This window comes from Parabacteroides sp. B2-S-102 (genome assembly GCF_023656665.1).
In the GTDB taxonomy this organism is placed as follows: domain Bacteria; phylum Bacteroidota; class Bacteroidia; order Bacteroidales; family Tannerellaceae; genus Parabacteroides; species Parabacteroides distasonis.
On sequence record NZ_JAMOKM010000017.1, the window covers coordinates 1 to 57,671 of the forward strand.

General features: G+C 43.8%; 39 protein-coding genes and 2 pseudogenes (1 of these 41 running past the window's edge). 8 read left to right on the plus strand and 33 right to left on the minus strand.

Annotation, left to right across the window (positions count from 1 at the left end; translation table 11 throughout):
- Nucleotides 1-120: 120 nt before the first annotated feature.
- The 3 genes and pseudogenes from NBH07_RS17545 to NBH07_RS17555 all read right to left on the minus strand — a co-directional run.
- Nucleotides 121-351 (minus strand): annotated as a pseudogene (locus NBH07_RS17545) (ATP-binding protein); the annotation flags it as partial.
- A pseudogene (locus NBH07_RS22515) lies at nt 348-935 on the minus strand (eCIS core domain-containing protein). The pseudogenes NBH07_RS22515 and NBH07_RS17545, both read right to left, overlap by 4 nt.
- Nucleotides 936-946: 11 nt before the next feature.
- Nucleotides 947-3,739, minus strand: coding sequence for a contractile injection system tape measure protein (locus tag NBH07_RS17555; protein ID WP_009018297.1), 2,793 nt, complete (start codon nt 3,737-3,739; stop codon nt 947-949).
- 410 nt (nt 3,740-4,149) lie between these two features.
- On the opposite strand from NBH07_RS17555, the gene NBH07_RS17560 reads away from it, so the two are divergent.
- Both NBH07_RS17560 and NBH07_RS17565 read left to right on the plus strand, forming a co-directional pair.
- Nucleotides 4,150-5,442 (plus strand): 3-keto-disaccharide hydrolase, encoded by a 1,293-nt coding sequence (locus NBH07_RS17560; RefSeq protein ID WP_005861421.1) that lies wholly within the window; start codon nt 4,150-4,152, stop codon nt 5,440-5,442.
- Nucleotides 5,443-5,546: 104 nt separating this feature from the next.
- A complete protein-coding gene (locus NBH07_RS17565; RefSeq protein WP_008780731.1) occupies nt 5,547-8,363 on the plus strand; it encodes an NPCBM/NEW2 domain-containing protein in 2,817 nt (938 codons plus the stop codon).
- A 57-nt stretch (nt 8,364-8,420) separates the two neighbouring features.
- Here NBH07_RS17565 and NBH07_RS17570 read toward each other — a convergent pair whose 3' ends face one another.
- The 13 genes from NBH07_RS17570 to NBH07_RS17630 form a co-directional block, all read right to left on the minus strand.
- Nucleotides 8,421-8,804 (minus strand): DUF4890 domain-containing protein, encoded by a 384-nt coding sequence (locus tag NBH07_RS17570; RefSeq protein ID WP_005861419.1) that lies wholly within the window; start codon nt 8,802-8,804, stop codon nt 8,421-8,423.
- Between the two features lie 121 nt (nt 8,805-8,925).
- Entirely contained in the window at nt 8,926-10,104 is a 1,179-nt protein-coding gene (locus NBH07_RS17575) for a glycoside hydrolase family 172 protein (protein WP_008780730.1), read from the minus strand.
- Between the two features lie 33 nt (nt 10,105-10,137).
- Entirely contained in the window at nt 10,138-11,553 is a 1,416-nt protein-coding gene (locus tag NBH07_RS17580) for a glycoside hydrolase family 140 protein (protein ID WP_005861415.1), read from the minus strand.
- A gap of 17 nt (nt 11,554-11,570) precedes the next feature.
- Entirely contained in the window at nt 11,571-12,911 is a 1,341-nt protein-coding gene (locus NBH07_RS17585) for a glycoside hydrolase family 28 protein (RefSeq protein WP_005861413.1), read from the minus strand.
- 111 nt (nt 12,912-13,022) lie between these two features.
- Entirely contained in the window at nt 13,023-14,612 is a 1,590-nt protein-coding gene (locus tag NBH07_RS17590; RefSeq protein ID WP_005861411.1) for a RagB/SusD family nutrient uptake outer membrane protein, read from the minus strand.
- Between the two features lie 12 nt (nt 14,613-14,624).
- On the minus strand, nt 14,625-17,801 hold the full coding sequence (locus NBH07_RS17595; RefSeq protein ID WP_232284146.1) for a TonB-dependent receptor: 3,177 nt from the start codon (nt 17,799-17,801) through the stop codon (nt 14,625-14,627).
- Nucleotides 17,802-18,082: 281 nt separating this feature from the next.
- Complete coding sequence (locus tag NBH07_RS17600) at nt 18,083-19,093, minus strand: FecR family protein (protein WP_009018300.1); 1,011 nt, start codon at nt 19,091-19,093, stop codon at nt 18,083-18,085.
- 68 nt (nt 19,094-19,161) lie between these two features.
- Nucleotides 19,162-19,734, minus strand: coding sequence for an RNA polymerase sigma factor (locus NBH07_RS17605; RefSeq protein WP_008773822.1), 573 nt, complete (start codon nt 19,732-19,734; stop codon nt 19,162-19,164).
- A gap of 145 nt (nt 19,735-19,879) precedes the next feature.
- Nucleotides 19,880-21,391, minus strand: a complete 1,512-nt coding sequence (locus NBH07_RS17610) for a glycoside 3-dehydrogenase (protein WP_009018301.1) — start codon at nt 21,389-21,391, stop codon at nt 19,880-19,882.
- A 13-nt stretch (nt 21,392-21,404) separates the two neighbouring features.
- Nucleotides 21,405-22,076 carry a 3-keto-disaccharide hydrolase gene (locus NBH07_RS17615; protein ID WP_009018302.1) on the minus strand — a complete coding sequence of 224 codons (672 nt, stop codon included), beginning with the start codon at nt 22,074-22,076 and terminating at the stop codon, nt 21,405-21,407.
- A gap of 16 nt (nt 22,077-22,092) precedes the next feature.
- Nucleotides 22,093-23,781, minus strand: a complete 1,689-nt coding sequence (locus NBH07_RS17620; RefSeq protein WP_009018303.1) for a RagB/SusD family nutrient uptake outer membrane protein — start codon at nt 23,779-23,781, stop codon at nt 22,093-22,095.
- A 17-nt stretch (nt 23,782-23,798) separates the two neighbouring features.
- Nucleotides 23,799-27,059, minus strand: a complete 3,261-nt coding sequence (locus tag NBH07_RS17625) for a SusC/RagA family TonB-linked outer membrane protein (protein WP_009018304.1) — start codon at nt 27,057-27,059, stop codon at nt 23,799-23,801.
- A gap of 184 nt (nt 27,060-27,243) precedes the next feature.
- Entirely contained in the window at nt 27,244-28,302 is a 1,059-nt protein-coding gene (locus NBH07_RS17630) for a FecR family protein (protein WP_009018305.1), read from the minus strand.
- A gap of 271 nt (nt 28,303-28,573) precedes the next feature.
- Here NBH07_RS17630 and NBH07_RS17635 point away from each other — a divergent pair, with 271 nt between their 5' ends.
- The 4 genes from NBH07_RS17635 to rprY all read left to right on the plus strand — a co-directional run bounded on the left by NBH07_RS17635 (nt 28,574) and on the right by rprY (nt 34,633).
- A complete protein-coding gene (locus tag NBH07_RS17635) occupies nt 28,574-29,125 on the plus strand; it encodes an RNA polymerase sigma-70 factor (protein ID WP_008773829.1) in 552 nt (183 codons plus the stop codon).
- A 130-nt stretch (nt 29,126-29,255) separates the two neighbouring features.
- Nucleotides 29,256-32,075 carry a TonB-dependent receptor gene (locus tag NBH07_RS17640; RefSeq protein WP_087343707.1) on the plus strand — a complete coding sequence of 940 codons (2,820 nt, stop codon included), beginning with the start codon at nt 29,256-29,258 and terminating at the stop codon, nt 32,073-32,075.
- Nucleotides 32,076-32,339: 264 nt separating this feature from the next.
- Nucleotides 32,340-33,899 (plus strand): sensor histidine kinase, encoded by a 1,560-nt coding sequence (locus NBH07_RS17645; RefSeq protein WP_009018308.1) that lies wholly within the window; start codon nt 32,340-32,342, stop codon nt 33,897-33,899.
- 2 nt (nt 33,900-33,901) lie between these two features.
- Entirely contained in the window at nt 33,902-34,633 is a 732-nt protein-coding gene (rprY, locus tag NBH07_RS17650) for a response regulator transcription factor RprY (protein ID WP_005861388.1), read from the plus strand.
- Nucleotides 34,634-34,686: 53 nt separating this feature from the next.
- Here the strand turns inward: rprY and NBH07_RS17655 are convergent, their stop codons facing one another.
- From NBH07_RS17655 to rsmH, 14 genes are all read right to left on the minus strand, one after another.
- Nucleotides 34,687-36,096, minus strand: a complete 1,410-nt coding sequence (locus NBH07_RS17655; protein WP_009018309.1) for a carbon starvation CstA family protein — start codon at nt 36,094-36,096, stop codon at nt 34,687-34,689.
- A 115-nt stretch (nt 36,097-36,211) separates the two neighbouring features.
- Complete coding sequence (locus NBH07_RS17660; RefSeq protein ID WP_005861384.1) at nt 36,212-36,661, minus strand: GatB/YqeY domain-containing protein; 450 nt, start codon at nt 36,659-36,661, stop codon at nt 36,212-36,214.
- Nucleotides 36,662-36,680: 19 nt separating this feature from the next.
- Complete coding sequence (gene ftsZ / locus NBH07_RS17665) at nt 36,681-38,045, minus strand: cell division protein FtsZ (RefSeq protein WP_005866974.1); 1,365 nt, start codon at nt 38,043-38,045, stop codon at nt 36,681-36,683.
- Nucleotides 38,046-38,078: 33 nt separating this feature from the next.
- Nucleotides 38,079-39,437 (minus strand): cell division protein FtsA, encoded by a 1,359-nt coding sequence (ftsA, locus tag NBH07_RS17670; RefSeq protein WP_009018310.1) that lies wholly within the window; start codon nt 39,435-39,437, stop codon nt 38,079-38,081.
- A gap of 5 nt (nt 39,438-39,442) precedes the next feature.
- Complete coding sequence (locus NBH07_RS17675) at nt 39,443-40,171, minus strand: cell division protein FtsQ/DivIB (protein ID WP_009018311.1); 729 nt, start codon at nt 40,169-40,171, stop codon at nt 39,443-39,445.
- Nucleotides 40,168-41,556 (minus strand): UDP-N-acetylmuramate--L-alanine ligase, encoded by a 1,389-nt coding sequence (murC, locus tag NBH07_RS17680; RefSeq protein ID WP_005861375.1) that lies wholly within the window; start codon nt 41,554-41,556, stop codon nt 40,168-40,170. Before murC ends, NBH07_RS17675 begins: the two co-directional genes overlap by 4 nt.
- A 5-nt stretch (nt 41,557-41,561) precedes the next feature.
- Nucleotides 41,562-42,668, minus strand: a complete 1,107-nt coding sequence (gene murG / locus NBH07_RS17685; RefSeq protein WP_008773833.1) for an undecaprenyldiphospho-muramoylpentapeptide beta-N-acetylglucosaminyltransferase — start codon at nt 42,666-42,668, stop codon at nt 41,562-41,564.
- Nucleotides 42,665-43,972 carry an FtsW/RodA/SpoVE family cell cycle protein gene (locus NBH07_RS17690; protein ID WP_005866970.1) on the minus strand — a complete coding sequence of 436 codons (1,308 nt, stop codon included), beginning with the start codon at nt 43,970-43,972 and terminating at the stop codon, nt 42,665-42,667. Before NBH07_RS17690 ends, murG begins: the two co-directional genes overlap by 4 nt.
- Nucleotides 43,973-43,983: 11 nt before the next feature.
- Nucleotides 43,984-45,321: a UDP-N-acetylmuramoyl-L-alanine--D-glutamate ligase gene (murD, locus tag NBH07_RS17695; RefSeq protein ID WP_009018312.1), complete on the minus strand. Its 1,338-nt coding sequence runs from the start codon at nt 45,319-45,321 to the stop codon at nt 43,984-43,986.
- A 3-nt stretch (nt 45,322-45,324) separates the two neighbouring features.
- Nucleotides 45,325-46,584 (minus strand): phospho-N-acetylmuramoyl-pentapeptide-transferase, encoded by a 1,260-nt coding sequence (gene mraY / locus NBH07_RS17700; protein ID WP_005861367.1) that lies wholly within the window; start codon nt 46,582-46,584, stop codon nt 45,325-45,327.
- Nucleotides 46,585-46,597: 13 nt separating this feature from the next.
- Complete coding sequence (locus NBH07_RS17705) at nt 46,598-48,058, minus strand: UDP-N-acetylmuramoyl-L-alanyl-D-glutamate--2,6-diaminopimelate ligase (RefSeq protein ID WP_009018313.1); 1,461 nt, start codon at nt 48,056-48,058, stop codon at nt 46,598-46,600.
- A gap of 2 nt (nt 48,059-48,060) precedes the next feature.
- Nucleotides 48,061-50,256 (minus strand): PASTA domain-containing penicillin-binding protein, encoded by a 2,196-nt coding sequence (locus tag NBH07_RS17710; protein WP_039848975.1) that lies wholly within the window; start codon nt 50,254-50,256, stop codon nt 48,061-48,063.
- Between the two features lie 18 nt (nt 50,257-50,274).
- Nucleotides 50,275-50,628: an FtsL-like putative cell division protein gene (locus tag NBH07_RS17715; protein ID WP_005861360.1), complete on the minus strand. Its 354-nt coding sequence runs from the start codon at nt 50,626-50,628 to the stop codon at nt 50,275-50,277.
- 12 nt (nt 50,629-50,640) lie between these two features.
- Nucleotides 50,641-51,558, minus strand: a complete 918-nt coding sequence (gene rsmH / locus NBH07_RS17720; RefSeq protein WP_005866965.1) for a 16S rRNA (cytosine(1402)-N(4))-methyltransferase RsmH — start codon at nt 51,556-51,558, stop codon at nt 50,641-50,643.
- Between the two features lie 476 nt (nt 51,559-52,034).
- On the opposite strand from rsmH, the gene glsA reads away from it, so the two are divergent.
- Entirely contained in the window at nt 52,035-52,859 is an 825-nt protein-coding gene (gene glsA, locus NBH07_RS17725) for a lyso-glycine lipid O-acyltransferase GlsA (RefSeq protein WP_008780717.1), read from the plus strand.
- 12 nt (nt 52,860-52,871) lie between these two features.
- Complete coding sequence (gene glsB / locus NBH07_RS17730) at nt 52,872-53,846, plus strand: glycine N(alpha)-acyltransferase GlsB (protein ID WP_005866962.1); 975 nt, start codon at nt 52,872-52,874, stop codon at nt 53,844-53,846.
- A gap of 104 nt (nt 53,847-53,950) precedes the next feature.
- On the opposite strand, the gene NBH07_RS17735 is transcribed toward glsB, so the two are convergent.
- The 3 genes from NBH07_RS17735 to NBH07_RS17745 all read right to left on the minus strand — a co-directional run.
- Nucleotides 53,951-54,682 (minus strand): YjbH domain-containing protein, encoded by a 732-nt coding sequence (locus tag NBH07_RS17735; RefSeq protein WP_009018315.1) that lies wholly within the window; start codon nt 54,680-54,682, stop codon nt 53,951-53,953.
- A gap of 64 nt (nt 54,683-54,746) precedes the next feature.
- Nucleotides 54,747-57,077 carry a carboxypeptidase-like regulatory domain-containing protein gene (locus tag NBH07_RS17740; RefSeq protein ID WP_009018316.1) on the minus strand — a complete coding sequence of 777 codons (2,331 nt, stop codon included), beginning with the start codon at nt 57,075-57,077 and terminating at the stop codon, nt 54,747-54,749.
- Nucleotides 57,078-57,088: 11 nt separating this feature from the next.
- On the minus strand, nt 57,089-57,671 hold the 3' portion of the coding sequence (locus NBH07_RS17745) for a hypothetical protein (RefSeq protein WP_156682324.1). Its footprint extends 668 nt past the window's final position; the window shows 583 of its 1,251 coding nt (coding positions 669-1,251); its start codon lies off the right edge, out of view; it ends in the stop codon at nt 57,089-57,091.

A 57,671-nucleotide genomic window follows, 5' to 3' on the forward strand; every position in this document is an offset into this window, starting at 1 on the left:
AATAAATAGATTCAAAATCTTCCATGGTCCATTGATGTGACATAACAATTGAGCTTTTTTACTTTGATTACAAAAGTAATATCACATTTTTAGAATGAAAGGGGGAGTTTATCGAATGCTTACAAAGAAAATATCCAACACCTGCGGAGAAAGATGAGGCATTAAGGCCAACATCAACACCATCCACTCATCGAAAGTAGGATCGACCTGTTCCGGCAACAACGCCTTCCAAAGCGGTCCTGCCTTCGGGAGTGCGATATCATAGACGGAAGATAAATCGCACTCCTGCCGGAAATACAAACGAATAGAGACATCCAATACCCGCTGGAACCAATCGATCCACTCGTTCATAAGACAGAAGCAGCTTTAGCGCCCATCACATCCGCCTCGTGTTCCAAGGATAAATCATCGTTAACGGCCATTCCACCTACCTCGGTAGTAGGCTGCACACGTCCCTCTGCTTGCTGGATGACGTGTGTCAACTCATGTCCCAATAGCTGCTGTCCGGCAGACGTATCCGGTTTGAATTGTCCCGGGGCGAAATGGATATCCGTACCTTACGTATATGCCAAAGCCCCAACCTCCGGCGCTTTCGATGAATCCGGGTGTACACGTACCGAAGAGAAATCCGTCCCGAAGGAAGACTCCATGCCTTGGATTACATAATCCGGAATCCCTGTCTGGTTCTTCGTTTGCCGTTGGGCCACAAATTTTCCTTGAAGAAGCTCATCCTCATCTTCCACATCCCGCTGAACGGCGAACTTACCTTGCTGCAAATCATCCTCATCCATCGCGTCACGTTGCATAGTTTCCACCATTTTAGCCTGCAAGACAGATTGTACCCGATTATCTTCCATCAATTGTGTTGATTCACCTTTACGGTTTTGAAAGACCTGCGAAGGTCCTTCTTGAATCTGTATCCGATCCGCATTCATAATGTTATCATTTAATAGTATTCATCCGTCACAAAACATTGGGACACAAAAATAGCTTTCACTTGGCATTCTTTCGATTTAAAGTCACTCCTGTCATCACTCAAGTAGCCTAACCGATTAAAAAGCATTGGCAGGTAGACGGCTATGATCACTAGGCCCGCATTGTCAATAGACACGCCATGGTCTTTTAACTGGCCATTCAAAACGTTCATATTCATATTATTTTTAAGTTGATATATAAAAACTGACAATTCAGGTAAATTAGTTATATGTCGCCCTATAAAAGTCTCGATCTTACGTAATTCCTCCTCTGGCACAGACTCCCTCAAACGCTGCCAAAAGAGGAACAACAATCCATCCTTGGAATAATTCCGGTAAACGTTGCCGGAAAGAGCCTGTAACCACCCCAACCAAAGGTTCTCTTCCAACCCGAAGCTATTGAGACGAAACAAGCGGATTACCTCCTCTACAAGTAAGCGCAAAGCGGGAGTCGCCCCTGTATATAATTCCTCCAATAATTCCATTTTTTTGGAATTGGACGGATAGATAGCGGGAAAAGCAGTACGGATGGGAAGCTCGGGCGCTTTCCCCGGTTTCGTGCCCAGTAAAGCATCCATGGTACGTGTAAACGCATCCATATTCTCCAACATACACTCATGCAATAACAAGCGCAGCCGAGCAGCATCTCCAAATGTACGATTCTCTTTTACATTCGTAAGGTATTGGATCAAGGATACCTGATTCGGAAAAGCCAGACCGTATTCACGGATGACAAGCAGTAATAAGGAAGCGAAGATACGAGCGGCCTCTATCGGTTCTTCCACCCTTATTCCGGATGAAGGAATATCCTTCAATTGCCGTAATTGGTCCAGTAAGACTTTCGGGTTCGTCTTCTCCAAGTCCCTCACGTACTCGAATAGATCGCCCAGCGGTTCATCGGCACGGCCCGTGATTATAAATTGCCCGAACCGATAGGCTTTCCTCTCCTCATTCAACCAAACAGAGAATAAAGGCTCGGGAGATTCCTTATCCATATCCTCGTACAGCAGATCTATTATCTCACGTAACTCTTCCGGGACCCATGGATGTTCCCCATGTGTTCCCTCATGGAAATAGGAGATCAGCTCCCGCACCGTGATATTATAATGGGCAGAGAACTGTCCCAACACCGAACGTACGAATTGTTTCCGGCTAAAAGCGGACAATGGCGCACTAAACAGCACCAGAAAGATAAATTCCCATTTCAACAGCCGGAACTCGTCACCCACCCTTCCTTCCAAACGCCCTTGCTCTTTCCCCTTATCCAGCGTCTGGGCATACCGTATAATGAAATGGCTTTCCACCGGAACGGTTTGCTCGACCACCGAATAGATTTGCTCCTCGCGCAAGAAACGGATAAAGCAACGGCACAAGCCGGGATTAGACAACCGATCTTTCAAATCTTCCGGGTAATAAACGGATATACCGGCGGGAGAATCATCGATAGCATTCAAGTACAAAGCAATGATCAATTCCCGAACGGCTGGATAAGCCGTTAGCAGTCCACTAGCCAAGGTACGGTAAAAATATCCCAACAACTCCATCACCGTCAGATTATAATGCGCCGCCAACTCCTTTAACACGGAGAAAGCGAACTGATGGCGGGAATATACGCTTCCACTTCTACCGAGAATAACCTCGAAGATAAACACCCATTTCAGCACCCGGAAATCATTCCCGGCTTTCCCTTCGAGCATGCCCAATTCCTTCTCCTTATCCAACGCTCTCGCATAGTCGATGACAAACGGACTCTCCGCAGGGATCACCTGTTCCACGATCAGGTAAATCTGTTCCTCATTATACCCGGATAAGAAAGTCAAGCTCTTCTCCCGCCGCACGAGCAAAGCCTTCAATTCTTCCAGAGAAAAAAGAGAGAAATTTTTAGTGAATTCCTTTTCCGATAATGTCTCTAGCCGGATATCCTTCAAAAGCGACAGTAACTCGGGCATGAACAAGCGGGTAGAGGCGAACTTATCTAAATCATACGTCAGCATCCCCAGTAAATCCACAAAATAAATGGAATAATAGCCGGATAATTCCCGCAGTGCGTACGTCACCATTTGTTTCCGGTTGAAATAGCCTTGATCCTGAGATAATAAATATCCCCATAGGATTATCCAGATAGCGTTTCTGTAATCATTCTTCCCTATCTCCGGACGCTTTATCTCGGGATAAGAGTCTTGCAAGAAACGGGCATAAGCGTTTATAAACGAGCTTTCCGAGGGTACCACCACATGTACCAAACGTTCTTGATAGATATCATCCAATTGAAAGACTAGACGTTTACGAATGGTAAGCGCCTTTCCCTTCTCACGCAGGAAATGACTTAATTCTATCGAAGATGTTCGTACTAATTTATCCAGAAGCTCCGGTAAGGTGAGTCGCTCCTCTTCCAGCCAAGGCCAATACCCGTGCGACATATAATAGGTAAATACTTCCAGCCAAGATTGCCTGATGGGAACAACTGCTATTCGGTCTGGATGCTCTTCTTTACTTCGCAAATAAGAAGCGAAAGTCTCGTCCAGTCTCTCCGCCAGTCTACGGGGGAATTGCTCATAGAATTCATCTTCTTCTAGCTCACCTAGATCCAAATCTAAACTCTCGATCCGGATCAACTCATCTTCCGTATCATAACGGCTTAAAATCTCATCCACGATCCCTTCTAAAGAGGTTCGGTTAAAGGTATCCCAACGACCATATAAATCATGAACGAAAGGTTCCCGATCCGCAACTAAATCTAGTTTTAAGGTGCCTATTGTTATCATATGGTTTGCAGGGTATTTCAGTCTTTATTAGATGCATGCAATATCTATATTATTCTTCGATTAAACAAGTATTATCCAGATTCTTTTCCACAAAAACATATAAAAGTTGATTGTGCCAGAATAAAACTTATGCGTACCTATAGGTAAACCTGATCGGTACCTATTCTATTCTTAAATTATCGCCACTGATTTTACAATCAGCGGCGGCATTTGTATATTCAGCGGCTGTGAATATAAATTCAGCGCCGCCAAATTAAGAAATAGAGCTTATCCGACAAAGAATATATAGGCTCTTGGAGAAGTATTTCCTAGGGAGAGAAGCGTTTTTCCTCCAACAGAGAGAGATATCAAAGATATTTACGTAAATTTGCCATTCAGTTACAATTTATCAACCTAAATTCTTTATTTACATGGAATCTGTAATGAAAAAAACAGCCGCCACAAGCTTGTTAGCCTCTTGTGCGGTATCGCTGGCCTTGTTTTCCTCTTGTGCCAGTCAAGAACAAAACACACTTACTCCCGAGGAAATCGCTGACGGATGGGTCCTGCTTTTTGATGGAAAGACATTGGATGGTTGGAAAGATTACAACGGGACTACATTGACACAGCCTTGGCATGTAGTGGATGGTTGTATCCAAGCCAAAGGTGATGGCAGCGACGCTAGTGGCTACATCGTAACCGATAAAGAGTATGAGAACTTCGAGCTTTCTTGGGACTGGAAATTGTCCAAGGGGGGCAATAGCGGTATGTTGTACCACGTGGTAGAGCGTCCCCAATACGCTGTTCCTTACGTAACAGGGCCGGAGTATCAATTGATCGACGAGCCGAACTTCCCGGAGCCATTGGAAGAGTGGCAGAAATTAGGCGTAGATTACGCGATGCACTTGCCGGATAAATCCAAGATGAAGGTGAATCCGCAAGGCGAATGGAACAACTCCAAGATCGTATTCGATAACGGACATGTGGAACATTGGTTGAACGGACAAAAGATCGTTGAGTTCGAGGCATGGACAGACGATTGGCACGCTAAGAAAAATAGCGGTAAATGGGCCAACGCACCGGAATACGGATTGGCGAAAAAAGGTGTGCTTTGTTTGCAAGATCATGGTTATCCCGCATCTTTCCGTAACTTGAAGATCAAGGAACTTCCCCGTAAGACCGGTAAGGAAGTGAACTTGTTCAACGGCGTGGATTTGACGGGATGGGAACCATACGGTACGGAGAAATGGTACGTAAAAGACGGCTTATTGGTCTGCGAAAGCGGTCCCGACAAACAATACGGTTATCTCGCTACCCGTGATTATTACGATGATTTCGATCTAACCGTAGAGTTCAAGCAAGAGGCTGACGGAAACTCCGGCGTATTCATCCGCTCTTTCGTAGAGGAAGGCGTGAAAGTAAACGGCTGGCAGGTAGAAGTAGCTCCGAAGGGTCACGATACAGGTGGTATCTATGAGTCGTACGGACGTGGCTGGCTGGTTCAGATTCCGGACGAGAAAGAGAATATATTGAAAGAGGGCGATTGGAACACGATGCGTATCAAGGTACAAGGCGACAACGTACAGACTTGGCTGAACGGACAGGAAATGGTAAACTTGAATGACGAGAAGATCGGAGCCGGCAAAGGCCGCATCGCCCTTCAGATTCACGACGGTGGAGGCATCAAGGTTCTTTGGCGTAATTTAAAACTTACGACATTATAATAGAACGAAACTAGATTATAAACCCAATAAGGTGTTTCAAAAGAAGTCTTTTTGAAGCACCTTATTTTTATCATTGATAACACGCTCTTTTATCACTGGATTTTATGAATAAACTTATCTTTACAGCTATCCTTTCGGGATTTGCCGGTCTCTACGCCATGGGCCAGAACGAGATCCGGCTTATGGACATGGACCTAAATAAATCCTACCAAACCTACGGTGGCGCCGTCAAAGGGAAATCAGTTACCAACGAGCCCGCCTCCATACAAGGAAAAACGTATGATGACGTGATCGGGGTACAAGCCAAAAGCCATATCAAGATCGATTTACACAAGAATGCGTCACGCTTTCAAGCACAGGTCGGGATCGCCGACTCACATATCGATTATACAGATAAAAGCCTCACGGTTATCCCTTTTGTTGACGGAACGAAAATGTATTTCGATACCCGAAAAAACGCCAAGACATTTGTTGGTCTAGAAGGTAAAGACGGAAAGGTACATCCGGGCTCGGTCTTATTTATCTTGAAAGGAGATGACAAGGAGCTTTATAACAGCGGTATCGTCAAACTTGGCGACGCCCCGAAAACAATCGATATCCCCCTAAATGGCATAAAGATATTGGACCTTATCGTAGAGCCTACCGACGATGGCCCCAGCGGAGATCATGCCTTATGGATCACGCCCCAAATAGAGTATATGGAGATCATCCCCTCGATCATCTCCACAAGCTATCAAGGGAAAGGGCCGGAGGTATCATCCGGTACGGAGAAGAAATTACTTGATAAAATCAAGCGATTGCCCCAACAAGGGCTTCCTTTGGAAAACACCTCTTTCGACTGGCTTTTACAACCCTCACGATCCAAAGCCGGCATATATGCGACTCCCGATGGCAAAAGCATCTTATTGTCAAACGGAATGGTAGCACGTATGTTCCGTGTCTTGCCCAATCTCTCCACTCTAGATATCTTTAACCGGATGACCGGAGAAAGTATGCTTCGTGCCGTAAGTAGCGAAGGCAGTTTGACGATTGACGGGAAACGTTGGGAACTTGGCGGGCTGGCCGGCCAGCCCGAGCGCGGATACTTCCAGATGGAATGGGTCGAGCAGATGACTACCCGCTCCGGTTCTTTTCTCATTGAGGATTTCCGCATAGAGGAGCTGCAGGAAGATATCAAATGGGCCAGAAGCCGCTGGGCACTGAATAAGAACGTACCCACAGGGAAAAGACTGACTTTCGTATTGAAAGGAGAGAAAGAAACAGAAGGTGTCACCGTAGAACTCCATTACGACTTATACGATCATATCCCGGTTATCCGGAAAAGTATGGAGGTTACCAACAAGACCCCGCAGTCCATAGATATCGATGCCTTTCAATTGGAATATCTGGCATTCGCCGAACCGGAGTCTCCCGGCGGTGGAGATCCCTCCAAATTCAGGCTCCCGAACATACATATAGAAAGCGATTATGCTTGTGGCGGAGAGTTTACCGAGCGGGAAACCGATATCACGGAGAAATGGGTAGCCGATCCGGAATATACCTCCCAACGCAACTATCCTTTGCTCACGCCTTGCATATTAGACGTATCGCCCAAGCTAGGTCCCGATTATACCCTAGCGGCGGGCCAGGAGTTCAAGTCCTTCAGCGTATACGAGATGCCGTTCGACAGCGATGACCGGGAACGGAAGGGCTTGTTCAAACGACGCTTTCATTATACGGTAGCTCCATGGGCTACGGAGAATCCGATCTTCATGCACCTTACCTCTTCCGATCCGGATGTTATTCGTACCGCTATCGATCAATGCGCTACCGTGGGCTACGAGATGGTGATCATCAGCTTCGGGTCTGGATTGAACGCCGAGGATATCTCGGAAGAAAATATCGCCAAATATAAATCCTTGGTAGATTACGCCCGCGGCAAAGGTGTAGAGTTAGGATGTTACTCCCTCTTATCAAGCCGTTGGATCAGCGACGAGGTGGATGTTATCAATCCCAAGACGGGCAAACGGGGAGGCATGCGTTTCGGTAGCGCTCCCTGCCTGTGCAGCGATTGGGGATATGAGTATTTCCATCATATACGAACCTTCTTCGAGCGTACGGGCATGCGTTGCTTCGAGCACGACGGCTCCTATCCCGGCGACGTATGCGCCTCCACCCACCATACCTATCATAAAGGGCTGGAAGATTCCCAATGGAATCAGTTCCATAAGATAACCGATCTCTATCGTTGGATGTGCGAGAATGGCATTTATATCAATGTTCCCGATTTCTATTTCTTGAACGGGTCTACCAAGACAGGCATTGGTTACCGTGAAGCCAACTGGTCGCTTCCCCGGGACCGGCAGATCATCCATGCCCGCCAATTGAATTATGATGGTACATGGGATCGGATGGCTTCGGCATGCTGGAGCTTCGTTCCTCTCGTGGAGTATCAAGGAGGAGGAGAGGCCGCCACCTTGGAGCCCCTCCACGAACACTTGTTCGAATACAAAACACATATGATGCAAAATTACGGAGCTGGTGTCCAAGCTTGCTATCGAGGGCCACGCCTATATGATACCCCGGAAACCCAAGCGGCCGTAACCGAGGTTATTCAATGGTATAAGAAATACCGCGATATACTCAACAGCGATATGATCCACTTACGCCGGCCGGACGCACGAGACTGGGACGGGTTCATACACGTCAATCCTCACAAGAAGGAGAAAGGTCTAGCCATGTTCTTCAATCCGACCCATCAAGAGATCACCCGTACGATCCATATTCCACTCTATTATACCGGCCTGACACAAACAGCCCGCATCCGGGAAAAAGAGCAAAAGCCTGTCACCTACAAACTGAACCGGGACTATACGGTGGAGCTTACGGTTAAAATCCCTGCCAACGGATATACTTGGTATGTGGTTGAAGCAGCCGATTAGAACTAAAATGGCCGGGATAATCGCTACCCCGGCCATTTTATCTATCTATAGACTTCTTTATCTACGTCCGTTACCTAGATGTTTTCTGCCATGTTTATTCCCTTTAGGCTGCTGTTTTTCCAGATATTGTTTGTATTGTTCCTCCGTCAATATTTTTTTCATCTGGGCGTTCTTATCCTCACGCATGGCCAACATCTTTTCCCGTTGCTTCTCACGCTCAGCCTTCATCGCCTCACGTTCTTTTTGAGCCTTTTCCATATACTCTTTTTGAAGTTTACGGAACTCCACCGCTTGTTTCTCATCCAGCTTCAAGTCGGCGATCATCTTCTCGCAACGTGCGGACGGATCCATCTTACGCTTGTCCATACGCCTGTTCTCACGAGCGAACACAGAAGTTGAACTCAACAATACAACCAAACACAATCCTATTACCTTTTTCATAAACTACTACTTATTACTTTTATTATAAATTACCTGTTTATGAAGCGCTTCGAAAGAATAGACATCGATAAAAAGGAAAGGTTTAATCGGAAATAACATTTAACATCTTACCACAGGCCATTTACCATCTCGGAATCTCCAAATCATCCTTACTGGGTAATGCCGGGAATTTAGCGTGTGGTTCCGCCTGATACCAGAAAGTAGTCGATGAGATATCCGACTTCTGGTTATTATACCTACCGTCGTGCCGCCAACCCAAATCTTGAATCGTAACCTTCAGATCCTTTTCAAAACGAACCGGGTCCAAGATATGCCAGCGATACAAGCCGAACGCCGTAACAGCCCGATATAGGCCATCCGGACGGATCACTTGGTGCATTCCCGCATAAGGAGTGGTGAATTCTTGGTACTGATGTGTTTTCTGATTCTCGAAGTTATACGAACCGCAGAAATAATCCTCCGTACCTGTTCCACAGATTGTCGGGTATTCCTTGTCGCCATCCATATAGAACTTGATCTCTCCTTCACCCCACCAACAGTTATCATTGACACGCCAAGCCAAATAAGTTCCAACATATTGTCCCTTTCCCTTGATTCCATCCACCAACGTATGGCTAGAGCCTTGTGTCGGGTTGGAACGACGGAACTGTGCATGGAAATATCCCTCATCCTCCGGCACTTCCGTCAAGGTATAATTAATTTGGTAATACAAACGCATCTCTTCCGCATTGTTAATATTCTCCAATGTTATGCGTGCTTTCTTACGGAACGGCATCTTCCAGTAGCAATTGAAAGCGCTCCCGGGGTTTACACAGACCGCTAACGAAGATAGTTGGGCATACTCATTAAAAGCACTGGCGAAGAAATCCCCGACCGGACATTCAACCGAAGGCTCTTTCTCGTCGTCCCAATACATACGGAGTATCGAGAATCGCCAGTTGCCAGTGGGAGTCATCCATATCTGCTGGATAGCCCCCGGGCCATCAATCTCCGCAATGGTAACTGTCTCCCCCGGTTTCACGATAATAAAAGGATTTACTTTCCAGCCTTTCCCCAAATCTTTCGCTGGGCCGGCCGCATTCGCCTTATTCCGGACATCCTTATCTCTCACGGGATCAGCCATCGCTCCTTTCCCTTTCTCCCCCGTAAAATTCTCCGGACTGATCGAACGACTCTGCGCATTCGACAAACGAGAAAGGTTTCCCATATTCATATCCAACCCGTTAAAAGGATACTGCTGGGCATTCGCCCAAAAACTTAACAGCAAAAAGGCTAACAGCAAAACATTGATCTTCTTCATAATGACTTTTATTATTTAAAATTTATACATCGTCTACCTATCATCCGCCTCCAAAATTAAGATCCAATCATTTCCCCTCTCTCCCGCTTCTCCGGGCGCATTGAATGTACGAATTCCCTTATTCTCGACCGGTCCGATCAAGGTTCTCGCCCCATTCCTCGGATTGAACCAATAAGCTTTACCTAAAGATCGCAATTTACTCATTTGTATTCTTACATCCTGCCCTTGACTCAAATAAACTAAAATAAAAGTCTTATCTTTTGCTAAAACGGGAGTGATATAGCTTGCGTCATTGTAATTAATTCCGAACAGGACGGATAGATCCGGACGGAAACGATCTAACGGATACATCGTAAACAAAGACTTTACATAGCGCATACATTCGGCTCCCGGCCTATCCAACGCACCATCCCAAAACGTAAGGCATGGTACATGATATTTACCACCCGGCTTATACATTTGCCAAATAGCGTTATTCCCATATGTATATCCGGCAGCTCCAGAGAAATAAGTCCAATAAGCCTGCATACGAATATCATAGTCATCGTAAATTCCATCCGTAAAATAAGTCGTATCCTTAATCAATCCGTTATCACCTATTATGTCCTCCTTTTTCTTCCCGAACTTAGCATAATCAAAATATTCCCAGAAAAGAACCGGTATGTCCTCGTATGAAGGTTCCGCGTTTACAAACGGTTTAATCGGGTTCAATTGAGCATACATACCCGAAAAACGATATACCGGATCCATCCGGCGGTAATGCCCGCTTTGGAGAATATTGAATGATAGCCAAGACTCATTGTGGAACCAATAATGCGAGGAAATCTCTCCCGTCGGATGATAGGACATTAGTTGTGTTCCTCCATTTCCCTCCTGAATTCCTTTCGCCATAGATTGCCAGATCTCGAACTCCTTATCCGTAACCACATTTCTATCACCACCAAGAATCCATATTACAGCTTCATTTTTATATCGGGTTCCCAGTATTTTCCCGTATGTATACGCATTATCTGGATTAAACAATGCTGGATTTCCGTCTTTCTCTACCACATTGTTTGCCCAAGTAGGTAGAAGCCCTATATACATTCCTCGTTTGCCGGCCTCTCGAATCACAAAATCCACCAACTCAAAGTACCCTTCCGTGATTTGGGTAGGGTCTTTATCAACCAAGGGCAAATATCCATACGCATTCGGTTTATCCAAACCATCCAGTTCAGATAAGATAACAGCCTGTATTACCGTAAAGCCCTTTTCTTGCCGGTTATCCAGATAATGAACGATCTCCTCCTTATCCAATACATGAAATAACTCCCAAGCCGTATCCCCCAGCCATAAAAAGGCACCGCCCTCTTTCTTATAAATAATAGGATCGTTCGGACGGACAATCAAATCTTGAGCCAAACAACCCAATACACAAAAAGCTAGACAAAACAAAAGATATTTTTGCATACTAATTCTTTTTAAGATTAAAAACTTACATTATAAATCTCCACGGACCCCACATTATCGAAACAAGAGGCTGGGCCAACTTTCCCATTCTCACAATCTAACCGAACATTCCGTAAAATCACTCGATCTAAATTATGAAGGTAAAGCCCCCAGCAAGGGAGCGCACGATAATCGGTCAATGGCTTCGAGGGAGTACGTCCTACTATTTCTTGATCTTTGTTTCCAACATACGATAAGGAAACATCCGAAAGCCGGACATCTTTCAAACTACTATCTCCCCAACTCTCTACCGAGGCGGCCGCTTTCATTAAACGTGTACCTCTTATATGCTCCAGACAGATCCGCTCTCCCCGGTTCCCCTCATTCAATGTGACTAGAAACGGATTATCCAATTGATCAAAAGAACAGCTAGATATCAATATATCCTTTACTTCCCCAAACGCAGGGAACCATGCGCCCGGTTGGAGCAATATCCCAGAAAGCATATTCCTACGTTTTTGTTCACCGGAAGTCCGATGTGGATATTTTCCCGGACCTCTAAATTCACAATCAACGATCTTTAAACCAGTAGCCGGCATTATCAACCTTATCCCATTGCACGATGAGTTCATATAGCAATTCTCTATTACCATATTCTTCCATAGCCCACCCGCAACAGCATCATCACCCGTATAAAAACGGCAATTTCGGATACGGATATCTTTTCCGCCACGAATATGAATCCCATCCCATCCTTCCTCCACTAAAAGATTATCGAAAGAAGCCCTTTCAATATCATAACTCATAAAAGCATAGTTCGATGCTCTTCGTAGTTTAACTCCCGATATCTTAATCCCTTTCGATCTCGACAAAAAGAGAATATGAGGGCCTCTCATCCCTTCTTCACCTTTTTTATCTTGAATATGGGCACCATCGATTACCCCCTCTCCTGTAATTGACACACCTTCAACTTGATCTCCTAAAAGCAATGCCTTGTTCCAATTCCGGGGTTTTACTTTATAATAAGCCTCATCTTGATTAAGATCGGATATAGAACGGTACTTTTCCAGATTATTTATGCCTTTCACTACGGCATTACTTTCTAAGAATAAGTTTACTTTACTTTTCAGCAGAATACTTCCTGTCAAAAACGTTCCCTCCGGAATGATAACCGTTCCTCCCCCTCTCAAGGAACAAGCTTCTATTGTCCTGTTGATGAACTGGGTATTGTCTGTTATTCCATCTCCTTTAGCTCCAAAATCCACGATATTATAGGTGCTATCATCATTTGAGGCCCAACCTATCCGCATAAAGAGCATAAGCAATACAAAGAGACTCCCCCGAAAGACTCTTACTTTCGATACATCTATCATCTTCATTATTCAATAAGATTTAATATGATCATAAAGGAATAAAAAAAGAATAGGATTAGCGATCCCAAGAGAACTATCCTATTCCTTTTCTTTGATGAACTTTTCAACAAGTTATATCTACTCGTTCTCGTAACCTATGCTTTGTGTCATATTCGGATTATTCTCCATTTCAACCTTGGGTATCGGGAAATACAAATCTTTCGCATCATAATGCGGATTACCAACACGTGTCTTTCCATACCAACGGCTAATCTCCTCATCCAAGACCTTCCAGCGGCAAACATCTTGCCAATGTTGTACGCCCTCACCGCAGAACTCCATGAAACGTTCCTCCCGAATCGCATCTCTCAAAGCTTCTCCACTAGCCGTTATATCATGGGAACTATCTCCATTATAAGCTCTTCTTCTTACCAGATTCATATAGTTCCGGGCATTTACCTCATCTCCCGTAGCCTGACAAGCTTCCGCATACATCAAATATACATCCGCCAAACGCATCAAATACATATTAATACCAACCCCTAAATTCAACTCATTCACCGTACTTTTCAACGGATTGTATTTTCGCATGCTCCAACCTTGAATGTCAGCCTCCGTATCCTTATATTTCAGAACCTGCGTCTGCTGTCCATTCATAATAACAGGAGTTCCCGGACGCAAAGCGGCGATATCCAGACGAGGATCTCCATTAAAACGTTTAATATTCGCATCATGAAAGAAAATATTACCCCAACCGGCCGCCTCAACATCTCCACTTGCGTTCTGGAAACATAAGGCAGCGATCAATCCATATTGAGAACCTTCTCCATACCAAAAATATCCGGAAGTATCCCCATTACGGAAATTAATCTCTAAGATCGATTCTCTATTAAATTTCTCCTGATCCTCATTAAACATCTTCGCATATTCATTGAAAGGGAGCAATTCTTTTCCGGAAGAATCAATAACCTCTTTCAACGCTTTCTTTGCCGCATCATAATTACCCATATACAAATTCGCTTGCCCGATGTAACTAGCAACGGCAACAGAGGTTGGACGTGGATAGTCCGCCCGCTCTTCCCATACGGCAGGTAGCAAAAGTTTGGCTGCCTCATAATCTTTCAAGATCTGATCGTAAACCTCGGCCACCGTGCTACGTTCTATATTTAGCATATCCGGAGTCGATGCTACCTGTAAACGAACAGGTACACCTTTTTTATCGCCATCCCCGTTGCAAGGATATCCCTCCCCAAAAAACGCTACTAACTGTTGGTGTGCCCAACCTCTCCAAAACAAAGCTTCTCCCTTCATCTGCGAAAGTCTTGCTAAATCCGCATCCGTAAACTTCTCCTTGTCGATTCTTTCCAATTGCTCCAATACGGTATTCGCACAAGAAATCATTTTATAATAACCAATCCATAACGTCCCAATGTAAGCATTATCAGAAGTCACTTGATTGGTCGCCAACTGGTTCCAGTTGGCGTCACCAGTCCAAGCCATATCTACCGTATGATCCACACAGAATGTCCCTTTCGCCATAACCCTTTTTCCATACAAAGGCACAGCGACCATATTCGCATAAACTGAAGTTACGATAGTCTCCATATCCGCCATAGATTTAGGGTAGACACTTGGAGATAACGCACTGGGATTTGATAAATCCAGAAAACTATCCGAACAACTATTAAAAGTTAACGCAGCAGCTAATAATATAACTAATTTCTTCATCTTCCTATTAATTTAGAGGGTTAAACTTAAACCGCCCATAATGGTGCGGGTGGAGGGAGCCCGTTTCACAGAATACATATTTCGTTCCAAATATCCACCACCCAATTCAGGATCTCCTTGGAACTTTGTGATAATAAATAAATTATCGCAGTTAATATAAAACTTCAAACCTTCTATCTTCAAATGAGAAAGTATTGATTTCGGTAAATTATAGCCGAAATGTAAATTCTTCAATTTAAAGAAAGAACCATCCTCCACAAAATAAGAGGAGACATTCTTGAAGTTTCCATTCGGATCCTCTTTCGTTACTCGAGGATGTGAAGTAGCCCGGTTCGTCGGACTCCACGCCTCATATACCTTATAAGTCGTATTATAGTCGCCATAGAAACTTCTTTCATAAAGCTTAGCGCTATTAAAGACATCAACACCTGCGTTTCCTAACCAGCCCATACTTAAATCAAAGCCTTTCCATGACAAATTTATATTCAATCCATACATCAAATCCGGCCAAGGATTACCGATATATGTCTTATCCTCATTCGTCACCTTTCCGTCTCCATTTAAATCCTTATATTTCAAATCACCCGGAGCCGTACCTGCTTGTTGGTACAATCCATCCGGAGATTGAGCGTTTAAGGCATCGATTTCCGCTTGGTCTTGAATAATACCATCCACGACATATCCATACATCTGTCCCATCGGTTGTCCATTTTCCGTACGATAAATAGAACTATTCAAAGCCGCATCGCTTCCAGCCCAAATGATCGGATTCACTTGGTCACTTAACTTTACCACTTTGTTCTTGTTGGTAGACAACGTAAAAGCCACGTCATACCTAAAATCTTTATAGGAATCCCTCCATTGAACCATCCATTCGAAACCTCTATTGCTTATCTTTCCGATATTAGCCCGATAAGAAGAAGTCTCGCTAAATGGTTCCGAAGAAGGTCCGGCAGAAGGTGGCACACCTACTGAATATAACATATCGGAAGTTTTCTTATCATAATACTCGATTGTCGTATTCAAGCGATTATCCAGAAAACTTGCGTCAACACCTATATTCCATTGGGCCACGTCTTCCCATTTAATCGTAGCATTCGCAACATTTGAATACCAGAATCCTCTCTGCGTATTTTGCCCATCATATGAATAATATAGATAATTATTCGTAAAAGAAGGTTCATACAAGAATTGAGGAATTGTATTGTTACCAATTTTACCATAACTTCCTCTCAATTTCAATTGAGACATCCATGTTATATTATCCTTTACGAAGCTCTCTTTTCCCACATTCCAACCGACAGAAGCAGAAGGAAACACACCAAACCGATTCTCTGGACCAAAGTTATCATAACCATCCCGACGAATACTAGCCTCTAGCAAATACCTGTCATCATAAGCATAGTTTACACGAGCGAACTGGGATAAACTACGACCTTCCGTTTTCGTTCCGGATACATCTTTATCTCCCGTACCTAAACTAATATCATCCGAAGGCTGAACCAAAAAGCCATTTTTCCAACCACCTGCCGAAGAAGCCGTCGCCCGATAAGCCTCGTAGCCAACCATACCTTTTACATAGTGTTTCTCCCCAAAAGTATGGTCATAGGTCAATGTATATAACATACGTAAATCATAACCGGAGCCATAATCTTTCGAGTAATAATCCTGTTGAGATAAAGATCCCAAATTCCATGACTCTAAAAACAAATTATTCGCATGGGAGTCAAAATTGGCAGAGAAATTCGCTTGGAATTTTAAATCATTGATAATCTCCCAATCCAAAATCGCATTTGCCCGGGCCCAAAACCTACGTTCATTCTCATGATGAGACATTAGTGTAGCCACATGATTAGGTCCCTCGTAGTAACCACCTGCCGGATGTTTTCCCCAACCTCCACCAGCTTCGTTGGTATTATCATAAGGCACCATCGTAGGAACTTGGCGGTAATAAACATAATCATTATTCGTCTGCCCATACAAATGGGGATCCGTATTATTAAAACCAACAGTCAGGATCTCGGAAAATTTCACGCGTTTACTTATATTTGTCTGGCTAGCCACACGGAAATTACCCGCATCCTCAAATGAATAACGTTCGATAAACTGATTCTTGTAGAACTCCGCAGACATATTAAATGTAGTTTTCTCATTACCACCCGTCATCTGTAAAAAATAGTTTTGCCTAAAAGCATTACGCCAAACCAGATCTTCCCAGTCTGTATCTGGTAGCGAAGCGGGATTATCCCAGCCGGAATTGGGATTATTAGGGAAGCCTACCGCCAATTTCCGGTCAATAAAGTCCGCGGTATGCAGCATATCCGGCAAATCGATCGGAGTCTCTATTCCAAAGTTTACTCTCGCATTAATAGAAAGTTTCCCTATCTTTCCCTTTTTAGTGGTAACAAGGATCACACCTCCTGCTCCCCGAGCACCGTAAATAGCAGTCGAAGCCGCATCCTTCAAGATCTCGATAGATTCTATATCATTAAAATTAAGAGCGCTACCCGGCACTCCATCCACGATCCACAACGGATCTGCGCCATTGATAGAAGCCGCTCCACGAATGATAATATTCCCATTGGAAACATTGACACCTGCCACACGGCCTTGAATAACATGCGACACATCCATATTTAAATCATTAAAATCATCCGTCTTAATAGAAGCCACAGATCCCGTTACATTCGACTTCTTCTGCACGCCATAACCAACAACGACTACCTCATCCAGTTTTTGAGTATCTTCCTTCAAGTTTATCATTAAACTTGATTTTCCGTTCACAGCTACATCTTGAGTATTAAACCCAATATACGAGATCTGTAAAATACCGCTATCATTTATATTTAATGAGAAATTTCCCGAAATATCCGTTACCGTTCCATTCGTAGTTCCTTTCTCAACAACATTCGCTCCGATAATCGGTTCACCGTTACTATCCACGACAGTACCAGATACCAGCTTTACATTACCGGCAGTCTTTAAAGTTACGACAATTGAATGCCCTGTCATCGTATATTGCAAGTCTCTTTGATGCAGTACATCATCTAACAAACGCCGAATCGGCTGATTCGTCACGTTTAAAGTTACCTCTTTCTTTCCTTCCACTATAGCATCCCGATAAGAGAATATATATGTGGTTTGTTTCTCTACAGCCTCAAAAAATTGCTTTAATGTAGCATTCTTCATGGAAAGAGTGACACTTCCTGTCTGAGCTAATACCAAAATAGGATTAAAAAACAGAAATAGAGCCAAAAAAATTATATAGCTACATTGATTTTTTCTACTTTTGAACATATATTATTTTTTAAAATTGATACAATCCGTTTTATGGCTTGATCGCCATTCTCGTAAATGGAGTATTAATTGGGGAACCGGAAAATCTCGACCATTTTTCGGTTCCGTTTTTATTATGAAGAATCTTGTCGCATAAGAACTGATTTAAGGTTATACATTTTATTTTCACTCGCTCAAGGATGTATAAAGATATCATCTCCTCGTATATCATATGTAAAGTCATAATGCCTCTCTAAAAGGTCCATTACATCTACGATATATTCACTATCAAAATTTCCGGTAAATAAGTCATTCGCTAAAGAAAAATCATTCAAATGGATATTCACGCCATATCTACGCTCTAGTTTGGCCAAGACATCACTTAATTTCGTTGATCGAAAAACGAGGTCTCCTCTTAACCACGCCGTTTCAAATCGATTATCTGTTTTCTCCACGGTTATAATACCCGATTCTTTATTGAACAATGCTTTTTCATTTGGTTTTAGATAAACGACACGAGAAGGGTCTGAACAAGTCTGTATCTTGATCCGTCCCGATATCAAGGCCATTTCCATGACATTCTCCCGCTCATACGAATACACATTAAAACTTGTGCCCAACACTTCTATATCCAGATATTCAGTATGTACCACGAAAGGTTTATCCTCATTCCGAGTCACCTCAAAATAGGCCTCTCCCTCTAAATTGACCTGTCGAAGCTCTCGACCGAAATCGTGAGTGTAACTTAAGCTCGATTCCGCATTTAGTTTTACTTGTGTTCCATCCGGTAAAGTCACCCCCGATCTTTCCCCTCTATCGGCATGAACCACTAAATTGCCAATGCTACCCTTCTGATCGACTGGATTGAAATATAAATAACCAGACAATATACTTAATAAAGGTATTAATAGTATTGCGGCGATACGAGCCAGTTTCCTAAACACCATAACGAATCGTTCTTTTCTCGTTCGATTTTGAATCTCACTGAACATATCTCGTATGATTCTCTCATCAACCTCTTCAAAGGGTCGCCCATTTTCCCATAAATGAGACAATGACAGCGATAATTCATCATCATCAGACAAATTAACCAAAAGCCGTAGTGTTTTCAACTCTTCCGTAGAGATCGTATGATCCATGTACTTTGAGAGCAAATAATATGTATGTGATTCCTGCATAATATCCTTTTTATAAGGTATACACATGAGCCGTTAATTTATAACATGCCTTTTTAGATGTTATAAAACATAAGAATATTATTTTTCAATTTTATTTATCCGATAAAGAAAAGAGAGAACAGCAAAGCATACTTACCGAGCTCCTTTCTTAAAACATGTAAGGCTTGCGATAACTGGTTACGCACAGATTGTTCTGAAATTAAGGCTTTAGCCGCTATTTCTGTTATAGTTATACCTTGTTCCTTATTTAACTCAAACAGTTCTCGTTGGCGAGGTGTCAACTTTTGTTTCGCTATTTCCAGTCTATGGTTAAATTCCTCAAAAGATAATTTACGTTCAATCGCTGTTTCCTCTCCATCTCCAGACTCATTCAGTACAACATCTTCCAAAAAAAGCGGACTATTTGCCTGCCTACGAAACTCATTCAATAATTGGTTCTTGGCCATCGTAAATAGGAAAGCACTGAAAGACATATCTAAATCAATTTGTTCTCTCCGCACCCACACTTTGATAAATGTCTCTTGTACAATATCTTTTGCAAGAGCATCAGAATGAGTCAAGTGCAATGCGAACGCATATAGGCGTGAAGCGTATGATTCATACAGTTTCGTAAAGTCTCTGTATGAACCGCTTCGTAATCGTTCTAGGTATATCCGTTCTACATCCATCTCCTCTAGCACATATTGACCGAACAAATATAAAATAAAAAAATAAGAAGAGGTTATTTCCTCTTGAAAAGAAATAACCTCTATCTACTACAGATACTCTTTAACTAAATGACATCCAACAGAAGTTCACGACCTTTCTATGTTCTCAGAATGGCATACTGGGTAAACTAAACCCATTATTATAAGTATGCTTAATCCACTCATTCGCAACATCAAGAGCATTAAAGTCCGCAAAACGACGATCAAAACGAGGATCACCATCAACAACTTTAAAATCATCAACTGTTACAATCTTAATTGTGTCAGTAGGAGATATATTGGTAAATTTCATATTCTCTCCATCCCATAACAATTCTCTATGTAGCCCATGAAGACCAGAAAGACGTACCGCAAGAACTCCCATTACTACCATTTCATTAAAAGGTCCGGAGAATTGGAAATTTGAAGATGATTCTACTCGGTTTTCTGGAGATTCTTTACAAGCACGAATCCAATCTTGCTCATGGGCATTCGTAGACCAAATATTGCCATTACCTCCTTTAACTCTTGGTATTGAAGGCTTAGGCTGGTTAAAATGTTCCATATCAGATACGGGCAATAAAGTTGGATTCATTCCATAACAGCCAGTCATGATTTTCCCTTTTGTCCCAATAAAAATAATACCACCATTTTCATCTCCCATCATTTGTCCATCTTTTAATTCCTCCGGACGAGGAGGCATTAAACCTCCATCATACCAATATACCTTAACCTCAGGCATTTTTGTGTTTCCTTTTGGGGGACGAGCCGGGAACGTATAAGTTACAATTTGTGCATGAGGTGGCGAATATAAATTACTCAAGGTTGAACTACCTATCACACTTATCGGATACTTCAAATCAAGTGCCCAATAAAGTGGGTCCATAATATGGCAAGCCATATCTCCTAAAGCACCCGTTCCAAAGTCCCACCATCCCCGCCAATTCCAAGGTGTATAAACTGGATTATATGGTCTTTTTTGCGCCGGTCCAATAAACAAATCCCAATCAAGAGTCTTCGGGCATTTCGGATTATCGCTAGGCCGCATTAATCCTTGAGGCCAAATCGGACGATCTGTCCAACAATGAACTTCATATACTTCCCCAATAACACCGGATTGAATCCACTCTGCTATTTGACGACACCAATCAAAAGAATTTCCTTGATTACCCATTTGCGTCGCTACTTTATATTTTTTAGCGAGTTTTGCTAGTAAACGAGATTCATAAACAGAATGAGTTAAAGGTTTTTGAGTATAACAATGCTTCCCTAATGTAATAGCATGAGCAGTAACTCCTGCATGTGTATGGTCTGGAGTAGCAACCAATATCGCATCAATTGATTTTCCGAACTCATCGAACATAACACGCCAATCTTTAAATTTTTTTGCTTTTGGATAATCATTGAAAGTCTTCTCTGCATATCTCCAATCTACATCACATAAAGCCACAATATTCTCTGTACTCATATTCCGTAAATTACCACGGCCCATTCCACCGACACCAACTCCAGCAATATTCAATTTATCACTTGGTGAAGTAAACCCATGCGTTTTACCTAAAACAGAATTTGGTACGATCGTTAAACCTGCTGCTAAAGCTCCTGTCTTCAAAAAATCTCTTCTTGATATATGTCTCATAATAATGATGATTTTAAAGTTGTTTCAGTTGAATATTCCTAAACCAAATATTAGATTCTCCATGTTTCCCTTGCAAACCAATATAACCTTTTGTTGGCATATTCGCATACGGGATTGGTAGCCATTCCGGAATCTCTGTTCCATCTGGATTTGTTGTTCCAGAAGTCCAATCTGCTAAATTAGCCGAAACAATATGTTTTCCATTCAATTCGATATCTATCTGCTGACCTTTAGCAGTGATAATCATTCGGTTCCATTCTCCCGGTTTCTTCACGACCAATTGTTCATTTGCTCCTTTATGTCCATAAATAGAACCACAACGCCAATATTCTGGATATGATTGCCATTCAGGATGATGATCATCGGCTATTTGAATCTCAATGGAAGATGGGATCCAATTACCCTTATCCGTACAATAAATCACAACCCCACTATTTGTATTCACATCTGTCTTGAATTCTAAATCCAAGATAAAATTTTCATACTGCACCTTTGTCCAAATAGATTGATCGGCTGTGGCAGTAAGTATGCCATTTTTAAAGGTCCAAACCGAACTATCATAATCAGCATTTGATAAATCTTTGTCAAATAATGGTCTATAATCAGTTTCGACCCTACACGATATTAATAACAAAAGTATAATCAATACGGTAAATACTCTTTTTACATTTATAAACTGTTTCATATATCGATTCTATTTATTAAAAGCCAGCTGTTGTTTGTTTTAACAAAGGATTCGCATTCAATGCACGATAAGGAATCGGAAATACGTCTTGATTCGTCGCATCCGGAGTTTTATCCCACCACGCACCTTCACTAAAACGATTCCATCGTATTAAATCAATACGACGATGACGTTCTCCTATGAACTCACGACCTAATTCATCGACAAATTCATCATCGGTTAATTTCGAGATATTAGATTCGTAACTAAATTTAGACCAATCTTCCGCTTTATAATAACGTTTCCTAACCACATCCAGCAACCGAGCAGCCCCTATCTTATCCCCTGATCTATATTTACATTCAGCTAACGAATAATAAATCTCTGCCAATCTGATCTCTGGAATAGAGTTCATTTGGAACAAATCTTTCGATTGAGGTAACCAAGGGAATTTTATCAAACGATATCCTGTATTCTCTTCTCCGTAAATTACATGAGATCCTTTGGCTAAACCAGTCTCTCCCTCCGAAAAACGTCCAACTTGATCCACATAAACTAGAGGTTTACCATTATATTCTTCCGTACCAGTTATTACTTCATCTGTAAATCCATACCCTTTTTCATAATCAAATTTATATTGAGTTCCCATCAAGAAAAAGCCCTCATAATCTCCATCATTTGAAATAACTCTAAAAGCTTTCTTTCGGATATCTCCATCCGGGAATTTTTCAAACGGCATACCTAATTTATCTTGGTATAAATTTCCATATAAGTCCCGAGACGGTGCTAAATTACCTCCATTCCAACCTTGCCAGTCATTATCCAAGGAATAACGATCTTGATAGTGCATCCACATATTATATAGCCAAGATGCCTCAAAATAATTTTTCTTAATCGCAAATTCCATAATATTCTCTTTAGATCTATAACCGTTTATCCCCGAGCGGAACGGGCCTCTATAATCAGGGTCAATACTATATTCTCCATATTTTCCATCTAATATAGCCTGAGCCATTTGCTCACATTCATCATATTTTGAGATTCCTATCCATTTTTCCGCATTCAAGTATAAACGGACAAGTATAGAAGCTACTCCTGCTTGATCAAACCTAGATACCCCCCTATTTTTAGGTAAGTCCGGTAATATAGCTAAAAGCTCTGACTCCATAAAGTTAAATACTTCTAGGGGTGTAGATTGAGCCTTCACTTCTTCTATATCTGTAACAATTGGTACATGCCTAAAGAAATCTATTAAAAACATATAATTCCAAACCCGAAGAGCTCTTAATTCGGCTATATATTCATTTTTCGTTTCTTCCGTCAATTTAAACGTAGAGAAATCTAGATTTTCAAAATCAGACAATGTATTATTACATAATGCTATACCTTGAAAAGGAGCAGCCCAACCATTATATACGAAATTCTCCTCCACAGTCCATTTATGCTCATGCAAACGAACATACTCCCCACCATTATAACCATGTTTTCCTCTTGTCGGAATCATTAACTGGTCGGCAGTAACTTCCTGTAAAAAGTATCGAGCATCAGACCAACCCGTACTAAAAGCCTTAGCATAGTTATTCACCAACGCCGCATAAATATTATTGCTATTTTGATAATAGTTATCCGTTGTAATCTCACTAAAAATCTCTTCATCTAAATCTGTACAAGAAAATGAGATTAATCCCATTACGAAAAGAACTATTATATATTTAAACTTCTTCATAATAAATGAAATTAAGATTAATATGAAATTTGAATTCCAAATGTGAATGATCTGGCAATAGGATACACATTTAGACCGCTAATACCTGGTTCTAGACCATTTATATCCACAGATGTCGGGTCCATTACTGAATATTTCGTAATAGTAAACGCATTTTTAACTGTCGCATATACCCGTAAATTGCTAATCCACTTTGTATCTAATTTTGGAGTCCATCCTAAAGTTATGTTATCCAACCTAAAATAATCTCCATCCTCCAAAAAATAATCACACATCACTTTTCCTGACTTAATATGCCCATTCTTTCCATAAGCATCTTCTAATAAATTCATACCCGGTTCAGCAACTAATCCATAATACATTTGATACATATTCAATATTTGATAGTCAAAGCGCCCTTGGAAATATAGACTTAAATCAAATCCTTTATATCGAAATGTATTCCCCCAAGACAAAGAATATCTAGGTGTTCCATGGCCAATATAATCTTTGTCTGTATCACTAGCTTCACCATTAGCGAGTATTTTTTCTCCTCCAATTTTAGCGTCTTTCCAAACCAACATATTGCCATTATCATCAACTCCCGCATATCTTAAGCCATAAAAAGAACCAATTTCCACTCCGTCTTGTAAGCGTTGGGCATAGCCGGGATTTCCGGGAGCTGGCAGTAAATATCGATCCATATATCCTTTCTGATATGTACCATTCGAGAATTTATCCAGTTTAGATTTCGTAAAAGAAGCAACTAGATTAGTCGAATAACTAAAATCTTTCATGTTTACAACATCCCAATTTAAAGTCAGTTCCAAACCTTTTGAACTAGTAGAAGCTACATTTGTAAATATCTGATCAAACATAAAAGGGGGTAGTGGAGCGTCATAATTAGAAATTACTTCTTTACCTTGTTTTACATAGGCATCCAAACTACCTGATAACTTATTCTTTAAAAGAGAAAAATCCACACCCAAGTTATAAGATATCTGCTTTTCCCAATGTAAATCAGGATTAGGATTATTCGTAGGTCCCCACGCTTGGGTCCATTGTCCATTATCGTCTAGCCAATACCCACCTTGCTCATAACGAGCCAACGCTGAATACTTTGGGAAACCAGAGCGCCCTGTAACTCCATATGAAAAACGGAGTTTTAAATCATTGATGGCCTCAATATTTTTAATAGCAGGCAAACTTGACATTCGCCATGCCGCAGAGGCTGCAGGGAACCATCCCCATTTATGATTTGCCCCAAATTTACTATTTCCTTCATATCTAACAGAAGCCGTCAAATAGTAAGTATCATCATAGTTATAAATCAATCGCGCAGGAAAACCTATTGTCTTTTCTTTTTCTTTCAACGAAGATACCCCTAAACGACCTGCTGCCATATTCCAATCTCCAGCTTCCAGATTGTTATAGGACATCGCATCCGAAGGAAAATTTGCATTCTCTGAAGAAAAACTACGATGATTAAACTCTTGATACGAATATCCAGCCATTAATTTAATTGTATGCTTGTCAATTGTCGTAAAATAATTACCGATCCATTCCAATGTATAATCCGTATAATTTTCTTCCTGCAGAGTTCCTCGTCCGGAACGCATATTATCTATAGATTCCTTATGATTTGAATTAACATATATACGTTTAAAATACTCTTGACTCTGTCTAGCTAGAGATAATTCAGTATTTAGCGTCGGTAAAATATTTAGTTTCACTTTAAAATCAGCAAGGGAAAACTGTCTATCACCTCCATCCTCCTTATCTTTCAACCATCCTACAGGATTATAGGTATCAAACCCATACAGAGTACTATATTTAGAAGGATCTTTTTCATCCATCAATGGATGAGTCGGATTCAATTTTACCGCTTGCTGAAATACGCCATAATCCACATATTCCTCATTGATAACTCGCGTGGACAAGTTTCCTTGAATCTCTAGCAGACCTTCTAATGTCTTTGCGGTGAATCCCATTCTAACTCCATACTCTTTTCTAGAAGACGCTATATCCAAGCCATCTTTCTTCTTACAATTGGCTGAAGCTCTAAAGGTCAAATTTTCACCTCCTCCTGAAACAGCTAAATAATGACTTTGACCCAGATTACTCTTATTCAACAATTTGTCATACCAATCCACCCGATGACCAAAATCTACATCTCTTTCATGCGCAAGAAACTCATCCACAGAAAGTACTTCTGGTTGATTAGCTACCATATCATGATCGATATAGCCATCATAAGATATAGAAACTTTTCCAGCCTTTCCTTTTTTTGTTTGCACCAAAATAACTCCATTCGCTGCACGTGAACCATAAATCGCTGCAGCCGAACCATCTTTCAATATTGTAATTGATTCAATATCTTGGTTAGCGACACTTCTTAAATCTGCACCCGGCATTCCGTCTATAATAACCAATGGCGAATTCCCTGCCTCTATGGAAGAAGCACCTCGCATCTGGATATTAGGAGAAGAGTTAGGATCTGCCGCCGCCGCATTCGAGACATTAACGCCTGATACTTTTCCATCGATCATTGACAGCGGACTTGTAAATGCTCCTTGTAAAAAGTCTTTACTAGAAACAGCGGTTACAGCAGAAGTCAACTCTTTTTTGTCAACTGAGCCATAACCAACAACGACTACCTCATCTAATTTTTGTGTATCCTCTTTCATAATGACCTGAAGTACATTTTTATTTTTCACGGCTTCTTCATGAAGAGAAAATCCAATATAAGAAATCTGGAGTACCGCATCGGAAGACACTACAATAGAGAAATGACCATTCAAATCAGACATAGTTCCATTTGCTTTACCCTTCTCTACAATATTTGCACCAATAATAGGCTCCCCCGTCTCATCAACAACAGTACCTGTTACTGTCTTTTCATCTTGATCAGACTTACTGCCTTTTACTGATAGAATCACATCTTTTCCTACTATTTTATATCGTATATTCGAATTCTCAAATATATGATCTAATGTAGTGAACACATCTTTATCCTTTATATCAACAGATATTACTTGATTGATATCAACTAATTTACTATTATAAAAGAAGTGGAAATCAGTTTGACTTTCAATCAGTTCCAAAACTTCTTTTATAGATTGATCTGTCGCTTTAAAAGAAAGTGAGGTGCTTTGAGCATTTGTTGTCATAGCAAATGACATACTAATTGATAAACATACAAGAAATAAGGTCAACTTCATAATTCTTGATATTTTAGATACCAACCTGACAAACGCTGATTTATCTCCATCAAGTTGGAAATATAAATTATTCATCATATTTTTGTAATTGATTTAAGATTAAAAAATAAATTTCTTAGTCGGTTTAAAGACCTTCTATCAAATTGTTTCATATGGGAAGATGCTGGTAACATTTTCCCGTATGTTTTTTAGATAGACCAAGTCTACTTTCTTGTTCTTTTATTCCATAGGCCCATATTATTTAATTGTTATACATTTTTCTTTATTTTCCTTTCCAAAGTATAACTCGAGTACGGTTAGTACCTTTGCTGTCATCTGTCTTCATATCTTCTATACGATAATCAATATTTGAAGATATTCTCAAATAGTCTAGTGTCTGAGATAGCAACCTATTATCTAAAATACCGGTTAAACAATAGCTTTTAATCTCCGCATCCTGAATCACAAATTCAACATTATAGTAATATGACAATTTTTTCAAAGCCTCAGGTAAAGGCGTATCCTTGAACATCAGTTTGCCATCCATCCATGCGGTTTCATACATCGTGTTTATTTTCATCACAGAAATTTCTTCTTTATCCAAGTTGCAAATCGCTTTTTCGGATGGTAGTAACGTCCTATGACTCACATTCCCTGATTTATTCTTCACCTCGAGATTTACGGAGCCCGTCACTAAAGTAGTCGAAATTATATTCTCATCCCCATAAGCTTGTATATTAAACTCCGTGCCTAAAACTCTAACCCTATGCTGATCTCCTGAAGTACTGACAATAAAAGGTTGTTTTTCGTTGTGAGTGACTTTAAAATAGGCTTCTCCTGATAAATATACTTTTCTTTCTTTTTGGTCATAAGACATCGGATAGGATAAAACACTACCCGAATTTAGATAAACAACAGTACCATCCGGTAAATTAAAGCGTGTACGGACTCCCGCATTTGCCTGAAGTGTTATAATTTGAGGATCTCCAAATTCAGAATCAACCTTTCTATGGGAAAATAAGGTTGATAGTCCAATGATAGCAATTATACAAGCCGCAGCGACAGAGAACCTCTTCAACCAATATAAACGGGTCCGTTTTGCTAATCGTTGTTCCAGCTTTTCGTAGGCAATCAATGGATTTCGGCTAGCGATCCGTTCCATCGCATTGTTCGCATAATATATACGGGCGGTCTGTAATAAGATCCTCTTATTATTTTCATCCGCTTCCAGCCAAGCTTCAATATAAGATTTTTCCTCATTGGAAGCTGTGTCCTTTATATACCGTAAAAGCATCATACCTTCCGGCTCTTGGAAATTAATATGTCTATTTTCAGTTTTCATTCTTATCTGTTTCTATAACTAAGACAATCCTGAACGAACACACCCTTAACTAAAAAGCATTTTTTTACGGAAGACTTTAGACTTACCTACTTTTCCATAGGATATATACTTCATCAGTAAAGTAAGTAGTACTTCATCGGTAAAGTAAGTATATCTTGTGATAAGGATGTCCTAAAAGTGATATTTCGATGTGGTTACCCTAATTTTAACCTTGAATATCCAAGATAAAATATATCTTTGCTTACAGAAAAGAAAGGATGAAGAAGGTGCTATGGATGATTCTACTTTAATTGAACAAATACAATTAGGAAGTAAAGACGCTTTTAAACAGATGTTTATCAAATTTTATTCGCCACTATGCGAATATGCTTCCCAATATGTTTCTGATGAGGATGCCGAAGAACTTATTCAGGAGCTAATGTTATTTATATGGGAAAACCGAAATTCCTTATTTGTAGAGATATCCTTGAAATCCTATCTTTTTATGGCTGTTAAGCATCGTTGCCTCAATGCGATCAAAAGGCAATTGTATCATGAGCGAGTACATAGCCTGATTTATGATAAGATTAAAGATCAATTTGAGAATCCTGATACCTATTTCGTAAACGAGCTTACAGAGAATATCACGAAAGCGATCGAAGAATTGCCTGAGAATTACCGGGAGACATTTAAACTTAGCCGATTCGGAGAGCAATCTAATCCCCAAATCGCAGAGGCCTTGGGGGTTTCTATCAAAACCGTGGAATACCGGATTACACAATCCTTGAAAATATTGCGGGTTAAATTGAAGGACTATTTACCTTTTATAATGTTCTTGTTCTAAGAATACTCTCCATAAATCCAAAGGCCTGCACGATTGTTAATAATATCAAATCCATAAAAGTTATATTAAACTATTTTGAGTGAACCTTGTCTATCTTTTCGTAATTGTAAACAATGTAATCCATATAGTTATGAAATCGGGAAAGTGCCTTTTGATGTTGTTGATGATCCTTTTTTCACCGATGGCTTTCGCACAACAAAGCGGTGTTAATGTTACCGGATCTGTCGTTGAGCAAGGTAGTGATACCCCCATCGAGCAAGCAACGGTACGATTGCTGAACGTAAAAGACAGTGCCATGGTACGAGGTGTGGTGAGCGCCCGTAATGGTAGTTTTACCTTGAAAAACGTAAAGAAAGGAAGTTATTTACTACACATCACATTCATCGGATACGATCCATTGTACCAACCCTTGCAAATCACCGGAAAGAAAAATCCCGTAAACGTAGGTAAACTTGAATTAAGCGACGGAGCGATCGAGTTGGGAGAAGCCGTAGTTATAGGTAAGGCACCCGAGGTTACCGTTCGCAACGACACAGTGGAATACAACGCGGATTCTTATAAAGTAACCGAAGGCTCCGTTTTGGAGGATTTATTGAAAAAGATGCCCGGTGTGGAGGTAGATAGCGAAGGCAAGATCACCGTCAATGGAAAAGAGGTGAAAAAGGTAATGGTGGACGGAAAGGAGTTCTTCTCCGATGACCCGAAAGTGGCCTCCAAGAATCTTCCAGCCAAGATGATCGATAAATTACAGGTACTTGATAAAAAAAGCGATATGGCCCAAATGACTGGCTTCGACGATGGAGAGGAAGAGACCGTCATCAACCTAACCGTGAAACCCGGCATGAAGCAAGGTTGGTTTGGCAACGCATATGGCGGATACGGAAGTAAAGATCGGTATGAAGGCAACGCCATGGTCAATCGTTTCGTGAATAATGACCAGATCACGTTCATGGGGGGAGCGAATAACACGAATAATATGGGCTTTTCCGATCTAGCCTCAACAATGTTCTCCGGTATGGGAGGCGGTGGAGGCCGACGAGGAGGTTTCGGAGCGGGTAGCGGTATCACCTCTTCCGGAAACGCAGGTTTGAACTTCAGCAAGGAATTCAAGCCGGATAAACTAACTCTTGGGGGAAATACTCGTTATTCCCATTCCGACAATGACGCTCGCAGCAAGAGCGACCGGCAGAATATTCTTCCCGGAGATAGTTCCTCCTACGATAATAGCGAGGCGATGAGCCGTACGAAGAGCGATAACTTTGGCGTAGACTTTCGCTTGGAATGGAAACCGGACACGATGACTCAACTTATCTTCCGCCCGAGTTTCAGCCTCAGCCATAGCATGAATGACAATTTCAGTGATGCTACCACCTTGGATAATGAACGGGATACGGTCAATACCAACAAATCCAGCAATTACTCGGAAAGTAACGGGTACAACCTAAATGCCAGCATCGATTTCAGCCGTAAGCTCAATAACAAAGGGCGTGTGTTCAGCGCCACCCTTTCCGGAGGCAATAGCGATTCGTACAGTGACGGCATGAACCGTTCCGACATCGTTTATTTCAACCAGACTGATGCCTTGAAGAATAGCATTATCGACCAGCGCTCACGTTACGACAACAAAGGTTTCAATTACCGGGCCTACGTATCGTGGGTAGAACCGATCGGGCATAATAATTTCATCCAAGCCACTTATAGCATCAGCCAACGGAAACAAGAAGCCTTGAAGAATGTTTACAACCAAGACGCTGATGGTATATATAATGTATTAGATTCCGCCTACAGCCAAAGCTATCGCAATAACTTTATCAGCCAGCGGGCCAGCTTGAGCTTCAAGTCTCAACGGGAAAAGTTCAACTACACGATCGGCTTGAATCTGGACCCATCCTATTCCAGCAGCGAGAATTTCGTTGGCGACACGACCTTATCCAAGATAACCCGTAAGGTGGTCAACCTCTCCCCGATGGCTCAATTCAACTATATGTTCGATAAGCGTACGAATCTTCGTATCATGTATAATGGCCGTACCAGCCAACCGAGCATGACTCAATTACAACCGGTAGCGGATATCTCGGACCCGACGAATATCACGATCGGTAACCCGGATTTGAATCCCCGCTATACGAACAACGTATTTATTCGTTTCCAACAGTTCACGCCGGAGAAACAACGGGCCTTCATGATCATGGCAAACGGTAGTTATATCATCAACGATATCGTAAGTTATACCTCTTATAACCAAGAGACAGGTGTAAAGACCACCACTTACAAAAACGTAAATGGCAACTATAGTGGCAACGTCCGTATGATGTTGAACACCCCCTTGAAGAATAAGAAATTCTCCATCAACTCCATGACAATGGCCTCGTTCGCTAATAGCAACGGATATATCAACGAGGAGAAGAATACGAACCGGAATCTCATATTGTCCGAACGTGGTGGTATCGACTTCCGCTCCTCTTATCTGGATCTGGGCGTAAACGGGAATATTCGTTACAATGCCACCAGCAACTCCCTGCAAAAGGAAAATAACCAAAACACCTTCAATTACGGAGCCGGCGGTTACACGACAATCTATCTGCCCCTCAATTTCAAGATAGAGAGTGACGTGAACTGGTCTACCAACTCTGGCTACGGGGACGGATTCAAACAGAACGAAGTCCTATGGAATGCCTCAGCCTCCAAGTCTTTCTTAAAGAATAACCAAGGGACGCTCCGTTTCAAGATCTACGATATCCTGCAACAACGAAGCAATATCTCCCGTTCCGTTACCGCTAGCTATATACAAGACTCAGAATATAACACGCTAGGCAGTTATTTCATGGTACACTTCATCTATCGGTTCAGCATCTTCAAAGGTGGAGCCAGTGCCAGCGACGTGAAAACGCCGGGTAGAAGCGGACGGGGAAGAGGTCCGATGGGTCCTCCTCCGGGACATCGATTTTAATCCCCTAAGTGGAGACTTTATAAAGTCCGGGCGCAACAAAGAACGCACCGGACTTGTTTTTACGTAGGATAATATATAAAAAACTTAGGATAAAATAACGCTAACTAGTGCATTAACAGCGGAGTTTCAATGCTTAGCTAGCATACATTCTCTATGCTCACAAAGTATTATTAACATTTTAAACGGATTATTTTTACCTTTTTTGTGTAAATATTAAACTAAAACACACGTTATTTGTTGCAATATTAAGAGAAAGATATTGATATGAGGAAGTCGACAATTTGGTTGCTTGCGGTAGTTATGGCTTTTGCCTTCGCCGGGTTATTATACCTACAGGTAAACTATGTGAGCATTATACTTAAGACACGCAGCGAACAGTTCAATGAGACTGTCAAAAGAAGCCTGCGCCAAGTATCTAAGAATCTGGAATTGGATGAGACCCGTAAATACCTCGAGGATGATATCAACCGGGATGAGACAAATTTCATGTATCAAAATGCCCCGGATGCCCAAAGCCTAGGACAAGTGATCAACCATGAGAAATACCAATTACAGATCAAGGATTCTAATGGAACCGTTCAACAGATAGAGATGCAAAGTTTTAGTTCCCACAAGTTCGAGCCACTCTCTTCCTTGTCAAAACGGCAGTCTGCCAACAGCATCGTAAACACATCTAAAGATTTACAGAAGACACTGAAAAGACGTTACCAGTACCAAGGTGGGCTGATCGAGGAGGTGATTTACAACATCTTATACACCGCGAACCTAAAACCGATCGAGGAACGTGTAGATTTTAAAAAGCTAAACAATTACTTAAAAACAGAATTTATTAACAACGGTTTGAACTTGCCGTTTGTGTTTTCTGTTATTAACAAAGATGGAAATGTAGTATACCAGAGCGGAGAATTCCAAAAGCAACCGATCGCCTCTGACGTGATCACCCAAGTGCTTTTCCCGAACGATCCCCCATCGAAACTAAACTACCTGAGAGTTTATTTTCCGACGAAAGGGGATTATATCTCAAGCTCTATTACTTTCATCGTTCCATCGGTTATATTCTCATTGATCCTGTTGATAACCTTCGTCTTCACGATTTACATCGTATTCCGTCAGAAGAAGTTATCCGAGATGAAAAACGACTTTATCAACAACATGACGCACGAGTTGAAGACACCGGTATCCACGATCTCGCTCGCCGCCCAAATGTTGAAGGATTCGGATATAACGAAGAGTCCGGACGTATTCAAGCATATATCCGGCGTAATCAACGACGAGACGAAGCGATTGGGTTTCTTGGTCGAGAAAGTGCTACAGATGTCTTTGTTCGAACGACAGAAAGCGGCGCTTAAACTGAAAGAAATTGACGCGAATGATTTGGTAGCGAACGTGGCTAACACCTTCGTTTTAAAGGTCGAGAAGTACGGCGGTACAATGGATATAGACCTGCAAGCTACAGAATCGGATATATATGTGGATGAAATGCATATCACCAATGTATTGTTCAACTTGATGGATAATGCGGTTAAATACCGCCGCCCGGAAGTTCCGCTTACATTGATGGCACGCACTTGGAACGAGAACGGAAAGCTGTTGATCTCCGTGGAAGATAATGGTATCGGCATCAAGAAAGAATATCTGAAAAAGGTATTCGACCGTTTCTTCCGCGTACCGACAGGCAACGTACATGACGTGAAAGGGTTCGGTCTCGGACTCGCTTACGTACGCAAAATTATTGAGGACCACAAAGGTACGATCCGTGCTGAAAGTGGTGCCGGAAACATTGGAACAAAATTTATTATTACTTTACCTCTTATAAAAAGTTAGTTATGGAAGAAAAACTAAAGATCTTCTTTTGTGAAGACGATGAGAATTTAGGAATGCTTTTAAGAGAATACTTACAAGCTAAAGGGTATGTAACGGACCTATTCTCTGACGGAGAAGCCGGATACAAAGGTTTTACCAAAGGTAAATACGATCTTTGTGTGTTGGATGTCATGATGCCAAAGAAAGATGGTTTCACCTTGGCACAAGAAATTCGCTCTATCAATCCTGATATCCCTATTATCTTCCTTACAGCCAAGACTATGAAGGAAGACATCTTGGAAGGATTCAAGATCGGTGCGGATGACTACTTGACAAAACCGTTTAGCATGGAAGAGCTATTGCTTCGTATCGAGGCTATCCTTCGCCGTGTGAAAGGTAAGAAGATGAAAGATATTCCTTTCTACAAGTTAGGAAACTTCTTGTTCGATACCCAAAAACAAACGTTGGCTATCGGCGACAAGGTTACGAAACTTACTACGAAGGAATGCGAATTATTAAGCTTGTTGTGCGCCCACGCAAATGAGATCCTTGAGCGTAACTACGCCTTGAAGACAATCTGGGTAGACGATAACTATTTCAACGCTCGTAGCATGGACGTTTATATCACGAAATTACGTAAATTGTTGAAAGACGATCCGGGTATCGAGATCATCAACATCCACGGCAAGGGTTATAAATTAATCACTCCTTCCGGGGAGGAACAAGCCCGTGAGGAAGGCATACAAGTGCTTTAATTCACTTGAACAATAACGACAGAAAAGGCTGGCTAAATGTAAGCCAGCCTTTTTTATACTTTCTTTCTTTTCCAGACTAAGAAGATCCCGAAAACGATCAATGTAACTAGTAGCCCCAAAAGTTGAGAAAAACCGGAGGAAAGACCAAACCCTTCCGGAGCTACAAAAATATAGGTAGAACATACCGCCGTCATGAATAAGGCGGGAATCAAGGTTATCACATATAATTTCTTTGCTTGTACCAAATATACGGTTAAGGCCCATAGAGTAAATACTGCCAACGTCTGGTTACTCCATGCGAAATAACGCCAGACCATATCGAAGCCATCCTTATCTTTTTGACTATATAATAAGATTCCTATCGCAACGATAAACATGGGAATACAGATCATCAGACGTTTGACCACCGTTTTTTGCTCCATATGCAGGAAGTCTGCGACAATCAGACGAGCCGAGCGGAAAGCCGTATCGCCAGAAGTAATCGGAGCTGCTATCACACCCAGTATCGCTAATACACCTCCGACAGCGCCCAGCCACTCTTTCGTGATACTGTCTACTACGACAGCGGCATTGTTCTCCTCCATTCCGTTATTATGGAAGAAATACGTAGCGGCGGCGGCCCAGATCAAGGCTACGATACCTTCGGTAATCATCGCTCCGTAAAATACGGGACGGGCGTATTTCTCACTTTTCATGCAACGGGCCATCAATGGACTTTGGGTAGCATGAAAGCCAGAGATAGCGCCACAAGCGATACTAACAAACATGATCGGAAAAATAGGCAAGCCTCCCGGATGCGTATTACTAAGTCCATCCGTAATCTCAGGTAACGGCGGCTGGTTAATAAATAACATAACCAAGATACCTACGGCCATAAATAGCAAAGCGATGGCGAATAATGGATAGATCTTTCCGATAATCTTATCAACAGGTAATAGAGTAGCCAGTATATAATAAATGAATACGACGATAATCCAGAACGTAGCATCTAGATATTCCGGAGTCAGTTTAGCCAGCAACCCTGCAGGCCCAGCTACGAAAACAGCACCCACCAAGATCATCAAGATAACCGTAAAGCCCCGCATAAATTGCTTAAAGTTGTTCCCCAGATACCGTCCGATCAATTCAGGAAGACTTTCTCCATCATGCCGCAACGAAAGCATTCCCGATAGGAAATCATGGGTAGCACCCGCAAATATACTTCCCAATACGATCCAAAGGAAAGAAGCTACCCCAAATTTAGCCCCCATGATAGCGCCGAAAATAGGTCCCAGACCCGCTATATTCAAAAATTGGATCATGAAAATCTTCCAAGTAGGCAAGGGTATATAATCAACACCATCTTGTTTTGTGAAAGCGGGAGTAACCCGGGAGGGATCTACGCCAAACACCCGCTCGACAAATTTACCATACGTAAAATATCCAACGATAAGGGCTATCAGACAACATGTAAAAGTAATCATGGTTTTCTAAAGAATTAAATTGTCAAAGGAAAAGGTATATACGAGAAAACCGTACCAAGGGCATTCTAACGAGTAATTGTCAGAATGCCCTTAGTGCGGTCTTCGTATGAATCAATTAATTAAGTAAACGCTTAACCGTCTCGGAAATCATCCGTCCTTCGGCTCTTCCTGCCAATGCTTTTGAGGCTACACCCATTACCTTACCCATATCTTTCGGGCCAGCGGCACCGACTTGAGCGATAATAGCTTTCAATTCTTTCTCCAATTCCTCGGCAGACATTTGTTGAGGTAAATATTTCTCAATCACTTTTACTTGCTCCAACTCAACATCCGCTAGGTCTTGACGGCCCTGTTGCACATAAATCGTAGCAGAATCTTTCCCTTGTTTCACCAACTTCTGCATGATCTTCAAGGCATCCGCATCCGTCAGCGTATCATTGGCTCCCGGAGCGGTTTTCGCTTCCAAGAAAAATTTCTTTACATTTCTCAATGTCTCCAAGGCGACTTTATCTTTCGCCTTCATAGCGTTTTTAATGTCTTCACTGACTTGTTCAAATAAATCCATATCCTTATTATATTATTAACTATCGGAAACTGATCACTTGTTTACCCCCCCGCTGAGAATCTTGGCGAGGTTGGTTAGCCGGTTGCTTCGCCGTTGTCGGAGCCGATACTTGAATATCCTCTCCCGCTACTTTGGAACGGGCACGGGCTACGATCTTCGGATCCCGGTTATAAGTCGGATTATCCTCTATCAAAGCGATCAAGGCATCATCATCCAACTCTTCCTGAGTCAAAACTACCGCTTTCGCACGAGAGGTAAAACGACCCGCCTTTTGTGCGGAAGCACCATAATATTTACCAATCAAATCACGCTCCTTACGCTCTTTCTCGATTCGCTCTTCTTCTAAGCGCAATTCTTCTTCCGTCATCTGAGCGGCTTCATTCCTGCGTTTATCAGCGATCAATGGAATATCATCCATCGTAAATCCAGTAGCGAGGATCGTCATTTTCACTTTATTACCTAATGTATTATCCACGGCAGTACCCCAGATAACCTCTATATCACGGTTGAACTCGGACATAAAGTTATGCACGTCGTTCATCTCCTCCATGCGCAACTCGGCTTCCTCGCTGAAATATACGTTGAACAGGATTTTCTTGGCGTTCTTTACGTCGTTGTTGCTTAATAGCGGAGAATTCAGAGCGTCTTCCACCGCTTGGCGAACACGTCCTTCTCCTTCACCAAAACCATTACTCATCAAAGCGACACCACCATCTTTCATCGTGGTGTTAACATCGGCGAAGTCGAGGTTGATAATACCCGGAAGCGTAATGATCTCCGCGATACTCTTGGCGGCGATCGTCAAGGTATCATCGGCCTTGCCGAAAGCGTTCATCACGGAAAGGTCCGAATAAATCTCACGCAAACGCTCGTTATTGATCACCAATAAGGCATCCACGTTCTTCGCGATCTCCTCCACACCATTCAAGGCCTGTATAATCTTACGCTCACCCTCGAACAAGAAAGGAATGGTTACGATACCTACCGTCAATATTCCCATATCCTTCGCGATACGAGCGATAACCGGAGCGGCACCCGTACCGGTACCACCACCCATACCGGCGGTAATAAATACCATCTTCGTACCGTCGTTCAACATACCTCGAAGATCGTCCAGACTCTCCTCGGCCGCCATCATCGCACGTTCCGGCTTATTTCCCGCGCCCAATCCCTGCGTGATCTCACGTCCCAGCAACAACTTGATAGGAACATCCGAACGGTTCAAGGCTTGATTATCCGTATTACATAACACGAATGTAACATCGTGTATGCCCTCCTTATACATATGAGTAACAGCGTTTCCGCCACCGCCTCCAACACCAATCACCTTAATGATTTTGGGAGTATCCGTAGGATAATTAAAATTTAATATTGTATCGTCCATTGTCTTCCGGTTTTATTACATTCGTAGATCACGTTATTTACTCTCGTTATCATCGTCATCGAAGAGGGTTTTACCAAAGGTATCGATCCAAGTCTTTGGTTTCCAGCCAAAACCTTTTTTCTCCTTTTTCTCTTTCTTCGGTTTTTCCTTAATAGGTTCCGGTTCCACTATCGGTTCCACTGTCGGTTCAAGCTCAACCTTAGGCTCCGGTTTAGGTTCGGGTTTAGGAGGTATATATAACGCACAATTCTTAGTTCCTTTCGCCAAGAGGCCGACGGCTACCGCATATTCGGGATTGCTGGCGACCACTAAATCACCACTAGCGACAACCCCCTTGCGAACCGCTGAATAGCGAACCTCCATCTTCAAGCGTTCGCTCATAACAGCCGGTAAATTCTTCAAAGCGGCGCCTCCACCCGTAATCACGATGCCGGCACCGAGAACGCTCATCAAGCCTGTAGCCTCCAGACGAGCATATACATTCTCTAAGATCTCATCCATACGGGCCTCGATCACGCCGTTCAACTCGGCCAGCTTAATCTCACGCAAGCCCATTCCATCCGCTAAACTCACTTGGATGGTCATATCATTATCCCGGTCCGCTTTCGCGCTACCATAAGTGATCTTCAAGCGTTCCGCCTCAGACTCTACGACCCTGAGATTGGTTATATCTTTTGTTATCAAATTACCTCCAAAGGGAACAACGGAAAGGCTGGCCAACTTACCACCCTTATAGACAGATATCGTCGTCACGCCGGCACCGAAACCGATCAAGGCGCAACCCAAGTCCTTCTCATTGTCGCTCAAGACAACATCTCCCAACGCGAGGGGTGACACCAGAATACCGGCGATCTCGATTTTCGCTTGTTCCGAAATGCTATTGACAATATTTAATTTCAAGGAAGGACGTCCAACAATCAACTTGTAACGAGCCTCGATACGGCTACAAGGCACGCCCACCGGGTTGGACTCTGGCTTATCATCTAAAAAATAGGAAGGAGAAACCACGTCAAGAACGGTCAACATATCCGGACGATAATCCTTACACTCTTGATAAAGAGAGTCTATGATCTCCTCCGTGACCACACCTTCCGTTCCCAATACCTTGCAAACCGTATGCTCGATAGAACGGAGTGACTGGCCACCCAGTCCCACATATACCTGCCCGATCTTGGTCCCCCCCAGTTTATTCTCCAACTTGAGGATCAAGCGTTTTATCTTACTCGCCGTCTCCTTCACGTTATATACACATCCTCTTCGTATGCAGGTGCCGGAGTTCTCAACTTCGTAGGCGATGATTGAAAGAGCGCCCGTCGCATTCTTAGTCCCCACCATTCCTACCATATGGGAGGTACCTAGGTCAATAGCTGCTATAAAGTCTGTGTATGCCATATCATCTATTTTTTAGTACAAACAATCTGATTCTTATATTTTAAATTAATCATACTGTACTTTTCCCAACCCACTTTAGGGATCGCTTGTTCATAGAAAAGCTTTAAATTCGCAAGCTTTTCTTCGAATTCATTCAAAGTACCCAACATGATCCGGTGGTTACCCACTCTTGGAATAAGTTCTATATCATTATCCGGATAGACATAGATTTGTTCAATCTGGTCATTCCAGAACTCATTCTCTTGCAAAAATAATGCAAATTTGTATAAGTCGGTCACCGCAAGCTCTTTTTCCACATATCCACTCACAATTGGCACATGCGCGGCATACCGACGACTGATCGGCATGGTGGTTCCCAGATTATCCACGTAATAACTACCTCTTACGCCCATAATCCGGAGGATAGGCATCTTTTGCATGACCTCTAGCTTGATAATACCCGAAGGAGTCTTATACGCCTCCACTTGGGCGATCATCTCATTTTTAAGCAATTCCGTCTCTATCCGATCCGTATTCACGTCGGCCATTGACCGCTTGATCGGATCTAGCCCAGCTTTCTTCAGTATAGACACAAGGTCACTCTCGCTCACGAAGTGTTTATCCAGACTGTCTTTCACCACGACTTGCAGATCTTGGCAAATAGAGTCCTGACGTATTTCCCGAAAGAAAAACGACACAAACACGATGTAACAGAACAACAACGTGGCTACTACTATGGAAATTATTCGGATCACGGTTTCCTTATTTGTTTACATAAAATCTCTTTTACAGGCTCCACCAAACGGTCGATATTACCGGCGCCTACCATTAATACTACCTCATATTTCCCGGCGGCAACCACGTCCAAAAGCTCTTCCTTCTTACACAGCGTCTTGGAAGGGATCGTCACCTTATCAAAAATGATCCGAGAGCTCACCCCCGGAATCGGTTCCTCACGAGCCGGATAGATATCCAGCAAGATCAACTCATCCAATAAAGAGAGACTCGCGGCGAAATCACCAGCGAAATCCCGGGTACGGGTATATAGATGCGGCTGGAAAATACCTGTCACCTTACGACCCGCATATAATTCCTTCACCGACAAGATACTCTGTCGCAATTCGGCCGGATGATGGGCATAATCATCGATCAATACCACTTGATCAGTCTTCAAATGGAAATCGAAACGGCGGCGAGGTCCGGCAAATGTAGCCATACCCTTTTTCAAATCCTCCGGTTTCACTCCGTTCAACCAAGCGATCGCCATAGCCGCTACCCCGTTCTCTATATTAACCTTTACGGGAACACCTAATTCCACATCAGGAATACGGATTTCCGGACCAACGAAGTCAAAGGTAATATTTCCGTCGCAAATACGAATATTTTCAGCGTAAAAGTCCGCTATTTCCGTAACGGAATAGGTATATTTCTTGACACCCTCCTGTAAACGGGGCGTTACGTTGATTCCCTTCTTGATCAGTAGACAACCATCAGGACGAATTAAGGAGGTAAATTTCTCGAAACTCTCCCGGTAAGCCTCCGCCGTACCGTAAATATCCAGATGATCTGGATCTGCGGAAGTAATCACTGCCATATAAGGAGTAAGCCAATGAAAAGAACGATCGAACTCATCCGCCTCGATCACGGTAAAGTCGCTCGTATCAGACAACATCAAATTACTCTCGTAGTTCTTTAGGATTCCTCCGAGGAAAGCATTGCAATCCACCGGCGATTGTTTCAGCAAATGAGCCAGCATAGAAGAGGTCGTTGTCTTGCCGTGCGTTCCCGCCACGCATAAACCCCGGCTGCTTTTCGTAATCTCTCCCAAGACACGTGCCCGCTTCATCACCTCAAAACCGTGCGCCCGGAAATAGGTCAATTCCGTATGCGACTCCGGGACCGCCGGCGTATAAACCACCAGCGTATCATCGGGCGACTTGAACGCCTCCCCGATCAAAGCTACATTATCCTCATAGTGAATATCGGCTCCCTCCTTTTTCAACTCCTCGGTTAAATCGGAAGGGGTCTTATCGTATCCGCCCACTCGTTTTCCCTTAGCGAGGAAATAACGGATCAAGGCACTCATCCCAATACCCCCGGCACCTACGAAATACACCGCTGTCACTTTATTTATATCCATATTCCTTATTTCTTATCTATAATCTTAACAATCTCATCCACGATACGGTCTGCGCTATGGCGTTGCGCCAAGGTCTCGATATTACGGCTCAACGTACGCAAACGTTCATCGTCATGAACTATCTTCAAGGCAGTAGGCACCAAATCCTTTTCCGCGTCTTTATCGGCGATCATAACGGCGGCATCCTTATGGACCAAGGCCAAGGCATTCTTGGTCTGATGATCTTCCGCCACATTCGGCGAAGGCACCAAGACCACCGGTTTTCCTAATAAGCAAAGCTCCGAGATAGAACTAGCCCCCGCACGGGATATCACCAAATCGGCCGCTGAATAAGCATAATCCATACGGGTAATAAAGTCTGAGCACCAAACCGGCATTCCCCGGTACGCCTTCAAATGCTTGGAAGCGTCGCTGTAATAATACCTACCGGTTTGCCAAATAACCTGTACATCCGAGGCGAAGAACTTATCCAGATCCCCTTGAATACTCCGGTTAATCGTCCGTGCGCCAAGGCTACCACCTACCACAAGGATCGTTTTTTTCTCCGGAGAAAGCCCGAAGAACGCCAACGCCTCCTCTTTCTTACTCAGCGCCTCTTCCAAATCCTGTCGCACCGGATTTCCCGTAATCACGATCTTATCCGCCGGAAAGAACTTCTCCATGCCCTCGTAAGCGACACAAATCTTGCTCGCTTTCTTCGCCAACAACTTATTGGTCACACCGGCATATGAGTTTTGTTCCTGTATCAACGCAGGAACACCTTGCGAAGCCGCCATCCATAAAGTCGGTCCACTGGCATAACCGCCCACGCCGACCGCTATATCCGGCTTGAACTCACGGATCGTCTTCCTCGCCAAGCGCAAGCTTTTCGCTAAACGAGCCATGACCTTCACGTTGTTCATCAAGTGGGCACGATCAAACCCACTCACTGGTAAACCTACGATTTTATAACCAGCTGCCGGAACCTTATCCATTTCCATGCGGTCTTCCGCCCCCACAAATAAGATTTCCGCATCCGGAAAACGTTTCTTGAAAGTATTAGCGATAGATATGGCCGGGAAGATATGGCCTCCCGTACCACCACCACTTATTATGATCCGGTACTTTCTCATACTTTTGACTCTACAGTTATCGTTTCGACAGCCGATAGCGGATTATCTTCTTTCTCTCCCTCGACCGCCTGATTTATTGTCTCTCCGGATGGCTCGTCGGAAGGATTCTCTGGATTCTCCGTATCCTCCTCTTCCTCATCCTCATTTCCGATATTGGCTCCAAAACGACTTACGCTCAATATGATCCCGAAATAGATACAAGATATAAGCGTAGACGTACCCCCCCGGCTCACCAACGGCATCGGTTGCCCGGTAACGGGCACTAAATTCACGGCTACCGCCATATTCGCCAAGGCTTGGACTACCACCAGCAACCCACATCCCAACACTAGGAATTTCGGGAATGATTTATCACATTTCCGGGCGATCATCCCGACCCGCACTAGCAGCATTATATAAAGCAACAGTACAAAGATCCCCCCAACGATACCCAGTTCCTCTATGATAATCGCATAGATAAAATCTGAATACGCCTGTGGCAGGAAGTCACGCTGTTGGCCATGTCCGGGCATCTGTCCTAATACGCCTCCCCTGGCAATAGCTATCTTCGCATGGGTTACCTGATAATTATCATCGGTTATCTTATACGTACCACTCTCATCCAAATTATCCTTATGCCCGTCGAAGAAACGCTCCAAACGCCCCTGCCAAGTAACGAATCGATCCGGCAAATACTGAGTAATAGCGGCTGGCGTAAACTTAAGCAACACCAAGAACAATACCAACGCCAACATCAAGATGCCCGCCAGCTTCGCCAACTTACCAAATGGCAACTGACCGATAAACATCATCAGGAAACAAACCCCGAATAGCATAAACGCCGTAGAGAAGTTCTCTGGCAGAATCAAGACACAGGTGAGTCCTACTCCAATCAGTATATACTTAAAGATCTGGTTCTCCGTTAATTTCCCCCGCTTGCTGAGCAAGAAAGCGACAAACACGACACAAGCCAGCTTCCCGAACTCCGAAGGCTGGAACTGTATTCCCATGATTTCCAGCCATCGATGCGCATCATTAGCGTCCACGCCGATAAAGGGCGTCACGATCAACATCAACATCGAGACCGGCAATAATATAATAAACGCAGAGAAGAAACGACACGGTATATTATGTAACAGCAATACCATGACGAAACCCCCCAATAAAAAGGTGGCGTGCCGTACGATAGGCGCCCAGTGATTCGCGTTCTTATAAGCGATCGTACTGGTCGCGCTGAACACCTCCACCACCGATATAAGACACAGGAACATGAAGATGATCCATATCACCCGGTCGCCCTTAAACAGTTTACTCGCCAGATCCATTTTATCCTTTATTACAAATTACGTACGCAAGCCTTGAACTGATCGCCCCGATCCTCATAGCTCTTGAACAGGTCGAAGCTGGCGCAACAAGGAGAGAGCAATACCGTATCTCCCTTATGAGCCATCTTATAAGCTTTCGCCACAGCCTCCTCCATCGAGCGGGCGTCTTCAATATTCGCCACTTTCCCGTCGAAGAACGCATGCAGTTTCGTATTATCCACACCCATGAAAATCAATGAATGTACCTTCTTATTCACTAATTCCTCGATCTCCGAGTAATCATTCCCTTTATCCGTGCCCCCTAAGATCAAAACGACCGGAGTCGTCATGCTCTGCAAGGCATACCAACAAGAGTTTACGTTCGTAGCTTTCGAGTCATTGATATAATCAACACCACGCACGCGAAGCACCTTTTCCAAACGGTGCTCAACACCCGTGAAATCACTGAGTGAGGCACGTATTTTCTCATCATGAATGTCCACGATCTTGGACGCTATCCCCGAAGCCAAAGAGTTATACAGGTTATGCGTACCAGTCAATGCCAATAGGTCTTGTTCCATCGTAAATGTTCCGTTTGCCGTTTCAATAACTACTTGATTATTTTCCGTATATCCCTTCACGCCGTTCTCATGTGTCTCGGCGAATGGGTAAAGAGTAGCCTCAGGATGCCGTTTGGCGATCTCACGGGCTATGATCGGGTCATCGTTCCAGAAAATGAAGGCGTCGTCCTTCGTCTGATTTTGCAAGATGCGGAACTTAGCGTCTACATAATTCTGCATCTCATAGTTATAACGGTCCAGATGATCCGGTGTTATATTCAATATAATAGCGATATCCGCTCTAAAGTCGTACATATTATCCAGTTGGAAACTGCTCAACTCGATCACGTAGACCGCATGTGGATCTTCCGCAACCTGAAGCGCCAAGCTGTTTCCGACATTTCCGGCCAAGCCCACGTCCACGCCCGCTTCTTTCAGTATATGATACGTAAGCATCGTCGTTGTCGTCTTGCCGTTGCTACCCGTGATGCAAATCATCTTCGAGTCCGTATACCTTCCGGCAAACTCGATCTCGGAGATGATCGGCGTACCTTGCTTCTTCAATAACTGTATGATAGGAGCCTTGTCGGGAATACCCGGGCTCTTGACAATTTCGTCGGCACTCAAGATGTCGGCTTCGGTATGCTGTCCCTCTTCCCAACGAATCCCGTGGTTGTCCAGCATCTCCTTATACTTAGGTTTGATAGACGATTTATCGGACACGAACACGTCGAATCCTTTCGCCTTCGCCAAGACAGCGGCTCCCGCGCCACTCTCCCCGGCCCCTAATATAACCATTCTCTTACTCATCTTTTATCTCATCTTTAACGTAACTATCGTCATAACAGCCAAAATAATACCGATCAACCAGAAACGGACCACGATCTTCGATTCAGGCACGACATTGAACGGCTTTTGGATCAACGCCTGTATACCCGCGTTTCCCGGTTTCTGGAAATGATGGTGTAAAGGAGCCATCTTGAAGATACGGCGACCTTCCCCATACTTCTTCTTCGTATATTTAAAGTAGGCCACTTGCAACATGACCGATATATTCTCCACCAAGAAAATACCGCAAAGGATCGGAATCAACAACTCCTTACGGATGATGATCGCGAAAACGGCGATAATACCTCCCAAGGTCAAGCTACCCGTATCTCCCATAAATACTTGGGCCGGATACGAGTTGTACCATAAGAAACCGACCGTGGCACCGATAAAGGCAGCGGCATAAACCACCAACTCCTCCGCGCCGGGTATAAACATGATATTCAAGAACGAGGCGAACTCAAAGTGGGATGACATATAGGCCAAAATACCGAGCGCCACCCCGATGATCGCCGATGTCCCGGCAGCCAAGCCGTCCAATCCATCCGTCATATTGGCTCCGTTCGACACGGCAGTCACCACAAAGATCACCATCAGCACGAACACCAGCCATGCGGCCTCCTCCTTATAATCGCCCGCCCAGTTCACCAAGTTGGCGTAATCGAAATTATTGTTTTTCAAGAACGGGATGGTCGTCTTTGTCGACTTGGTCTCCACCGTATGATAACGCACCTCCTCGATCACGTTATCATGGCGCACCTCCATATTCTCCTTGATCACCACGTCCGGGCTCATGAACAATACCAAGCCAACGATCAGGCCCAGTCCTACCTGCCCGACGATCTTGAAACGTCCGTGCATGCCCTCCTTATTCTTCTTGAACACCTTGATATAATCATCCGCGAATCCCAAGGCTCCCAGCCAAACCGTAGTCACCAACATCAATATCACATAGATATTATTCAGCTTGGCACACAGTAAAGTCGGGATCAATATAGCGATAATAATGATAATACCTCCCATCGTTGGCGTTCCCTTCTTGCTCATCTGGCCCTCCAGCCCAAGATTTCTCACCGTCTCGCCGATCTGCAACATTTGCAACTTATCGATGATACGCCGGCCGATCGCCGTAGAGATAAACAAGGACAAGATCAAGGCCAACCCCGAGCGGAAAGATACGTACTTAAACATACCCGCTCCCGGGAAATCCAACTGATCCAAATAATTAAAAAGATAATAAAGCATGTCGTCTTAAATATTATGATTGTTGTGTCGAAAAAATCTCGCGTAACTTCTCACGGTCGTCAAAGTGATGTTTCACCCCCTTGATCTCCTGATAGTCTTCGTGGCCTTTTCCGGCAACAAGGATCACATCCCCTTTCTTCGCCAACATCGTAGCGGTCTTGATCGCTTGCGTACGGTCCGTGATACATAAGGCACGTTCCATATCCATTTTCGTCAATCCGGCTACCATATCGTTAATAATATCATCCGGTTCCTCAAAGCGCGGGTTATCGGAAGTCAGAATTACCTGATCGCTCAGCTTGGCAGCCTCTTTCGCCATCAACGGGCGTTTCCCCTTGTCCCGGTTTCCCCCGGCACCCACGACGGTAATGATACGTCCTTTCCCGTCCAATACCTCATGAATGCCATTCAGTACATTCGTCAAGGCATCCGGCGTGTGAGCGTAATCCACGATCGCCGTATAACCGAGCGGAGACTGGATCGTCTCGAAGCGACCGGATACGGAGCGAAGCGTGCTCAGCACGATCAACACCTCCTCGGGATCTTTCCCTAAAGAAACCGCGGCTCCGTACACGGCCAGCAAGTTATAAGCGTTGAAACGTCCCACGAAATGCACCATAACCTCCCGACCGTTAATGATCAAGTCTGTACCCTCGAAATGAGATTCCAATATCTTTCCCTTGAAATCGGCCAAGGTACGCAAGGAATAGGTCAGCTTTTTCGCCTTCGTATTCTGCAACATCACCAAGCCGGATTTATCATCGGCATTCGTCAAGGCGAAAGTCCCGGCAGGCAGGTCATCGAAGAATTTCTTCTTCGCTTTCAAGTAATTCTCCACGGTCTTATGGTAATCCAAATGATCGCGGGTCAGGTTCGTGAAAATCCCCCCGTCGAAAGACAAGCCGCTGATGCGCCGCTGATCGATCGAATGAGAGCTAACCTCCATAAAAGCATACTCACATCCGGCCTCTACCATCCGGGCCATCAAGGAATGAAGCGTAAGCGGGTCCGGTGTCGTATGATCCGTCGGTACCGCCTCGCCATCTATATAATTACATACCGTGGAAAGCAATCCCACCTTATGCCCCATCTTCCGGAACATCTCATATAATAAGGTAGCGATCGTAGTCTTCCCGTTCGTACCCGTCACGCCTACCAACACCAATTTCCCGGAAGGATCACCATACCAGCGGGAAACCAAAAGACCCAGCGCCTCCGCCGAATCCTTCACCACGATAAACGAGCATCTCCCCTCCAAATAGGACGGAGCCTCCTCGCATACGATAGCGACAGCCCCCTTCTCTATGGCGCTGTCCATATAGGCATGGCCATCCACGGCCGTACCTCTCACAGCGACAAACAAAGACCCTTTCGTCACCCGACGAGAGTCTGATTGAATATTCGTGATATCCACATTATCCGCCCCCATCAACATAGGAGCTTCCAACGCACCGATTAAATCCCTTAGTTCCATACCTATTTCAATGTTAATAATACGGTCTGCCCCTTAGACACTCGCTGTCCGGGTTGAATACTCTGCGAAACGACCCGTCCGACACCCGACAAAGAGACACGCAGACCGGCTTGCTCCAACAAGAAAACCGCATCTTTAGCACCCATGCCGACTACCCGGGGTACCAGTCCCTCACGAATCGTCAGATCGCTTAATTTTACCTTATTCTCTTCTTGCTCGGCGGAGGCTACGACCCACTTTGTCTCCAAACTGTCCGTATCCGCCTTAATATCCAATTCATCTAATACTTCCTCTACCGCCCTCAGGTCGCCGCCTTTCACACGAGGTACCATCACGGCCATCGAATCCCGTTCCATATCCCGGACATCGAACGACATATGGCTGGCGTATATCTTCTCGGCGATCGCACGCACCACGCCTCCCGACATCGTACCACCCGAAGGATAACCGATACGAGGACGGCGGATCACCACGATACAAGAATACTTCGGATGATCGGCCGGGAAATAGCCACAGAAAGAGACTTGGTGCCCGCTCGTACGGTAGACACCGCCCGTAGCGATCTGCGCCGTACCGGTCTTTCCGGCGATCCGGACAATATCCGAATGAACCGCCTTACCGGTCCCTTTCTCCACGACTCCCAGCAACATATCTTTTATCAACGCCAGCGTATGATCCGAGCAGATCGAAGAGTTGATCACCTCCGTGGAAAAACTCTGCACGGTCTTGCCGTTATGTAAGATCTCTTTCGTAAACATCGGGCGAACCATCTTTCCGTTATTCGCGATCGCGTTAAAGAACGCCAGCGTATTGATCGGCGGTACCTGCGTCTCGTAGCCGAACGACATCCAAGGCAAAGTGGTCTTGGACCAATAACGGGTCGTATCATCCGGACGACGTATCTTGGCACGTCCCGCCCCCGGTATCTCCAAACGAAGATCCGCGTTCATACCGATACGGTACAGTCCCTCCACGAACTTTGTCGGGTTATCCGAATAACCTTTCAGGATCGTCTTGGCCACACCGATATTGGAGGAATACCAAATCGCCTGCTCCACCGAGATCCGACCGTATCCGCCTTTATTCATATTATGGTCCGTCATGCGGGCACCCTTATACATATATATACCATTGCCTACATCGACCGTATCTCCCGGATTGCATAAACCATCCTCCAAGGCCACCATGATAGAGGCCACCTTGAAAGTAGAGCCCGGCTCGATCTCGTCCGCCACGGCATGATTCTTCGTCTCGCCATATACGCCCTCACGGATACGCCCCATATTCGTGATCGCCTTGATCTCTCCGGTCTCGACCTCCATCACGACAGCCGTACCAGACTCGGCATCGATCGCCTTCAATTTATCGACCAGCGATTTCTCGGTTATATCCTGTATATTGATATCGATCGTGGTGCGAATATCCATGCCATCCACCGGATCCACCTCAATCACGTTCGTCCAGCCTCCACCGACACGACGAACGGAACTCAACCCGGCCTGCCCCCGCAGGAGCGAATCGTATTGCAACTCCAATCCATTCTTCCCCTTCGTAGTTCCACCCTCCTCGATCTCTCCGTAGATATCACCGATCGTACGAGACGCCAAGGTCCCGAAAGGTTTCTGGCGCTGCACCATCTCCTTCGTATAAAAACCGCTCTTATAACGTCCCAGACGAAGGAACGGGAACTTACGGATCTCCTTCAAATCCGAATACGAGACCTTCCCCGCGTAAATCGGGAACTGGCGACTCTTACCGCTCAGCCCTTTCAGCAGATAAGCCTTATAGCCCGCCGGCGTACGATCCTTCAATTTACGGGAAAGATAAAACGCCAACGAGTCCACCCCATCCTTCTTGGACGTCTTGAACGTATCCAGCCAATTATACTTGGCATCCTTAGCCGGAGTATACGCATCCGCCTTAAAGTCGATATACATATAATAACGAGGCACGCTGGTAGCCATCAACTTACCGTCCGACGAATAGATATTGCCACGTCCGGGCAACACCAAACGGTTCGGTCGTTTCTGGCTCTCGGCCACCTTCATCCATTTATCCCTCTCCACGAAGGCCGTATCAAAGGCACGGAACAGGATTCCTACGGCCACAAGCCCCAGCAACAGCACGACCACGAAGTAACAGAATAAAATCCGGCTACTTTTAGGCTCTATTTCTTTCGGTTCGTTTTCTTCAGACATACCCATTTACACCTTATCTCACTTATATAACTCATAAGGAGGGGTTTTCGCACCCTCCAGATCAATACCTTGCTCCTCGATCAGCAACTCGATTTGCGATTGGCGGCTATTGCCGGTCAACTCGGATGAGATCGACAACGCCTCGAAACGCACATCCCTCAATTGCTGTTGCAACCGGTCGATCTCACGCAGCTTTTGCATACAAGTATACCGGTTACCGATAAAGAAAAACGCCAACACGACAAGTAACACGATCATGCGCGTATGCCTCAAGATAAAATCCTCTTTCAGCACGCCGCCACCGAGTATATACCAGAACGAAAGACGCTTCTCCTTCTTCCTCGTTTTCTTATGTTGTCCGTTTTCTTCCATATCTATTTCTCCTTATACCTTCTCAGCGATTCTCAACTTGGCGCTCCGGGAACGGGGATTCCGCTCCACCTCCTCGTCGGTCGGGACGATCACCTTATTATTGACCAAGCGGAAAGGCGATCGTACGTTCCCGAAGAAATCCTGCTCGCATTTCCCCTCGAAGTTTCCGGTCTTCAAAAAGTTCTTTACCAGACGATCTTCCAAGGAGTGATACGTGATAACCACCAAACGTCCTCCCGGCCTCAACACCCGCAAGGTACTCCGCAGCATCTCTTTCAGCGCCCTCATCTCATCGTTCACCTCGATACGAAGCGCTTGAAAGACTTGCGCCAAGAATTTCTTCTCCTTGTCCTTCCCCGTAAACGGCTTGATCACCTCCAAGAAGTCCCCGATCGTCTCTATCTTCTTTGTCTCACGGGCTTTCACCAGCACAGAGGCTAATTTCCGTGACACCTTCAGCTCGCCATATAGATAAAACACATCGGCCAACGCCTCCGCCGTATAATTATTCACGATATCGGCGGCGGTCTGCCCCGCACGCGTATTCATCCGCATATCCAACGTCCCGTCGAAACGGAAAGAGAAACCGCGATCCTTATCGTCGAAATGATGGGAAGAGACACCTAAATCCGCCAACAGACCGTCTACCTCCCCGCTTTCTCCATAGTAACGCATAAAATTATACAAATAACGGAAATTACTGCGCACGAAAGTGAATCGTGGATCTGCCGGGATATTATGCTCCGCGTCCGCGTCTTGGTCAAAGCCGTAAAGTTCGCCCCCGCTACCCAACCGTTTCAAGATCTCGCGGGAATGTCCTCCACCGCCAAACGTAACATCCACGTAAATCCCGTCGGGACGGATATCCAATCCCTCCAGACTTTCCCGCAGCATTACCGGTACATGATAGCAACTATCTTTTTCTTCCATTCGTCGTTCTTACGTTAAACTTCCTCTTAAAATCAAGCGCCGTACTCCTTTGATACGCACGCACATGCCTTATCGGTGGGTAAAAGTACACATTTCCAAAATTACCCGCCAACATTTATATAAGAAAAGTAGGAAAAAGTTATCAACAGGTCGTTAACCCTTCGTCTTTTCGTCCTTATCTCTTACGCTTTTCACCGGTATCCGTTAACCAATTCTTCCTTTCACCTTCATCTTCTAACGGCCGTTGGATGATCATGCAACAGTTGGTAGATGATCTTCTAACAGTTGGTGCATGATCGTCCAACAGCCGTTAGATAACCGATAGTCAAGCTCCCGGGGACTAACCTCCCTAATGGTAGCGGCTAAAAGATCAAGGGGAAAAGGCCAAGATAGCTGGCGAAAAAGCAAAAACTTCACTCAAACCTCTCTCGTTTTAATTATTAACTTTATCTTTGCCCCTTGACAAGCTTATATAGATGGCAAAACAAGGTGTGACAAAGATAGATATTAAGCAAGTATTGGCACAAAAGGCGCCCAAGGCGTCACGCAAGATTCCGGGATTTATCGTGGACTACTTGATTCGCACGGTTCATCAAGAGGAACTGAATGATATATTAACCCGTTACCACGATAAGGAAGGGGTAGATTTCATGCGTGAGCTTATCGGCTATTTTGACCTTACCCTCGATCTGGTACATGCGGAGAACATCCCGACCGAAGGGCGCTATATCTTCGCCTCCAACCATCCGCTCGGAGGATTGGACGGTATCTGTCTCTCCGCCGTTATCGGTTCCCGGTTCGAAGGCCGCATCAAGTATCCGGTCAATGATTTATTACTTTATCTCTCCAATCTAAAATCCATCTTTGTACCGATCAACAAACACGGCACCCAAGGAAAGGACAACGCACGGATGCTGGAGGAGGCTTTTGCCTCGGACGACCAGATCATCACTTTCCCCGCTGGATTATGCTCTCGCAAGATTGGTGGCAAGATACAAGACTTGGAGTGGAAGAAATCGTTCATCCAGAAGGCGGTGCAATACAAGCGGGATATCGTACCGGTCTATTTCGACGGGAAGAATTCCAATTTCTTCTACAACCTCGCCCGGATACGCAAGGCGTTGGGTATAAAGATGAATTATGAGATGATTTATTTACCGGACGAGATGTTCCGGAGCAAACATAAGACCTTCCGGATTTACTTCGGGAAGCCTATCCCTTGGCAGACATTCGACAATAGCAAGAAACCCGCCGAATGGGCTGAGTGGATAAAAAACAAGGTTTACAAACTCAAGGATTAACAGACGAAACATATGCAAGACATTATCAATCCCATAGACAGGGCACTACTGAAGGCTGAATTGACCAAAGAGAAGAGGTTGAGAAGTACCAATAAATCGAAGAATGAGATTTATATCGTCACGGCGCACGACTCACCCAATGTCATGCAAGAGATAGGGCGTCTGCGGGAGGTCGCTTTCCGTTATTACGGGGGTGGCACGGGATTCCCGGTGGATATCGATGAGTATGACACGATGGAAGACGCTTACCGCCAGCTGATTGTCTGGAGCCCGGAAGATGAGCAGATCTTGGGGGGATACCGTTTCCTTTGCGGTTCGGACGTTAAGTTCGACGAGAATGGTAAACCGATCTTGGCGACCTCGCACTTGTTTAATTTCTCAGAGAAATTTATCAAGGAGATCCTTCCTTATACGGTAGAGTTGGGACGCTCGTTCGTGGCTCTGGAGTATCAATCCACCCGTTCCGGGGCGAAAGGCTTATTCGTGTTGGATAACCTGTGGGATGGATTGGGGGCTTTATCCGTGGTTGATCCGAGCTTGCGGTATTATTTCGGGAAGGTGACTATGTACAATACGTACAACCAAGAGGCCCGTAATATGATCTTATACTTCCTCGGATTGCATTTCCCGGACGCAGACCAACTGATCACTCCGGTATATCCTTTGGAGACTAATATGGATGTAGAGAAGATGAGATCTCTTTTCCCTCACGATAATTTCAAGGATAACTACAAGGTATTGAACCAAGAGGTTCGTAAATTCGGTATCAACGTGCCTCCTTTGGTAAATGCTTACATGAGCTTGTCGCCTAAGATGCGTGTATTCGGCACAGCGATCAACCATGAGTTTGGAGAGGTGGAAGAAACGGGTATCTTAATCGCTATTAACGAGATATTAGAGGATAAGAAGAAACGGCATATTGAGACGTATCTGGAAGAGGAGTACAAGTCCGCCGAGTTGATACGCAAGAATTTCATCGGGGAATAAAGCCGTAGATATGGCTGGCGCGACAGCGTAACAAGATATAAAAAGGTTCAGCCTAACCGTTCGCCTCCAAGCGGATTAAAAACGGACAAAGGCTGAACCTCTTTTTATCTCAAATAAATCTTATAGCATAGTCCACCGGAGAAATACTTCATTCGCTGCAATTCGAATTGAAAATGTATATGATTGAATAGCAGGTAAGTGGCTCCCATAGCGAAGTCTTTCGAATCGTATTCGGCTATGACGTTCAAATGCGGGGCGAATGAAGGATTGTAGGTGATACCTCCCGCCACACCGTTCAAGGGATAATCCTCACGGCGATTATACAGATAGGATAAATGAACGCCTAAGGTTCCCCTTCCCAGCTGAAAATGTTTGGTAGCGGCCAGATAATAACGGCAGAAATAGCCGTTCCCTATGGCTGAAGCGAATTTATGCCCGGATGACGTAAAAGGGTCCGAAGTCCCCAGCACGACAGCGGGGATGTATTTGCTTTCTTTCAACACACGTAAGCGGGCGGAGAAATAACGATCTTGGTTCGTGAATCCGGAATAGCCATGCTTATCCAATCCAAGGCTCTCGGCCGTAAACAGCGTACAAGTATACGCTACTTCCAGAAACGGGAAGATCGTCACGTTCAAATAATAATTCCACGTATTAAAATTAAACTTGGGAGGCGTAAGCTCTTGATGCAAGAAGTTTCCGCCAAGCATCACGGTCTTGTCCTTTTGCATATCGGCGGACGGGGCATGCAATAGCCCTGTCGTGCCATAAGATAATTGAGCCGGAAGTATCGTCCAGCAACTTAAGAATATGATCAATAAGAGTAATTTCTTCATTTTTCTTTGTTTACTTATAAACTTCCGGCTCAACATTATTTAATCAAGCTTCAAATATCAAGCATTAATCCGGGATGATGATACCGCCACCGGCGTTATTGCCATCACCATGTCCGTGACCGTGGGATTGCTTGTAAACAGGAGTACCTTCTATCTTGATAAGTTTTTTAGCTACAACCTGAATCTCTTCCACCTTTTTACCCTTTGTCATAAACTTAAATACATACGTATTTGTAGTATATGTCTTCTTCAAGCTCATAGAAGCGACCGTACGATCAGCTTCCGTAGGAACGGATGTTGTCAATGATGTTTGGATACCTATCTGATAACCATCAGCTTGCAAACGATTAGAGATTCGGTTATAAACCGCATTCTTAGCGACTTGACCATCTACGTTAGATTTTCCGACTAGATCCTGCAAGTTTTCTCCAACATAAGCATTTGTAGTTGTAACAACTACAGGAATGTTTCCTGCCTTACCATCAGAGCAGTAGTCAACAACCTTTTCTACGATTGTAGTATCAGTACTGATATCTTCAGTTTCCGCTAATGCCAACTCAAAACCTGCGGCAAACTTAGAGAAGTGAGCGACAGACATTTCCGCACCAGTACCATTGATATAAACAGGGTCCGCCGTAGGATCAATCTTCATGATCTCCTTATTATCTATGCCTGTGGTCGCATATAACAATGCCATAGGCTGTGTAGAAGAAACCAAATCCTTCGGAGCGTCGAACGAGATCTTCAAAGCCGGAGAGAATACCGTACCGCTAGGCTCGCCTTTATATACACGGCTTACACTGGCTACCGCACCAGCATCAGAAGTCACATTATTGGATTGCAGAGCTTCCGCAGACATATCACGTTCAATCACCAATGTTTGATTACTACTTGCCGGCATAACGATAACGACAGGCTTACCACTTTCCGCGACCAAACTTACCTCATCTTTCTCTTTTATACCATCAGCGGTCGTACTTTCAATCACTCCTATCGATTCTGTCAATTTCTCAGCATCACTTTGATTCAAAACCTTAATAACTGGAGCTTGAACCTCATTATCCGCACCTTTATAGTTATCTAAGACATTAGCAGGAATGACAACGTCTACTTTTTGCTCAACATTATTCTCATCCACATAAGTGACACCAGACACCTTAACCTCTTCGGTTCCGCCTGCGTTAATCGCATTCTTAATCTCATCCGCTACTTTTTCCGCTTCTTTTTCCGGAACCTGAACACCATATTTAGAAAAATCAATCTCCGTATTTCCACCTGTACCTATAGGGTTCAATGTGATAGGAAATACATAGTTCATACTCTGACCGACCTTAAAGATGATCGTACGAGAGTAGCTCGTATAACCTGCGGCTTTAACACTCAAGATAAATTGAGCATCCTCCGTAACCTTTGATGATGCGATATTGAAAGAGAACTCACTCTCATTCTTAGAAATAAATAACTCTTCACTTCCTAACATCAATGTGACTTCCGCTGTCTTGATGTCTGCGCCCGTAGATAGGTCTGTTATTATACCAGATACGATATAAGTCGCTTTTGACGGATCTGTCGGTTTGGAAGGATCGGAAGGATCAGACGGGTCTGTTGGCTTGGAAGGATCAGACGGGTCAGAAGGATCTGTCGGCTTAGAAGGATCATCCGGGTCTACTGGAATAGAAGGAGCGACATTCATCACGATAATAGCTGGATACTCAACGTCGAATGTATCACCTTCGCCCTCTTTCTTTTCTTGATCCGGAACGGCTGAAACGACAACCTTAGCCACGGCTTTAGTATATCCGGAAGCTGTAGCTACTACGTCGTAGATACCGGGAGTCACATCAGAGACCTTAAAATTAGGTTTATTCTCTTTAGCGATCTCTTTATCCCCGTATTTTACGACAACAGAAAGGCTGGAAGTAGAGATAGCTTTTCCCACAACATCCTCGATCGATACGGAAAGATTGTACTTCGCCTTCTTATACTCTTTCGGAGTATCGGGAGTCGTGCCCTTTACCATGACGGCGTTTACTACATACTGTCCAACACCCGATTCGATCTTCTTCACATCCACATCATAGCTTCTGTCTGCATAGCCTTCCGACTTAAAGGCGATTTTGTAAGAGCCTGGTGTACTTTTCAAGTCGAAAGAGTACGTTCCATCAGAACCCGTCGTAGCACTAAGAGATTGAGCTCCAGAAAGAGCTACGCTAACGCCAGCCATTGGGTTGTTGCTGGCATCCATAACCGTACCACCAATCGCATAGGTGGCAACAGTGCCACCACCATCCGGAGTAGGCACATCATCATCGTCATCCTTACAACCAACGAAGCCAATCATGGCTGTCGTAAGGAACAAGACCAATAAGGTCTGTAACTTTGTAATTGTTCTCATAATAAAACTATTTAAAAATTGAGTAATTCCGACTTTATAAAGTACGGGTTGAATTGATTCTGTTGCATGATGTTATCATTCGGTGAGGCTTTATACCCCTTATAATAATAGCGTTCATTACCGGCGTTGTAAGACATACCCCAGTTGTCAGAAGGAAGCACCCGCACATTCTTACGTTTATATTTATAAGGAGGAAGAGCCACTTGAAACCGGAAACCTCCGTTTTTCAAAGCACCTTGCGCCTTCATCGCATAAAAACCGATAGAGCAATGGCGGAAATGACGGATCAAGTCAATCCGTCCACCGACCTCTCCCAGCAAGTACTGCTCGGCTTTCAAAGAGACCTGTGTATTGTATTTGGACCAGTAAAAACTACCTCCCAACGACCAAGTGACCCGCTGATGAGTCCCATAATGATATTCGAACTTATGCCAAGATCCCGTACCCGTACAACCAATACGTCCTTCCAAAGAAAAACGTTCATCCTTCAAATGATGGGTTACCGCTAAATCCACGCCATAACGATCCGCATTGAACAAACCGATACTGGCTCTAGCAAACGTACGATAAGGTAAACGAAAAGATTGGGAAAGG

Coding starts and splice junctions, on each gene's coding strand:
- NBH07_RS17555 (WP_009018297.1), bottom strand. CDS start 3,739: ATGATAACAATAGGCACCTTAAAACTAGATTTAGTTGCGGATCGGGAA.
- NBH07_RS17560 (WP_005861421.1), top strand. CDS start 4,150: ATGGAATCTGTAATGAAAAAAACAGCCGCCACAAGCTTGTTAGCCTCT.
- NBH07_RS17565 (WP_008780731.1), top strand. CDS start 5,547: ATGAATAAACTTATCTTTACAGCTATCCTTTCGGGATTTGCCGGTCTC.
- NBH07_RS17570 (WP_005861419.1), bottom strand. CDS start 8,804: ATGAAAAAGGTAATAGGATTGTGTTTGGTTGTATTGTTGAGTTCAACT.
- NBH07_RS17575 (WP_008780730.1), bottom strand. CDS start 10,104: ATGAAGAAGATCAATGTTTTGCTGTTAGCCTTTTTGCTGTTAAGTTTT.
- NBH07_RS17580 (WP_005861415.1), bottom strand. CDS start 11,553: ATGCAAAAATATCTTTTGTTTTGTCTAGCTTTTTGTGTATTGGGTTGT.
- NBH07_RS17585 (WP_005861413.1), bottom strand. CDS start 12,911: ATGAAGATGATAGATGTATCGAAAGTAAGAGTCTTTCGGGGGAGTCTC.
- NBH07_RS17590 (WP_005861411.1), bottom strand. CDS start 14,612: ATGAAGAAATTAGTTATATTATTAGCTGCTGCGTTAACTTTTAATAGT.
- NBH07_RS17595 (WP_232284146.1), bottom strand. CDS start 17,801: ATGAAGAATGCTACATTAAAGCAATTTTTTGAGGCTGTAGAGAAACAA.
- NBH07_RS17600 (WP_009018300.1), bottom strand. CDS start 19,093: ATGTGTATACCTTATAAAAAGGATATTATGCAGGAATCACATACATAT.
- NBH07_RS17605 (WP_008773822.1), bottom strand. CDS start 19,734: ATGGATGTAGAACGGATATACCTAGAACGATTACGAAGCGGTTCATAC.
- NBH07_RS17610 (WP_009018301.1), bottom strand. CDS start 21,391: ATGAGACATATATCAAGAAGAGATTTTTTGAAGACAGGAGCTTTAGCA.
- NBH07_RS17615 (WP_009018302.1), bottom strand. CDS start 22,076: ATGAAACAGTTTATAAATGTAAAAAGAGTATTTACCGTATTGATTATA.
- NBH07_RS17620 (WP_009018303.1), bottom strand. CDS start 23,781: ATGAAGAAGTTTAAATATATAATAGTTCTTTTCGTAATGGGATTAATC.
- NBH07_RS17625 (WP_009018304.1), bottom strand. CDS start 27,059: ATGATGAATAATTTATATTTCCAACTTGATGGAGATAAATCAGCGTTT.
- NBH07_RS17630 (WP_009018305.1), bottom strand. CDS start 28,302: ATGAAAACTGAAAATAGACATATTAATTTCCAAGAGCCGGAAGGTATG.
- NBH07_RS17635 (WP_008773829.1), top strand. CDS start 28,574: ATGGATGATTCTACTTTAATTGAACAAATACAATTAGGAAGTAAAGAC.
- NBH07_RS17640 (WP_087343707.1), top strand. CDS start 29,256: ATGAAATCGGGAAAGTGCCTTTTGATGTTGTTGATGATCCTTTTTTCA.
- NBH07_RS17645 (WP_009018308.1), top strand. CDS start 32,340: ATGAGGAAGTCGACAATTTGGTTGCTTGCGGTAGTTATGGCTTTTGCC.
- rprY (WP_005861388.1), top strand. CDS start 33,902: ATGGAAGAAAAACTAAAGATCTTCTTTTGTGAAGACGATGAGAATTTA.
- NBH07_RS17655 (WP_009018309.1), bottom strand. CDS start 36,096: ATGATTACTTTTACATGTTGTCTGATAGCCCTTATCGTTGGATATTTT.
- NBH07_RS17660 (WP_005861384.1), bottom strand. CDS start 36,661: ATGGATTTATTTGAACAAGTCAGTGAAGACATTAAAAACGCTATGAAG.
- ftsZ (WP_005866974.1), bottom strand. CDS start 38,045: ATGGACGATACAATATTAAATTTTAATTATCCTACGGATACTCCCAAA.
- ftsA (WP_009018310.1), bottom strand. CDS start 39,437: ATGGCATACACAGACTTTATAGCAGCTATTGACCTAGGTACCTCCCAT.
- murC (WP_005861375.1), bottom strand. CDS start 41,556: ATGGATATAAATAAAGTGACAGCGGTGTATTTCGTAGGTGCCGGGGGT.
- murG (WP_008773833.1), bottom strand. CDS start 42,668: ATGAGAAAGTACCGGATCATAATAAGTGGTGGTGGTACGGGAGGCCAT.
- NBH07_RS17690 (WP_005866970.1), bottom strand. CDS start 43,972: ATGGATCTGGCGAGTAAACTGTTTAAGGGCGACCGGGTGATATGGATC.
- murD (WP_009018312.1), bottom strand. CDS start 45,321: ATGAGTAAGAGAATGGTTATATTAGGGGCCGGGGAGAGTGGCGCGGGA.
- mraY (WP_005861367.1), bottom strand. CDS start 46,584: ATGCTTTATTATCTTTTTAATTATTTGGATCAGTTGGATTTCCCGGGA.
- NBH07_RS17705 (WP_009018313.1), bottom strand. CDS start 48,058: ATGGAACTAAGGGATTTAATCGGTGCGTTGGAAGCTCCTATGTTGATG.
- NBH07_RS17710 (WP_039848975.1), bottom strand. CDS start 50,256: ATGTCTGAAGAAAACGAACCGAAAGAAATAGAGCCTAAAAGTAGCCGG.
- NBH07_RS17715 (WP_005861360.1), bottom strand. CDS start 50,628: ATGGAAGAAAACGGACAACATAAGAAAACGAGGAAGAAGGAGAAGCGT.
- rsmH (WP_005866965.1), bottom strand. CDS start 51,558: ATGGAAGAAAAAGATAGTTGCTATCATGTACCGGTAATGCTGCGGGAA.
- glsA (WP_008780717.1), top strand. CDS start 52,035: ATGGCAAAACAAGGTGTGACAAAGATAGATATTAAGCAAGTATTGGCA.
- glsB (WP_005866962.1), top strand. CDS start 52,872: ATGCAAGACATTATCAATCCCATAGACAGGGCACTACTGAAGGCTGAA.
- NBH07_RS17735 (WP_009018315.1), bottom strand. CDS start 54,682: ATGAAGAAATTACTCTTATTGATCATATTCTTAAGTTGCTGGACGATA.
- NBH07_RS17740 (WP_009018316.1), bottom strand. CDS start 57,077: ATGAGAACAATTACAAAGTTACAGACCTTATTGGTCTTGTTCCTTACG.